Origin of the sequence: Lactobacillus bombicola, assembly GCF_900112665.1 — a bacterium.
Classification (GTDB): domain Bacteria; phylum Bacillota; class Bacilli; order Lactobacillales; family Lactobacillaceae; genus Lactobacillus; species Lactobacillus bombicola.
The window spans coordinates 1-57,671 of the sequence record NZ_FOMN01000005.1 but is presented as its reverse complement, the minus strand read 5'-3'; the positions used below and the strand labels follow the sequence as shown (position 1 = coordinate 57,671).

58 protein-coding genes, 1 tRNA gene, 1 pseudogene and 1 other annotated feature (1 of these 61 running past the window's edge) are annotated in these 57,671 nt (G+C 35.3%); of the genes and pseudogenes, 44 read left to right on the top strand and 16 right to left on the bottom strand.

Going from position 1 to position 57,671, the window contains the following annotated elements:
- The 7 genes from BM203_RS05275 to BM203_RS05245 all read left to right on the top strand — a co-directional run.
- Positions 1–200: the 3' portion of a deoxynucleoside kinase gene (locus BM203_RS05275; RefSeq protein ID WP_090093332.1), read on the top strand. Its footprint begins 493 nt before the window's first position; only the last 200 of its 693 coding nucleotides appear in the window; its start codon lies off the left edge, out of view; the stop codon is at positions 198–200.
- A gap of 287 nt (positions 201–487) precedes the next feature.
- The gene (locus tag BM203_RS05270; protein ID WP_090093331.1) at positions 488–1,129 is read left to right on the top strand and encodes an amino acid ABC transporter permease; all 642 of its coding nucleotides are present in this window, start codon (positions 488–490) and stop codon (positions 1,127–1,129) included.
- An 18-nt stretch (positions 1,130–1,147) separates the two neighbouring features.
- Entirely contained in the window at positions 1,148–1,789 is a 642-nt protein-coding gene (locus tag BM203_RS05265; protein ID WP_090093330.1) for an amino acid ABC transporter ATP-binding protein, read from the top strand.
- 31 nt (positions 1,790–1,820) lie between these two features.
- Positions 1,821–2,654: an amino acid ABC transporter substrate-binding protein gene (locus BM203_RS05260; RefSeq protein WP_370448353.1), complete on the top strand. Its 834-nt coding sequence runs from the start codon at positions 1,821–1,823 to the stop codon at positions 2,652–2,654.
- A 152-nt stretch (positions 2,655–2,806) separates the two neighbouring features.
- Positions 2,807–4,114 carry an NCS2 family permease gene (locus BM203_RS05255; protein WP_090093327.1) on the top strand — a complete coding sequence of 436 codons (1,308 nt, stop codon included), beginning with the start codon at positions 2,807–2,809 and terminating at the stop codon, positions 4,112–4,114.
- A 133-nt stretch (positions 4,115–4,247) separates the two neighbouring features.
- Positions 4,248–5,558 carry an NCS2 family permease gene (locus tag BM203_RS05250; protein WP_090093325.1) on the top strand — a complete coding sequence of 437 codons (1,311 nt, stop codon included), beginning with the start codon at positions 4,248–4,250 and terminating at the stop codon, positions 5,556–5,558.
- Between the two features lie 95 nt (positions 5,559–5,653).
- The gene (locus tag BM203_RS05245; protein WP_090093323.1) at positions 5,654–5,932 is read left to right on the top strand and encodes a hypothetical protein; all 279 of its coding nucleotides are present in this window, start codon (positions 5,654–5,656) and stop codon (positions 5,930–5,932) included.
- Positions 5,933–6,042: 110 nt separating this feature from the next.
- Here the strand turns inward: BM203_RS05245 and gndA are convergent, their stop codons facing one another.
- The 8 genes from gndA to BM203_RS05205 form a co-directional block, all read right to left on the bottom strand.
- On the bottom strand, positions 6,043–7,428 hold the full coding sequence (gene gndA / locus BM203_RS05240; protein WP_090093321.1) for an NADP-dependent phosphogluconate dehydrogenase: 1,386 nt from the start codon (positions 7,426–7,428) through the stop codon (positions 6,043–6,045).
- A gap of 104 nt (positions 7,429–7,532) precedes the next feature.
- On the bottom strand, positions 7,533–9,341 hold the full coding sequence (gene spxB / locus BM203_RS05235) for a pyruvate oxidase (protein ID WP_090093319.1): 1,809 nt from the start codon (positions 9,339–9,341) through the stop codon (positions 7,533–7,535).
- A 273-nt stretch (positions 9,342–9,614) separates the two neighbouring features.
- Positions 9,615–11,513, bottom strand: coding sequence for a tRNA uridine-5-carboxymethylaminomethyl(34) synthesis enzyme MnmG (mnmG, locus tag BM203_RS05230; protein ID WP_090093318.1), 1,899 nt, complete (start codon positions 11,511–11,513; stop codon positions 9,615–9,617).
- A gap of 10 nt (positions 11,514–11,523) precedes the next feature.
- On the bottom strand, positions 11,524–12,909 hold the full coding sequence (gene mnmE, locus BM203_RS05225) for a tRNA uridine-5-carboxymethylaminomethyl(34) synthesis GTPase MnmE (RefSeq protein ID WP_090093316.1): 1,386 nt from the start codon (positions 12,907–12,909) through the stop codon (positions 11,524–11,526).
- A 103-nt stretch (positions 12,910–13,012) separates the two neighbouring features.
- The gene (locus BM203_RS05220) at positions 13,013–13,879 is read right to left on the bottom strand and encodes a YidC/Oxa1 family membrane protein insertase (RefSeq protein WP_090093314.1); all 867 of its coding nucleotides are present in this window, start codon (positions 13,877–13,879) and stop codon (positions 13,013–13,015) included.
- A gap of 1 nt (position 13,880) precedes the next feature.
- Positions 13,881–14,249, bottom strand: coding sequence for a ribonuclease P protein component (rnpA, locus tag BM203_RS05215; RefSeq protein ID WP_090093312.1), 369 nt, complete (start codon positions 14,247–14,249; stop codon positions 13,881–13,883).
- A gap of 52 nt (positions 14,250–14,301) precedes the next feature.
- Positions 14,302–14,442 carry a 50S ribosomal protein L34 gene (gene rpmH, locus BM203_RS05210; RefSeq protein WP_003549412.1) on the bottom strand — a complete coding sequence of 47 codons (141 nt, stop codon included), beginning with the start codon at positions 14,440–14,442 and terminating at the stop codon, positions 14,302–14,304.
- Between the two features lie 164 nt (positions 14,443–14,606).
- Entirely contained in the window at positions 14,607–14,897 is a 291-nt protein-coding gene (locus BM203_RS05205; protein ID WP_228150085.1) for a hypothetical protein, read from the bottom strand.
- A 441-nt stretch (positions 14,898–15,338) separates the two neighbouring features.
- Between BM203_RS05205 and BM203_RS05200 the strand changes: the two genes are divergently transcribed.
- The 14 genes from BM203_RS05200 to BM203_RS08325 all read left to right on the top strand — a co-directional run bounded on the left by BM203_RS05200 (position 15,339) and on the right by BM203_RS08325 (position 30,577).
- Positions 15,339–15,554, top strand: a complete 216-nt coding sequence (locus BM203_RS05200) for a hypothetical protein (RefSeq protein ID WP_090093310.1) — start codon at positions 15,339–15,341, stop codon at positions 15,552–15,554.
- 544 nt (positions 15,555–16,098) lie between these two features.
- Positions 16,099–17,511, top strand: coding sequence for a chromosomal replication initiator protein DnaA (dnaA, locus tag BM203_RS05195; RefSeq protein ID WP_090093308.1), 1,413 nt, complete (start codon positions 16,099–16,101; stop codon positions 17,509–17,511).
- Positions 17,512–17,684: 173 nt separating this feature from the next.
- On the top strand, positions 17,685–18,815 hold the full coding sequence (dnaN, locus tag BM203_RS05190; protein WP_090093307.1) for a DNA polymerase III subunit beta: 1,131 nt from the start codon (positions 17,685–17,687) through the stop codon (positions 18,813–18,815).
- Between the two features lie 223 nt (positions 18,816–19,038).
- Entirely contained in the window at positions 19,039–19,260 is a 222-nt protein-coding gene (yaaA, locus tag BM203_RS05185; RefSeq protein WP_165777840.1) for a S4 domain-containing protein YaaA, read from the top strand.
- A gap of 11 nt (positions 19,261–19,271) precedes the next feature.
- Positions 19,272–20,411 carry a DNA replication/repair protein RecF gene (recF, locus tag BM203_RS05180; RefSeq protein ID WP_090093305.1) on the top strand — a complete coding sequence of 380 codons (1,140 nt, stop codon included), beginning with the start codon at positions 19,272–19,274 and terminating at the stop codon, positions 20,409–20,411.
- Complete coding sequence (gene gyrB / locus BM203_RS05175; RefSeq protein ID WP_090093304.1) at positions 20,401–22,365, top strand: DNA topoisomerase (ATP-hydrolyzing) subunit B; 1,965 nt, start codon at positions 20,401–20,403, stop codon at positions 22,363–22,365. Before recF ends, gyrB begins: the two co-directional genes overlap by 11 nt.
- A 10-nt stretch (positions 22,366–22,375) precedes the next feature.
- Complete coding sequence (gyrA, locus tag BM203_RS05170) at positions 22,376–24,865, top strand: DNA gyrase subunit A (RefSeq protein WP_090093302.1); 2,490 nt, start codon at positions 22,376–22,378, stop codon at positions 24,863–24,865.
- Positions 24,866–25,074: 209 nt separating this feature from the next.
- Positions 25,075–25,371 carry a 30S ribosomal protein S6 gene (gene rpsF, locus BM203_RS05165; protein WP_090093300.1) on the top strand — a complete coding sequence of 99 codons (297 nt, stop codon included), beginning with the start codon at positions 25,075–25,077 and terminating at the stop codon, positions 25,369–25,371.
- A 46-nt stretch (positions 25,372–25,417) separates the two neighbouring features.
- Complete coding sequence (ssb, locus tag BM203_RS05160; RefSeq protein WP_090093299.1) at positions 25,418–25,939, top strand: single-stranded DNA-binding protein; 522 nt, start codon at positions 25,418–25,420, stop codon at positions 25,937–25,939.
- Between the two features lie 23 nt (positions 25,940–25,962).
- Entirely contained in the window at positions 25,963–26,199 is a 237-nt protein-coding gene (gene rpsR / locus BM203_RS05155; protein ID WP_090093298.1) for a 30S ribosomal protein S18, read from the top strand.
- Positions 26,200–26,340: 141 nt separating this feature from the next.
- Entirely contained in the window at positions 26,341–28,359 is a 2,019-nt protein-coding gene (locus BM203_RS05150; RefSeq protein ID WP_090093296.1) for a DHH family phosphoesterase, read from the top strand.
- A gap of 14 nt (positions 28,360–28,373) precedes the next feature.
- A complete protein-coding gene (gene rplI / locus BM203_RS05145; RefSeq protein WP_090093295.1) occupies positions 28,374–28,829 on the top strand; it encodes a 50S ribosomal protein L9 in 456 nt (151 codons plus the stop codon).
- Between the two features lie 38 nt (positions 28,830–28,867).
- A complete protein-coding gene (dnaB, locus tag BM203_RS05140; RefSeq protein WP_090093293.1) occupies positions 28,868–30,250 on the top strand; it encodes a replicative DNA helicase in 1,383 nt (460 codons plus the stop codon).
- A 168-nt stretch (positions 30,251–30,418) separates the two neighbouring features.
- Positions 30,419–30,577, top strand: a complete 159-nt coding sequence (locus BM203_RS08325) for a YtxH domain-containing protein (RefSeq protein WP_118895854.1) — start codon at positions 30,419–30,421, stop codon at positions 30,575–30,577.
- A gap of 65 nt (positions 30,578–30,642) precedes the next feature.
- On the opposite strand, the gene BM203_RS05135 is transcribed toward BM203_RS08325, so the two are convergent.
- Entirely contained in the window at positions 30,643–31,842 is a 1,200-nt protein-coding gene (locus tag BM203_RS05135) for a DUF2974 domain-containing protein (protein WP_090093292.1), read from the bottom strand.
- Between the two features lie 116 nt (positions 31,843–31,958).
- Entirely contained in the window at positions 31,959–32,657 is a 699-nt protein-coding gene (locus tag BM203_RS05130; RefSeq protein ID WP_090093291.1) for an MgtC/SapB family protein, read from the bottom strand.
- A gap of 148 nt (positions 32,658–32,805) precedes the next feature.
- Here BM203_RS05130 and BM203_RS05125 point away from each other — a divergent pair.
- Positions 32,806–32,878, top strand: a tRNA-Thr gene (locus BM203_RS05125).
- 428 nt (positions 32,879–33,306) lie between these two features.
- Positions 33,307–34,116: a hypothetical protein gene (locus BM203_RS05120; protein WP_090093290.1), complete on the top strand. Its 810-nt coding sequence runs from the start codon at positions 33,307–33,309 to the stop codon at positions 34,114–34,116.
- 203 nt (positions 34,117–34,319) lie between these two features.
- Here BM203_RS05120 and BM203_RS05115 read toward each other — a convergent pair whose 3' ends face one another.
- The 3 genes from BM203_RS05115 to BM203_RS05105 form a co-directional block, all read right to left on the bottom strand.
- Positions 34,320–34,763, bottom strand: a complete 444-nt coding sequence (locus BM203_RS05115) for a hypothetical protein (RefSeq protein WP_090093289.1) — start codon at positions 34,761–34,763, stop codon at positions 34,320–34,322.
- A gap of 10 nt (positions 34,764–34,773) precedes the next feature.
- Positions 34,774–35,217, bottom strand: coding sequence for a hypothetical protein (locus tag BM203_RS05110; protein ID WP_090093288.1), 444 nt, complete (start codon positions 35,215–35,217; stop codon positions 34,774–34,776).
- A 77-nt stretch (positions 35,218–35,294) separates the two neighbouring features.
- A complete protein-coding gene (locus BM203_RS05105) occupies positions 35,295–36,296 on the bottom strand; it encodes a hypothetical protein (RefSeq protein ID WP_090093287.1) in 1,002 nt (333 codons plus the stop codon).
- A gap of 159 nt (positions 36,297–36,455) precedes the next feature.
- On the opposite strand from BM203_RS05105, the gene BM203_RS05100 reads away from it, so the two are divergent.
- The 11 genes from BM203_RS05100 to BM203_RS05055 all read left to right on the top strand — a co-directional run bounded on the left by BM203_RS05100 (position 36,456) and on the right by BM203_RS05055 (position 45,557).
- Entirely contained in the window at positions 36,456–36,770 is a 315-nt protein-coding gene (locus BM203_RS05100; protein ID WP_090093286.1) for a hypothetical protein, read from the top strand.
- A 3-nt stretch (positions 36,771–36,773) separates the two neighbouring features.
- Positions 36,774–37,844 carry a cell division protein FtsK gene (locus tag BM203_RS05095; protein WP_090093285.1) on the top strand — a complete coding sequence of 357 codons (1,071 nt, stop codon included), beginning with the start codon at positions 36,774–36,776 and terminating at the stop codon, positions 37,842–37,844.
- A gap of 5 nt (positions 37,845–37,849) precedes the next feature.
- Positions 37,850–38,458 (top strand): hypothetical protein, encoded by a 609-nt coding sequence (locus BM203_RS05090; protein ID WP_090093284.1) that lies wholly within the window; start codon positions 37,850–37,852, stop codon positions 38,456–38,458.
- 204 nt (positions 38,459–38,662) lie between these two features.
- Complete coding sequence (locus BM203_RS05085; protein WP_090093283.1) at positions 38,663–39,724, top strand: Rep family protein; 1,062 nt, start codon at positions 38,663–38,665, stop codon at positions 39,722–39,724.
- Between the two features lie 172 nt (positions 39,725–39,896).
- Positions 39,897–40,166, top strand: coding sequence for a hypothetical protein (locus BM203_RS05080; protein WP_208856620.1), 270 nt, complete (start codon positions 39,897–39,899; stop codon positions 40,164–40,166).
- Between the two features lie 2 nt (positions 40,167–40,168).
- A complete protein-coding gene (locus BM203_RS05075; protein ID WP_090093280.1) occupies positions 40,169–40,363 on the top strand; it encodes a helix-turn-helix transcriptional regulator in 195 nt (64 codons plus the stop codon).
- Between the two features lie 22 nt (positions 40,364–40,385).
- Positions 40,386–41,645 carry a tyrosine-type recombinase/integrase gene (locus BM203_RS05070; RefSeq protein ID WP_322867147.1) on the top strand — a complete coding sequence of 420 codons (1,260 nt, stop codon included), beginning with the start codon at positions 40,386–40,388 and terminating at the stop codon, positions 41,643–41,645.
- A gap of 303 nt (positions 41,646–41,948) precedes the next feature.
- On the top strand, positions 41,949–42,137 hold the full coding sequence (locus BM203_RS08320) for a hypothetical protein (RefSeq protein WP_244269960.1): 189 nt from the start codon (positions 41,949–41,951) through the stop codon (positions 42,135–42,137).
- A gap of 187 nt (positions 42,138–42,324) precedes the next feature.
- A complete protein-coding gene (locus tag BM203_RS05065) occupies positions 42,325–42,696 on the top strand; it encodes a lactococcin 972 family bacteriocin (RefSeq protein WP_090093278.1) in 372 nt (123 codons plus the stop codon).
- A gap of 202 nt (positions 42,697–42,898) precedes the next feature.
- Entirely contained in the window at positions 42,899–44,911 is a 2,013-nt protein-coding gene (locus BM203_RS05060) for a bacteriocin-associated protein (RefSeq protein WP_133158280.1), read from the top strand.
- Positions 44,904–45,557 (top strand): ATP-binding cassette domain-containing protein, encoded by a 654-nt coding sequence (locus tag BM203_RS05055; protein ID WP_090093275.1) that lies wholly within the window; start codon positions 44,904–44,906, stop codon positions 45,555–45,557. Before BM203_RS05060 ends, BM203_RS05055 begins: the two co-directional genes overlap by 8 nt.
- A 333-nt stretch (positions 45,558–45,890) precedes the next feature.
- On the opposite strand, the gene BM203_RS05050 is transcribed toward BM203_RS05055, so the two are convergent.
- Both BM203_RS05050 and lepB read right to left on the bottom strand, forming a co-directional pair.
- On the bottom strand, positions 45,891–46,175 hold the full coding sequence (locus tag BM203_RS05050; protein ID WP_090093273.1) for a hypothetical protein: 285 nt from the start codon (positions 46,173–46,175) through the stop codon (positions 45,891–45,893).
- A 111-nt stretch (positions 46,176–46,286) separates the two neighbouring features.
- Positions 46,287–46,772 (bottom strand): annotated as a pseudogene (gene lepB / locus BM203_RS05045) (signal peptidase I).
- Between the two features lie 212 nt (positions 46,773–46,984).
- Here lepB and BM203_RS05040 point away from each other — a divergent pair.
- The 3 genes from BM203_RS05040 (at position 46,985) to BM203_RS05030 (ending at position 49,086) form a co-directional block, all read left to right on the top strand.
- The gene (locus BM203_RS05040) at positions 46,985–47,203 is read left to right on the top strand and encodes a helix-turn-helix transcriptional regulator (RefSeq protein ID WP_322867246.1); all 219 of its coding nucleotides are present in this window, start codon (positions 46,985–46,987) and stop codon (positions 47,201–47,203) included.
- A gap of 16 nt (positions 47,204–47,219) precedes the next feature.
- Positions 47,220–47,648 carry a hypothetical protein gene (locus BM203_RS05035; protein ID WP_133158279.1) on the top strand — a complete coding sequence of 143 codons (429 nt, stop codon included), beginning with the start codon at positions 47,220–47,222 and terminating at the stop codon, positions 47,646–47,648.
- A gap of 192 nt (positions 47,649–47,840) precedes the next feature.
- Positions 47,841–47,897, top strand: a sequence feature (sodium ion sensor (DUF1646 type); this cis-regulatory element may regulate processes involved in with the transportation of sodium ions).
- A 37-nt stretch (positions 47,898–47,934) separates the two neighbouring features.
- Positions 47,935–49,086, top strand: coding sequence for a cation:proton antiporter (locus BM203_RS05030; protein ID WP_090093269.1), 1,152 nt, complete (start codon positions 47,935–47,937; stop codon positions 49,084–49,086).
- Positions 49,087–49,331: 245 nt separating this feature from the next.
- On the opposite strand, the gene BM203_RS05025 is transcribed toward BM203_RS05030, so the two are convergent.
- A complete protein-coding gene (locus BM203_RS05025; RefSeq protein WP_090093268.1) occupies positions 49,332–50,336 on the bottom strand; it encodes a LacI family DNA-binding transcriptional regulator in 1,005 nt (334 codons plus the stop codon).
- Between the two features lie 132 nt (positions 50,337–50,468).
- Between BM203_RS05025 and BM203_RS05020 the strand changes: the two genes are divergently transcribed.
- From BM203_RS05020 to BM203_RS04990, 7 genes are all read left to right on the top strand, one after another.
- Positions 50,469–51,200: a sugar phosphate isomerase/epimerase family protein gene (locus BM203_RS05020; protein ID WP_090093266.1), complete on the top strand. Its 732-nt coding sequence runs from the start codon at positions 50,469–50,471 to the stop codon at positions 51,198–51,200.
- A gap of 16 nt (positions 51,201–51,216) precedes the next feature.
- Positions 51,217–52,671, top strand: coding sequence for a PTS galactitol transporter subunit IIC (locus tag BM203_RS05015; RefSeq protein WP_090093264.1), 1,455 nt, complete (start codon positions 51,217–51,219; stop codon positions 52,669–52,671).
- 19 nt (positions 52,672–52,690) lie between these two features.
- A complete protein-coding gene (locus BM203_RS05010) occupies positions 52,691–53,662 on the top strand; it encodes an amidohydrolase family protein (protein ID WP_090093263.1) in 972 nt (323 codons plus the stop codon).
- A gap of 15 nt (positions 53,663–53,677) precedes the next feature.
- Positions 53,678–54,634, top strand: a complete 957-nt coding sequence (locus BM203_RS05005; protein WP_090093261.1) for an NAD(P)-dependent oxidoreductase — start codon at positions 53,678–53,680, stop codon at positions 54,632–54,634.
- Between the two features lie 115 nt (positions 54,635–54,749).
- Positions 54,750–55,751 carry a hypothetical protein gene (locus BM203_RS05000; protein WP_090093259.1) on the top strand — a complete coding sequence of 334 codons (1,002 nt, stop codon included), beginning with the start codon at positions 54,750–54,752 and terminating at the stop codon, positions 55,749–55,751.
- Between the two features lie 11 nt (positions 55,752–55,762).
- A complete protein-coding gene (locus tag BM203_RS04995) occupies positions 55,763–57,304 on the top strand; it encodes an FGGY-family carbohydrate kinase (RefSeq protein WP_090093258.1) in 1,542 nt (513 codons plus the stop codon).
- Positions 57,294–57,671: TIM barrel protein (locus BM203_RS04990; protein WP_143453047.1), on the top strand; the 378-nt coding region annotated here is incomplete at its 3' end. The genes BM203_RS04995 and BM203_RS04990, both read left to right, overlap by 11 nt.

Genomic DNA, 57,671 nt, shown 5'->3' with positions numbered 1-57,671 from the left:
TGCAATATTACAAGCCATGGTATGAAAAATATGACTATTCACCTAAAATGACAATTAACGGTGATCAATTAGATTTTATGACCAATAATCAAGATCGCCAAATTGTGCTTAACCAGATAGTCGCTAAATTAAAAGAAATCGGCAAACTACCTGAGACATGGCATAAATCAACTAATATTGAACTTATAGATCAGATTTAATTTAGCAGTACCCCGAAATCAAAATAATTTCGGGGTATTATTATGTCCAAATTCATCGTCTTTAGATACAAAATATTATAAATGATGCCTAAATTATTACTCTTCGTCCTAACTATTTCTTATTTAGCATTTTTTCTTTTAAAGTAGCTTATTAATAAATAATCATAGTCAACTTTTTTAAGGTGATATCAAAAAAACTAATTTAATATTTTATTTATGTTATGCTTGTAATTACTTATCCTAGATAGATTAGTGTGCAATTTGACTTAAAAGGAGAAAAGATAGCGATGGCTTACATTATCTCAATTATTCCTGCTTTACTCGCAGGAGTAAAAATAACTTTACTGCTATTTTTGGGGACAATCATTATGGCAATTCCACTAGGAATAATTACCAGTCTAGGCTTACTATCAGCCATTAAGCCCCTAAAATTAATTTTGAAATTTTATATTTGGATTATGCGTGGTACCCCACTGTTATTGCAATTAATCTTTATTTTTTATGGCTTACCCATTATTGGTATAATTTTTCAACGCTATGACGCTGCGTTAGTTGCTTTAGTTATGAATTATACTGCTTATTTTGCTGAAATATTCCGTGGCGGTTTTCAGTCTATTCCCAAAGGACAATATGAAAGTGCTCACGTTTTGCAACTTAATTATTGGCAAACCTTGCGTTATATTATTATTCCACAAGTCAGTAAAATAGTTATTCCTGCAATTGGCAATGAAGTTATCAACTTAATTAAAGATACTTCTTTAGTCTACGTAATTGGTCTTGGAGAACTTTTACGTGCTGGCAATGTAGCCAGTGCCCGTGATGTGACTTTGATTCCCCTAGTTATGGTAGGCATAATTTACTTATTAATAACTGGAATGATTTCATTTCTTTTAAAGCGAATCGAACTTAATTATTCAAAATGGAAATAACTAATTGGGGTCACAACTATGCTTGAATTAAAAAATATCACCAAAAAATTTGGTTCAAAAATTATTTTAAATAACCTTAATCTAACTATTTTAGACCAACAAATTTTAGCAATTGTGGGTAGTTCTGGCGCTGGTAAAACGACTCTGCTACGTTGTCTAACCGGCTTAGAAAAAATTGATGCTGGTCATTTTTATTGGAATCAACGAGAATTTAATCCTATCGAGCAGAACAAAAATAAACAAATTATGGGAGTCGTTTTTCAAAATTATGAATTGTTTCCTAACCTAAATGTAATAGATAATATTACCTTAGCGCCTCGCTTAGTACTTAAAAATACTCCTCAAGAACTACAAACAGCAGTGCAAAAACTATTACTAGAACTTGACTTAACTGGTAAAGAACGGCTTTATCCTTATCAACTTTCAGGCGGACAAAAGCAAAGAGTTGCTATTGCCCGTGCATTAGCAATGAAACCACAAATTCTATGTTACGATGAGCCTACTTCTGCCCTAGATCCAGCTTTACGTAATAAAGTTGCCAAAATTATTTTGCAACTTAAAAATAATACTGGCATGACACAAATTGTCGTTACGCATGATATGGAATTTGCTAAACAGATAGCTGATCGCATCTTTACCGTTAATACTTTAGCTAACTGAGAGGATAAATTAAGTGAAATTTAAACGTATTATGACTGCAATAATGATATTATCTACGTCTTTATTTCTAGTAGCCTGCAGCAATATCTCAATTGGACAAAATGCTAATTCAATGGACAATTGGACAAGAATTAAGAAAAGAGGCTATGTAATTATTGGTGTTGATGACACATTTGTGCCAATGAGTTTTCGGCAAAAAAATGGTAAGTTAGTTGGTTATGACATTGACCTAGCAACTGCTGTTTTTAAATTATATGGTTTGAAGGTGAGCTTTCAAACTATTGACTGGTCAATGAATACAACAGAATTGCGAAACGGGACTATTGATTTGATCTGGAATGGCTTTAGCAAAACCCCTAGTAGAGCAAATAAAGTAGCATTTAGTCAAACATACCTAAATAGTACCCAAGTCTTAGTGTCATTAAAAACAAATAAACTTGTTCGCCCCGCTTCATTGAAAAACAAAGCATTAGGCGTACAAACTGGGTCGTCTGGTTATAATGACGTTATAAATTACCCTAATATATATAAAAAGCAAATTAAAAATCACTATCCAATACTCTACGATTCTTTTACCAACGCTTTTATTGATTTAAATTCACAAAGAATACAAGGTCTACTACTTGATAGCACTTATGCTAACTATTATATTTCACATCAAAAAGAACCAGACCGTTTTTTTGAAATTCAAAGTCCCTTTCCTAAAGAAGAATTTGCTGTTGGCTTGAGAAAAAGTGATATTATCTTACGTCAAAAAATCAACCATGCTTTAATCAAATTAGCTAAAGAACAAACCATTGCTCGAATTGATTATAAGTGGTTCAAAAATCGAATTCATTCTCCTCTTACCCAAAAATTTACTTAAGGTAACTAAAAAGGAGCTAATTCTTAATAAAATCATATTTGCAATTAAAATTATCCTAAAATAATTCGTGTTTGCAATTATTTTTATCAGTGATAAACTAAATAAGTTGTTAAGATTTATATAAAAACGAACATTTTATCAGGAGATGTCAAATGGATTTTATAAAAAGTTATTTTCAACTCGATAAATATAAAACTAGTATTAAAATCGAATTTCTAGCTGGACTAACTACTTTTATTAGTATGTCATATATTCTATTTGTTAATCCCAGCGTCCTAGGAGCTAGTGGTATGAATAAGGGGGCAGTTTTTACTGCTACTGCTTTAGCTAGTGCCTTAGGAACTGCATTAATGGGAATTATTGCCAATTATCCAATTGGTGAAGCCCCAGCCTTAGGAATTAATGCCTTCTTTGCCTACACTGTTTGTGTTGGTATGCATGTTTCTTGGGAAACTGCATTAGCAGCCGTTTTTGTAGCTTCAATTATTTTTATCTTGATTACTATGTTTAAATTACGGGAAAAAATTATTAATGCAATCCCAGCTGATTTAAAATTTGCTATTTCTGCAGGTATTGGTTTATTCATTGCTTTTTTAGGCATGCAAGATGGGGGCTTAATCGTTGGTAATAAATCAACTTTGGTTGCTTTAGGCTCTTTACATGATCCTGCCGTTTGGATTACTATTTTTGGCTTGCTAGTCACAATTGTTTTAATGATCTTAAATATTCCTGGAGCTATTTTTATTGGCATGATTCTGGCAGCCGTTTTTGGCGTATTCACGGGACAAATTGCTTTACCTCACCAAGTTATCTCTTTAGCTCCAAGTATCGCCCCCACTTTTGGTCAAGCTGTTTTTCATGTTAAAGACATCAATTCTTTACAAATGTGGGTAGTAGTTTTAACTTTCTTATTGGTTACATTTTTCGATACTGCAGGTACACTAATTGGGCTGGCTCAGCAAGCTGGCTTCATGAAAGATAATAAGATGCCACGGGTTGGTAAAGCTTTAGCTTCAGATTCTACTGCTATGATGGTGGGATCCGTCTTAGGAACTTCACCAGTTGGTGCATTTGTAGAATCAAGTGCTGGAATTGCTGTAGGTGGTCGTACAGGATTAACCGCAGTTTTTGTGGCAATTTTTTTCCTGATTTCAATGATTTTTAGCCCTTTACTTGGTTTATTTACAACTCATGTAACAGCGCCAGCCTTAATTATTGTAGGCGTGTTAATGGCACAAAATACCGCACATATCCATTGGGATAAAATGGAAATTGCTGTACCAGCCTTCTTAATTTTAGTTGGGATGCCCCTAACATACTCTATTTCCGATGGCCTTGCTTTAGGTTTGATAACTTACCCAATATGTATGTTAGCTGCTAAGCGTGGTAAAGAAGTATCCCCTATGATGTGGATTTTATTCCTTGTCTTTATCATCTTTTTGTGGGTTCTGAACTTCTAACTGACAAAAATTAATAATATATTCGTCCAAAACAAATCTTATTTGATTTGTTTTTTATTTCCAAGGAAATATTTTGCCTAAATATGCTACACTAGATTTATTAATTTTATTATTTATTTTTTTGGAGGAAAAAATGACGACACTAGAAAAAGTCTTTCATTTAACCGATGCTCATACCACTGTCAGACGTGAGTTAATTGCTGCATTAACCACCTTTGTCAGTCTCTCCTACATCCTTTTTGTTAACCCTAATATTTTACATGCAGCTGGCATTGATAAAGGCGCTGCCTTTACCGTCACTGCTCTATCAATTGCTATTGGCTGCTTTATTATGGGATTTGTAGCTAATTATCCAATTGCCCTTGCACCAACACTAGGTAGTGCAGCATTTTTTGCTTATAACGTCTGTGGCGGTATGAATATTAATTGGCAAACCGCGCTAGCTGCAGTTTTAGTTGCTTCAATTTTATTTATTTTAATTACTGTTTTAAAATTACGAGAAAAAGTTGTAGATGCAATTCCGCAAGATTTAAAATATGCAATATCAGCTGGAATTGGCTTATTTATTTCCTTTATTGGTTTACAAAATGGTAAATTGATTGTTAATAGCGATTCTAATTTAGTAACTTTAGGTAAATTTAATTCGCCTGCCGTTTGGATTACTTTATTTGGCCTAATACTAACTGTTATTTTGATGGCAATGAATATACCTGGTTCGATTTTTATTGGCATGGTTGTAACTGCCATTTTTGGCGTATTAATTGGCCAAATAGCCATGCCTAAAGGAGTTATTGCTGCTGCACCAACTATTGCACCAACCTTTGGTCAAGCTGTTTTCCACCTTAAGGATATTAATACACCGCAATTATTTATGGTCGTGCTAACCTTTTTATTAGTTACTTTTTTTGACACTGCTGGAACTTTAATTGGTATGACCGAACAAGCTGGCATGGTTGATCAAAGTGGCAAAATTCCGCGAATTGGAAAAGCTTTTTTATCTGATTCTTTAGCAATGATTGAAGGAGCAGTTCTAGGAACTGCTCCCCTTGGAACCTCTGTTGAATCAAGTGCTGGCATAGCTATGGGCGGACGTACAGGTTTAACAGCCATCTTGGTAGGTATTTTATTTTTAATTAGCATGATTTTTAGCCCCTTACTAGCTGTTATTCCGACTACAGTTACAGCACCTGCATTAATTATTGTGGGCGTATTAATGGCTGGTAATCTTAAAAAAATAAACTGGGATAAATTTGAAATTGCCTTTCCCGCTTTCCTAACTATTATTGGAATGCCATTTACTTACAGTATCTCAGATGGTTTAGCTTTAGGGATGATTGCCTATCCTATTACAATGATTGCAGCTAAACAAGCCAAAAAAGTTTCACCCATGATGTATGTCTTGTTTATAGTATTCATTATCTTTTTCTTGATAACCAACATGTAAAATCAATTTATTAAAGCCATGAAAACATGGCTTTTTTATGATATAATTATTAAAAAAGTAAGTTATGATAGTTAACAAACTAAGAGGAACTATAAATGAGTAAATTTTATAATAATTATAAAGTTGCATTGTCGTTTACAATTTTGGCCATATTTCCTAGTTTAAATTTGATTTTTAGTTCCAATTATCACAAAATGATGGTCGGTTTAGGCTTTATTTTTATAGTAGCAATAATTTCATTTAGTATAGATTATTGGTTTAATCAGCAAAATTTTAGAACTAATTACCATTGCAATAAAAAAGGTATTGCCGGCATAATTGATTATTTAATTAGTCTTATTTTGCTCGGAATTATTTATCTTTTTTTAACTTAACAGGCTTTAAGTTCAACTATACATATTTGTACTAATAAATTATTTTAATCAACTACAAAAAAGCAGCTAGCCTTTAGACTAACTGCTTTTTGTTACATGTGAAACAAATATTACTTTTCTTCAAACCATTGAGTATGGTACACGCCTGCTCGGTCATTACGATAGTATGTATGGGCGCCAAAATAATCACGTTGCCCTTGAATTAAATTAGCGGGTAAACTCGGATTAAAGATTGACTCTAAATAATTTAGTGCGGCACTTAAAGTTGGAGTTGGTATCCCGGCTCTAGTTGCCAATTCAATTACCTGACGTAAAGCGGGTAAATTCTGTTCCATTAGTTTATTAAAGTAAGCATCCTGGAACATATTATTCAGCTGCTTACCGTTAGCAAAGGCCTTTTCAATATCTTTCAACATTGAAGAGCGAATAATACAACCGGCTTCCCATGATTGTGCAATCGCTGGATAATGTAATTCCCAGTGATAAGCATCAGCTGCCATTTTTAATTGTTGAAAACCTTGAGCATATGCTACTGCTTGACTTAATTGCAAGGCTTTTTCAAGATTATCAATTAAATTGATTGGAACTTCACCGTTCCATTGGACTTCCTTACCTTCACGCGTAGTCGCCTTAGACATAAAACGGGCTAAAACGGCTTCAGCAACTACACTAATTGGTGCACCAAGATGCACACCATCTTCAAGCATCCAATTCCCTGTACCTTTATATGAGGCAACATTCAAAATATGATCAATTACATAATCAGGAGTTAAGTCATCTTTTTGCTTTAAAACTTCAGCAGTGATTTCGCTAAGGTATGCTTGAACCAGGCCTTGATTCCAATCAGCGAAAATTTGCGACATTTCAGCATTAGATTTCCCTGCAACCTTACGCAAAACATCGTAAACTTCAGAAAATTCTTGCATGATACCATATTCGATACCATTATGAACCATCTTGACATAGTGGCCACTACCTTCAGGGCCGATAAAACTTACGCAAGGATGGCCATCAGAGTTCTTAGCAGCAATTGCTTCCAAAATTGGTGCAACTTCCTTATACGCTTCTTCATCTCCTCCTGGCATCAAAGCAGGCCCTTTTAGAGCACCTTCTTCACCACCAGAAACTCCCATACCAATAAAATGAATGCCGTGTTCTTGTAATTCATGAAACCGCCGATTGGTATCATGAAAATTGGAATTACCCCCGTCTAATAAAATATCTCCCTTATCTAATAGTGGTAAAAGCTTAGCTAATGTTTCATCAACTGGCTTTCCTGCGGCAATTTGAATCAAAATTTTACGCGGCTTTTCTAGTGAACTTACAAACTCTTCCCAAGAATAAGTAGGCTTTAATTTTTCATCTTTATAATTTGCCAGCGCATCGACTTCTTTTTTGTCAATACTAAAACCAGAAACGGAAAAGCCATTATTTCTAACATTTAAAGCCAAGTTTTTACCCATAACCGATAAACCAATAATTCCGAATTGTTGCATCTTTAATCCTCCCGAAGTTAAAATCATTATCTATTATTATACTTGTAAGATGACAAAAAAGCGAAACTTTCAAAAGTCCCGCTTTTTTATTAACATTAGTTATCTTAATGTGCTGAAGCACCTGAAGTTGTATCTGTTTCTTCTTCTGGTTCAGGCTCTGCTTCAGCTTCTGAAGCACCTGAAGCAGTATCAGTAACTAAACCATATTTTTCAGCAAAATAGCTAAATGGTTTCAAACCTTGAGCTTGATACTTCTCAACGAATTCTGGATCATCAAGTGTATTTAACTCAGTTGAGTAAGGCATATCATGAGTGAACTTGACGTCAATTAACATTGGTCCATCCATTTGCTTAAATTCCTTAACTGCGTCTTCGAATTCCTTCTTAGTCCGAACAGTTACACCCTTAACGTTCATACCTTCAGCAACCTTTGCCCAATCATTGTCTGGCATAATAACACCTGATAATGGTTGGTGAGATTGATCAACTTGTTCAGCTTCAATGAAACCTAAAGTTTCGTTAGTGAAGACAACATTAATGATGTGCATGTTGTAACGCGCTTCTGTCAATAATTCTTGACTCATCATAGCGAAGCCGCCGTCACCACCTAAGTTCCAAACTTCACGTTCTGGATGAACAGTTGCAGCAGCAATAGCAGCTGGAGAACCAAAGCCCATAGTTGCATACAAACCTGAAGTTGCCCAAGTTTGTTCTCCATGCAAATTAATTAAACGTTGGAAATCAATATTGATGTTACCAACATCAATTGCATATTGTGCATTGTCATCAGCATATTTGTTAATAACATCAAAGATTGGTTCACGGCGAACTGGCATTTCATCTGAATCAACAAAACTTTGTTGCCATTCATCCCAGTTTTGACGATCAGCAAGACCAGCCTTATAAATTGGTGATTCTTCACGGGCCTCACCGGCATCAATCATTGCTTGCAAAGTCTTAGCACCATCAGCTAAAATTGGAACATCAACCGCATGACGCTTACCTAATTTTTCTGAGTCAACATCGATTTGAATAACCTTAGCTTTAGGATCAAAGAAGAATACAGAGAATGGCGAGTTGTTACCAACCCAAATTACCAAATCAGCATGCATTTGAATGTCGTCACTAGCCTTAGGAGCAACACGACCAATTGAACCCAAGTATGCTGGAAATTCATCTTCAACAATTCCCTTAGCAATAACTGAAGAAAGAAGTGGTGTCTTAAATTTTTCAGCAAAGGCCTTCAAAACATCACCGTGACCTTTAAGACCCATACCATAGTAAACAACTGGGTTCTTAGCTTCAGCTAAAAGTTTAACTGCTGCATCAACATCTGTTTTCTTAGGAGCAGCATAGTTAGGAATAGCTGAAATTGAATTGTAGGTTACACGGAAGTTATCGTTAATCTTGTCCCAACCAAAATCTTTTGGAAGAATTAAAACAGCTGGACCCTTCTTAGCATATGCTTGACGAAGAGCTTCATCCATCATACCTGGAATTTGTTCTGCAGTCTTAATTTGGTGATTCCAAACTGCTACGGAATCAAACCAAGGCTTCTCATCAAAAGCCTGGAAGAAATCGATATCTTGACGACTAGTAGGCACATTAGCAATGATTGCTACCATAGGTACCTTATCGTATTTAGCATCATATAAACCGTTCATTAAGTGAACAGCACCAGGTCCTGCTGAACCAAAACATACACCAGCTTGACCAGTGAATTTATACTCAGCTGCAACCGCTAAAGCACCTGCTTCTTCATGCCGGACTTCAATAAACTTTAATTTATCTTTGAAGTCGTGGATTGCATTCATTGTTGAGTCAAATGAACCACCTGGGAAACCATAAATATGATCAATATGCCAGTCCAATAATACTTGGAGCATAGCATTTGCGCCATTAATTTTTGCCATTTTAAGTGCATCTCCTTAAATACATGTTTACTTACATATTGTATTAAAACATATAATTTCACAATTTCAAGTACGGAAGTTATATGATTAGGTCAAGGTGTAAGCGCTACTCTAAAATATTATTTTCACAAAGTTAGATAGTTATTTTATAGCATTCAGATTAGAGCAATAATTTTATTTGTGATTATTTGATCATTCACTTGAATTAAACGCATTCATTGCCAAATATTTTCAAAAAAAATATTTTTAGCTTTTTTAAAGTTTTTACTAAATTTATTTATTAATTTTAGCATAGCGTCCATTTTGAACATATACACTCAAAATTGCAATATCTGCTGGGTTCACTCCGGAAATTCTTTCTGCCTGGGCAATTGTTTCTGGGCGAATTTTTTCAAATTTTTGTCTGGCTTCAGTCGCCAATCCCCCAATTGCTTGATAGTCAATACCCGCTGGAATTTTTTTAGCTTCTTGACGATGCAGACGGTCAATCTGTTGCTGCTCCTTCTTGATATAACCAGCATATTTGATATTAATTTCTAGCTGTTCTCTTACATAACGTTCATTGGAGATGCTTACACCACTTAAACGCTCAATATCTTCAATTTTAACACGCGGCCGTCTGAGAAAAACATCAGCTTTAATACCAGCTTTTAGTGGGGGTTCACTAATACTTTCCATAAATTCACGTACAGGTTCATCTGGATGAATAGTTATAGCTTTTAATCGTTGCATTGCCTCTTTAATGTGTTCTTTTTTAGTCAAAAATTGACTATAACGCTCATTAGAAATCAAACCTAATTGATGACCATATTCTGTCAAACGCAAATCAGCATTATCATGGCGTAAAATCAAGCGATATTCAGCTCTTGACGTCAGCAAGCGATACGGTTCTTCCGTTCCCTTAGTAACCAAATCATCAATTAAAACGCCGATATAAGCTTCATCACGCCCTACAGTAAAATCACCTTTTCCGGCTGCCCGCAAAGCTGCATTAATTCCTGCAATTAATCCTTGACCTGCTGCTTCTTCATAACCAGATGTTCCATTCATTTGACCAGCGGTATACAAATTCTTTATTTTTTTCGTTTCTAAAGTATGTTTAAGCTGCCAGGGATCAATTACATCATATTCGATTGCATAACCTGGACGCATCATTTCAGCATGTTCAAGACCTGCAACCGAATGCAACATTTTTAATTGAATTTCTTCGGGCATTGAAGTTGAAAAATCACCCACATAGACTTCCTCGGTCTTTTCACCCTCAGGTTCTAAGAAAATTTGATGACGTTCACGATCAGCAAAACGGACTACCTTAGTTTCAATTGAAGGACAATAACGTGGTCCTACCCCTTTAATTTGCCCAGAAAACATCGGCGATCTAGTCAGATTTTCGTTAATAATTTGATGGGTAGTTTGATTAGTGTAAGTCATCCAACAGGAAACTTGTTCTTTAAGGTAGTCTTCATCCCGACTCTCAAACGAAAAATGACGCGGAACTTGATCACCAGGTTCTTCTTCAGTCTTAGAGTAATCGATTGTATTACTATTTACCCTTGGCGGAGTACCTGTTTTAAAACGACGTAATTTAAAACCTAATTTTTCCAAATTTTCTGATAACTTAATGGCTGGAATTGTATTGTTCGGACCAGATGAATAATTTAATTCACCAATATAAATTCGACCACGGGCTGAAGTACCAGTAGTTAAAACTACACTCTTAGCATGATATTTTGCTCCAGTATTAGTAACCAAGCCGCAACAAACACCATCTTCAACAATTAATTCATCGACAGTTGCTTGCCGCAAGGTTAAATTTTTTGTTGCTTCAATTACATTCTTCATATGCTCATGATATTGCCATTTATCAGCTTGGGCACGTAAAGCTTGTACAGCAGGACCCTTACCTGTATTTAACATTCTCATTTGAATATATGAAGCATCAATACTCTTGCCCATTTGACCACCTAGAGCATCAATTTCACGTACAACAGTTCCTTTAGCCGGACCGCCAACTGAAGGATTACACGGCATAAAAGCTACCATATCAAGACTAATTGTCAATAATAGCGTCTTTTGTCCCATCTTAGCACTAGCTAAAGCAGCTTCACATCCAGCATGGCCTGCTCCAACTACGATTACGTCGTAATCATTTGTGTCATATGTTTTTATCATTTTGATGCACCTATTTTCCTAAACAAAATTGATTGAACAATTCATTAACTAGCTCATCCGGACTACTGTCACCTGTGATTTCACCCAAAGTATCCCAAGCCCCATTAAAATCTATTTGGGCAATATCAACTGGAATTTCATTTTCTAAGCTCTCAACTACTTCTTGCAACTGCTTTTTAGCTTTTTCAAGTAAGCTCACTTGCCGTTGATTAGTTACCATTACTTGGTCATTTGAATTTTTAATTCCTTTAAAAAATAATTTTTTTATTTCTTCTTCTAATAATTCAATATTTTTTTCTTGCAAAACTGAAATAGCAACTACTTCACTACCTGTTATTTTTTTAACTTCTGCAGATGTTATTTTTTGTTCTAAATCTGTTTTATTTAAAATTACAATTCGCTTCTTCTTGTTTGTAGCTTCAATTAAAGCATAATCTTCTGCTGACAAGCTTTTACTTGCATCAAATAGCAATAAGACTAAATCGGCCTTGGCTAATGCCTGCTTAGATCGTTCAACACCGATTTTTTCTACTTTATTATCGGTATCACGAATTCCAGCAGTATCGATTAGCTTTAACGGGACCCCCTTGACTGACACATATTCTTCTAGTGTATCTCTTGTAGTACCAGCAACATCAGTTACAATTGCAGTATCACTTTTAGTTAAATAATTCAGTAATGACGATTTACCAACATTAGGCTGACCAATAATTGCAGTAGCCAATCCGTTGCGCAAAACTGTTCCCTCCGTAGCGGTTGCCAAAAGATGGTCAATCTTACTAACTACCGACTTTGATACACTTATCATTTGTTCAGCTGTAATGGTATCTGCATCATATTCGGGGTAATCGATATTAACTTCGACATTAGCTAAAGTATCCAAAATTTGTTGCCGCAAAGCACGGATTTTTTCAAGTAACCCACCTTCAAGCTGACTTTCAGCTACCTGTCTTGCCCGATCAGTTTTAGCTCTAACAATGTCCATGACACTTTCAGCTTGGGTTAAATCAATTCTGCCGTTAACAAAAGCCCGTTTAGTAAATTCACCAGCTTCAGCCATACGAGCACCTTGCTTTAATAGTAACTGTAAAATTCGATTAGTAACAATAATACCGCCGTGACAGTTAATTTCCACAATATCCTCACGCGTAAACGTTTTAGGTGCAAGCATTACCGATACCATAACTTCATCAATTGTTTGCTTTAGAGCTGGATCAATAATATGACCATAATGAATAGTATGGGTAGGAACTTTTAGTAAATTAGCTCCTTTAAAAACCGTATTAGCAATTTTAACTGCATCTTCGCCTGACATTCGTACAATTGAAATTCCGCCTTCACCAATTGGAGTTGAAATTGCTGCTATTGTATCAAACTCAGTTAAAGTTTTTACCATGATTTTCTCCTTTTTCAATCAAAAAAGCGCATTATAATCATGAATAACCATGATATATAAAGCACTTTGACTACTTTATCTAAAAATCACTTTAGACTGATATTTACTTTTTACGTTTTAATCGTTTGTAAGTTTTTCTTAACTGACGTTGACGTTCACGTTCTGCTTGCCTTTTAGCCTCTTGTTCTTGGCGATACTTAATCGGATTTTGCAAAATGAAGGTCTGAACTACTTGGAATAAATTAGAAATTACCCAATATAAAACAATTGCCGATTGGAAGTAAATTCCCATTACTCCAACCATGATTGCCATCCCATAAGTCATTATCTTGGTTGAAAAATTCTGTGATTCCTTCGGTGTTGATAACTGACTAATATAAGTTGACAAGAACGTCAGAACCATTGATAGAACTGGCATAATGAAAAATGGATCAGGTTTGGCTAAGTCCATCCACAAAAAATGACCTGTCAACAGCTGTGGAGTTTGAGCAATTGCGCCGTATAAGGCAAGCATAACTGGCATTTGAATCAGAAGTGGTAAACATCCCGCATATGGATTAATACCAGCTTCTTTATAAAGCTTATTAGTTTCTTGCGAAAGTAATGTACGCGACTCCGTGTCATTACCTGGATATTTTTTACGCAAAGCTTCAATTTCAGGCTGAATACTCTGCATCTTAGTCGTGCTCTTAATTGAAAGTGCACTAAGGGGATACAAAATTACGCGGACAATTACCGTAAAGACAATAATTGCCCAGCCGTAATCATTACCCATTATCTTGGCAAGCCAAAGCAAAAATGTCGACATGTAATAAATTACCCAGCGATTCCACCAATTACCACTAGTATGTGAAACAGGTGCAGGCTTAGCATTTGATGCAGCACAACCAGTCAAAACAACAGCAATTGTAATTACAGCCAACAAGGCCAACAACCGCTTGACATTCTTTTTGGTTAAAATGTCTTTCACTCTAATCTTCCTCAATTTCATCAGGTATTTCTTCGATAATATTGGCCAAAAAAAGGGCATGAAGCAAATTTTTTCTGACATCGATTATTTTAAAACTACGCACATAAGGTCTAGCAATTACTAAAAAATCAATCTGCGGGTTAATCGCCGCTTTATTTTCAGTCAGAACAGCTCTAATATACCGCTTAAGCCGATTACGAACCACAGCAGTATGCCCGACCTTTTTGCCCACTGAAATGCCCACCCGAAAATGTGCATTCTCAGGCTTATTTATTTTATAAATAACAAAGGCCCGATTTGCAACTGAATTGCCAGCTTGAAAAACTTGCTGAAAATCATTTTCAGTTTTAACTCGATAAGACTTTCTCAAAACGCTTCATTCCACTCTTTGATACTAAAAAAACCACTGGGATTTCAGTGGTTTAAGCAGATAAGACTTTTCTACCCTTTGCACGGCGTCTAGCCAAAACCTTACGGCCATTTGATGTGCTCATCCGCTTCATAAAGCCATGAACGCGTGAACGGTGACGCTTTTTAGGTTGGTAAGTTCTTTTAGTTGTCATTAAACTACACCTCCATTTTTAATATGCTAACTGCACAATTTAATAATTAGAATACCATGATTAAAGTAAAAAACCAAGTAAAAACGAAAAAAAGATAAAGTTAATCACTGGGCAGACAAATAATTGTTCAAGCAAGCTCGCAAAACTAATCATAGATACATTTATTATAGCAAGTCGTCCTTGCCGATTTGGATTGAAGGATAGTGCTCCAGCGTGGGCAAATCCGTGTCAAGCGGGCAGCTGTAAACCATGTAGTAATCGTCTTTTGCAGCCGCGGTTAGTTCCGCAAACTTCTGCCGGGCTTTTTGACAATTATGAGTCGCATAAACTACGCTAACCACACCTACTTTACCCTCAGCATCACTGCTACTGTGTTCGACACTGCCTCTCAATATTAACTTCAGGTTACCATCGTCTTTCAACCCTTGCTTAATATAGTCTTGTTCATTAATCAATCGCAATTCCTCCTCACTTAATAAACTTCATTATCATTTAATGATATTCAGCCAATAGTATAATGTCAAGCGCTTTCTTAGAAGTGCTTCAGGATAAAAAACGACACTTGATAGCCACTTCAATATAACTATCCGCTTTTATGCGGTATTGTATGTTCTCAAGACGTAATTAAGCTTATAAATAGTAGTAAAGACATTGACTAAGTATCCGAATTGAGGTGCCACCAATGACAACAAATGAATTATTAAAACAATATCGCCTGCGCGCAAACAAAACCCCAAGAGAATGAGCTGGAACAGCAATCAGTCCTTCTTTCTATTCCGAGGTGGAAAAGGGCCTCAATCGGATCACTGCCGATGACTTGATCAAACTTTTGGACTATAACGGCATCCCGGCTGCAGATTTTTTTGCAGAATTAAATCCAGAAAAGAAATTACAATATGAAATTACAATATGATCGTGAACAAGAGCTAATCAAATTGATGAACGATTCTTATTATCAAAACTCATGCAGTGAACTCACACGACTAAAGCGCATAATTACGCAAGGGAATCTGCCTCATCGCCAAGATTTTTTATTAATGATTAAAGATTATATTGCTTTAGTCACTGACACTATTACAGAATTAGATACTACAACTGAATCACTTATTTAAAGAAAAGATTTTCAATATCGCAAAATTTGACGACCTCTTCCTCCCTAATTGTTGTAATTTCAGACAGCTTTATGCACTAGATATTAACTACTAGAAAAATCAGTAAACAATTTCAGGCTAGTAATGACCTTAAAATTCAATAGCACTATTGGCGATTATTGTAAATACACTATTTCGCAGGCATGCAACCCATAACAAAATTGCAATAACGAATTTTATGTCTCATTTTAAACAGCCGCGCCCAGACATCGTTGTTAACATAAAGATCTGTAATTTTATCCACAATAAACAAGTCACAATGCTTTGCACAAGATTATGCACAATTCCCAACCTGTTAAAAAAATTATGCACAACATGTGGATATTTTGTTGTGCTATTTGGCTAAAGTCCTATTATTATAATAAAAATTATGCACAAGACAATATGCTAATAAACTTTTTCAAGTACTTATTTGAGCAAATCTTGTGTATTCCCATAAAATATTTATCCACATCTTGTTAATTCTGAATTCTTTTTATTCACTTGTGGAAAACATTTTTATTAGATGGTAAAATATACTCTGCTTAAGTTATCGGAGGGGTTTATTTTGGAGTTTGATATTAATGAATTTTGGGAGCATTTTAATACTGAAATGCATCAACGCTTTAACGAAGTCGCATATAATGCTTGGTTCAAACATACCAAGCCTATTTCTTTTGACCAGACCAGCCATGAATTAAAAATTGCCGTTCAGAATCCGGTAACCAAAGGTTATTGGGAAAAGAACCTATCTGCTCAATTAATTCAATCAGCATATGGTTATGCCAATATTGAAGTCATTCCGATTTTTCGAATTGAAGAAACTAGTAGCACCGAGCGTTTAGTTACACCGAGTTCACAGCCAAAGATGCCAACAGCTCAGACACAAAAGACCACACCTAATGCTTTTGTCCGCAATCTTAAATTAAACGAAAAATATACTTTTGATAACTTTGTCCAAGGTGAAGGAAACAAGTTAGCTGCTGGCGCTGCATTAGCAGTTGCGGATAGTCCTGGTAGTTTTTATAATCCACTTTTTATTTTTGGTGGTGTGGGATTAGGTAAAACCCACCTAATGCAGGCCATTGGTCATCAAATGTTAGCTGAACGTCCAAATGCCAAAATCGTCTATATTCAAAGCGAAACTTTTGTCAATGATTTTATTAATTCCATCAAAAATAAAACGCAAGATCAATTTCGGGAAAAATACCGAACTTGCGATTTATTATTAGTCGACGACATTCAGTTCTTTGCTAAAAAAGAAGGAATTCAAGAAGAATTCTTCCATACTTTTGAAACGCTCTATAACGATCAAAAACAAATCGTTATGACTAGTGACCGCTTACCAACTGAAATTCCCGATTTATCTGAAAGATTAGTTTCTCGCTTTACCTGGGGTTTGCAAGTTGAAATTACTCCTCCAGACTTAGAGACGCGAATTGCAATTTTACGCAAAAAAGCAGAAGCGGAAAACCTCACTATTGATGACAACACCTTAGATTATATTGCTTCACAAGTTGATACTAACATTCGGGAACTAGAGGGGGCACTGGTCAAAGTACAAGCACATGCCACAATTGAGCATGAAGATATTAATGTTAATTTAGCGCGTGAAGCATTGGCCGACCTAAAATTAGTACAAAAAAATCAAGGACTGCAAATTTCTAAAATTCAAGAAGTTGTTGCAAATTACTTTCAAACTTCAACTTTTGAGTTAAAAGGTAAGAAAAGAGTTCGGCAAATCGTGATACCACGCCAGATTGCCATGTATTTGTCACGTGAATTAACTGATTCTAGTTTGCCAAAAATCGGACAAGAATTCGGTGGTAAAGATCATACTACCGTAATGCATGCTTATGAAAAAATCAGCCAAGAAATTAAAACTAATTCAGATATTAAGACTGCAGTTTTTGATTTAAAGCAAATGCTCGATCACTAACTAAATTAATCCTTGTGGAAAAGATATTGACTTATACACAACTTCTTAACCGTACAAATTACGTTATTTTAGGGTCAACTTGCTTTTTCAACACAAATCACAGGACCTACTAATACTACTTAAATAAATATATAATTAATATATAAAGAAATTAGCCATTACAGGAGGCAACTATGAAATTTACTGTTAATCGAAATCTTTTTATCGATAATTTAAATAACGTCATGCATGCAATCTCTTCTAGAACAGCAATTCCTATTCTCAGTGGTATCAAACTTAACCTATCTGAAAATGAATTACTACTGACAGGTAGTGATACTGAAATATCAATTGAAATTCGCATTCCAGTCAGTGAAGATTTAAAAGTCGACTCTCCAGGATCAATTGTGCTACCTGCACGCTTTTTTAGTGAAATAATCAAACGGTTGCCAGGTAAGGAATTTTCACTAGAAGTAAAAGAAAGCTTTCAAACCCAAATTGTTTCCGAAAATAGCGAATTTACGATTAATGGATTAGATTCCAATACTTACCCAAGATTACCGGAAATTCCCGACAATTCCGCTTTTATAATTTCGGGAAAAACTTTCCGTGAAATTATCAATGAAACCCAATTTGCTGTTGCTACTCAAGAAAGTCGCCTCGTATTAACGGGCGTTCATTTTACCTTTAGTCCCAATAAAATTCATGCCGTTGCAACTGATTCACACCGCTTATCAAGTCGTGCTTTAATTTTAGATCAAGGTGCACCAACTGAAACTGATTTAATTATTCCAGGAAAAAGCTTATTAGAATTAGCGCGAATTATTGGTGAGACAGATCCTCAAATTAAAGTTTGTCCAGGTGAAAACCAAGTATTATTTGAAATTGGTAATATCTTATTTTATTCGCGGTTACTTGAAGGCAGTTACCCAGATACAGCTCGGTTAATTCCAACTGAAAGTACAACTCAAGTTGAATTTGATTTGGCTGAATTATCTAGTGCACTTGATCGAGCAAGTTTATTGACGCATGCTGGGCGTAATAACGTAGTTGATTTAACCTTAGATACAGAAAAGCAAAGTGCTAAATTATCGGGTGAGTCGGCAGAAATCGGTAATGTTGAAGAAAACGTAAGTTTTCGCAAACTCACTGGTAGCAATTTAAAAATATCATTTAACCCAGATTACTTACGTGATGCCTTGCGCGCGTCTGTATCTGATGCAGTAATTATGGAATTTACGCAACCTCTGCGTCCGTTTACTGTTAATCCAAATAAAACGGACATTGACTTTGTCCAATTAATTACCCCAGTTAGAACTTTTTAGAAAAAAGCCATTAAAAAAAGCTATTAATTTAAACTAATGGCTTTTTTTTGTATGACCTTGTTAAAATGGTCAAGATGGGGGCTGTATTTTATTTTTGAGTCCTTTACTATAAAATGTTTATTTTGAAAAACAGCGGTTATAGGGCTTTATATTGCCACTTAAGTTGTCTTTTAGTGATGAAACGAATATACTTAATAATAAGAAATATTAGAAGTTTATAGTGGTGAAGGTGGATATTATTAAGGAATTTAAAGTAAAGGGCGAATATATTACCCTGAGTCAATTTCTCAAAGAAGAAAGTATCATTTCATCGGGTGGACAAGCTAAATGGTACTTGCAGGAAAATCCGGTTTTTCTTAATGGAGTCAAAGAGAATCGGCGTGGTAAAAAAATTAGACCTGATGATCAAGTTAAAATAGCTGACGAAACATATAAATTTCGGTAAGCAACAAAAAGATGTACCTTAAGCATTTTATTGCGCAACATTATCGTAATTTACACCAATGCGATATTAATTTTGATCCTAACGTTAATATTTTTATTGGACAAAATGCGCAGGGAAAAACAAACTTGCTCGAAGCTATTTATTTTTTGGCATTAACTAGATCGCATCGTACAAATAACGACAAAGATTTAATTGCTTTTAAACAGGAGTATGCAAATATTTCAGGTCGTGTTTATAAAAGTCAGCTTGATTTGTCCTTGCGCGTCCTAATTACAAAAAAAGGTAAAAAAGCTTGGATCAATCGTATTGAGCAAGCCAAACTTTCTAAGTATGTTGGACAGTTAAATGCTATTTTATTTTCTCCTGAAGACCTAGAACTTATTAAGGGGGCGCCGGTTCTGCGGCGGCGTTTTATGGATCAAGAATTTGGCCAGATTGATGCGGAATATCTTTACTTTGCTGGTAAGTATAAGCAAGTATTACAGCAAAAAAATAATTACCTTAAGCAACTAGCTAGAGGTAGAACGAAAGATACTGTCTTCTTAGAGGTTCTATCTGATCAATTGGCTGGGGTAGCTGCAGAAATAATTGTAAGACGATTTAAATTTTTAAGATATTTGGATAAATATGCTAAAGAGGCTTATAAGCACATTAGTTCAAGTGGAGAGCTACTGCAAGTTACCTATAGACCTTCAGTTAGTGATATTACTAGTCATGACAGTTTAGAAGAAGTTTATCGTAAGTTGCGAGTTAGTTTTCAAAAAAATCAGACTAATGAAATTACGAAGGGAACGACTTTAAGTGGTCCACACCGAGATGATATTGAATTTGAATTAGATAATAAAGATGCTCATTTATATGGATCCCAAGGACAACAAAGGACAATCGCACTTAGTATTAAGTTAGCGGAAATACAACTAGTTCATCATTTAACAGATGAGTATCCGCTGCTTTTGCTTGATGATGTAATGAGCGAACTTGATCACAACCGTCAAAATGCGTTGCTAAATTATATTCATGGTAAAACGCAAACCTTTATAACAACAACAGATCTTGCAGGTATTTCCTGGGAAATAATAAAAAAGCCCAAAATATTTCGAATGAAGTCTGGAAAAATTTATTTAGAAGAAGGGAAATTGAATGGCCGATAATAAAAAAGAAAATATTGATCAAATTAAACAATACGAAAAAGAAGCTGATAAATATAATGCCAGTCAAATTCAAGTCTTAGGTGGACTTGAGGCTGTTCGTAAACGACCCGGGATGTATATTGGGTCAACTAGTTCTCAAGGATTACACCACTTGGTTTGGGAAATAATTGATAATGGTATTGATGAGAGTCTAGCCGGATTTGCCACTAAAATTGAAGTCACTATTAACGAAGATGGTAGTGTTATTGTTCAAGATGATGGACGTGGTATTCCGGTTGATATTCAAAAGAAAACAGGGCGTCCAGCATTGGAAACTGTTTTTACAGTTTTACATGCCGGTGGAAAATTTGGCGGTGGTGGATATAAGGTTTCTGGTGGATTGCATGGTGTTGGGGCATCGGTAGTTAATGCACTATCAACTAAACTTGACGTTACCACTATGCGTGATGGCCAGAAGTATTACATTGACTTTGACCATGGTCGGGTTAATACTGAAATGAAGCTTGCAGGAACTGTACCGTCGAGTGAGCATGGAACAATTGTTCACTTTTTCCCCGACCCAGATATTTTTACAGAGACTACTTCATTTGATGATCAGGTATTGAAAAATAGGATTCGCGAGTTAGCTTTCTTGAATAAAGGTTTGAAGCTAACCTTTACTGATCAGCGAAAAGAAAGTGCTGAAACTGATGTATATCACTTTGAAGGTGGTATAAAAGAATATGTTTCATTTTTAAATAAGGGTAATGACGTTCTATTTACTGAACCAATTTATGTTGACGGCACTTACAATGACATTAACGTTGAAGTTGCCTTGCAATATACTACTGGTTATAAAACGACATTAATGACTTTTGCTAACAATATCCATACTTATGAAGGTGGAATGCATGAGGCTGGCTTTAAGACGGCCTTAACGAGAGTAGTTAATGATTATGCCCATAAGACCAAGTTGCTAAAGGATAATGATGACAATCTTTCAGGTGAAGATATTCGGGAAGGCATGACTGCTGTTGTTTCAGTTAAGCATCCAAATCCACAATTTGAAGGACAGACAAAAACTAAACTGGGCAATTCTGACGCTCGAACTGCGGTTGATCATTCGTTTTCTGAAACTTTTAACAACTTTTTGTTAGAGAATCCGCAAGTTGCACGCAAAATAGTGGAAAAGGCGCAGTTAGCTGAAAGGGCACGGACAGCTGCTAAGCGAGCACGTGAAGTAACGCGGAAAAAATCGGGCTTAGAAATTGCTAATTTACCTGGTAAATTAGCTGATAATACCAGTAATGATCCCAGCATTTCTGAATTGTTTATTGTTGAGGGAAATTCTGCCGGTGGTTCTGCTAAGCAAGGTCGGTCGCGGTTGACCCAAGCAATTTTACCAATTAGAGGTAAGATTTTAAATGTTGAAAAAGCGTCAATGGATCGTATTTTAGCGAATGAAGAGATTAGATCTTTGTTTACAGCCTTAGGCACGGGTTTTGGCGCTGACTTTGATGTCTCTAAAGCAAGGTACCATAAGCTAATTATTATGACAGATGCGGACGTTGATGGGGCTCATATTAGAACCCTGTTGCTAACCTTGTTTTATAACTATATGAAACCAATGATTGAAAAGGGATATGTTTATATTGCACGTCCACCTCTATATCAGGTGCGCCAGGGTAAAGTAATCAGATACCTTGATACTGATGAAGAGTTACATGATTACCTAGGTAGTCTCCAGCCTAGTCCTAAGCCAACGGTGCAACGCTACAAAGGATTAGGTGAAATGGATCCAGAGCAATTGTGGGAGACAACTATGAATCCCGAAAATCGTCGCCTTGATCGAGTTAGTCCTGAATATGCTAAAAATGTAGATGAAGTTTTTGAATTATTAATGGGTAATGAGGTAGCACCACGACGTAAATTTATTGAAGAAAACGCTAAATACGTTGAAAATATAGATGCATAGGGAGGTTTAAATGGATAACGACAATCAAGGTCAGGATCATCGAATAAGAAATGTTGACTTGACTAGCGTAATGAATAGTTCGTTTCTTGATTATGCCATGTCGGTTATTGTGGCTCGAGCATTACCAGATGTTCGGGATGGCTTAAAGCCAGTGCAGCGCCGTATTCTTTATGGTATGAGTGAACTGGGAGTTACACCGGATAAACCATATAAAAAATCAGCTAGAATCGTGGGAGAAGTTATGGGTAAGTTTCACCCCCATGGTGATTCTTCGATTTATTTAGCGATGGCGCACATGGCCCAGGATTTTAGTTACCGCTACATGTTAGTAGATGGACATGGTAATTTTGGTTCGGTTGATGGTGATGAACCAGCCGCAATGCGGTATACTGAAGCCCGCATGAGTAAAATTGCGGTTGAAATGTTACGGGATATTAATAAAAATACGATTGACTGGCAGCGGAATTATGATGATTCTGAGAATGAGCCGATTGTTTTGCCGGCTAGAATTCCGAACCTTTTGGTAAACGGTACAAGTGGTATAGCAGTAGGAATGACAACTAATATACCACCACATAATTTATCAGAAGTTATTAAAGGGATACATATGGTGATGGACAATCCCGATGTTACGACTAAGGAGTTAATGAAAGCAATTCCTGGACCTGATTTCCCAACGGGTGGGACAATCATGGGTCGTAGTGGCATTTATCGTGCTTATGAAACTGGCCGTGGTAATATTGTCGTACGGGCTAATACTGCCATTGAAACTGAAAAGAGTGGCCGAGAACGGATTGTTGTAACTGAGTTACCTTACTTAGTTAACAAGGCGGAATTAGTTAAGAAAATAGCTGATTTGGCACGGGCTAAAACAATTGATGGTATAACTGGAGTTCGAGATGAATCCGATCAGACAGGAATGCGCCTAACTATTGATATTCGACGAGATGCTAGCGCAAGTGTTGTACTAAATAATTTATTTAAGTTAACGCAAATGCAAGCAAATTTTGGGATGAATATGGTCGCGATTGTTGACGGCGCACCCCATTTTTTAAGCTTAAAACAAATGCTTGAATATTATCTTAAGCATCAAGAAGATGTTGTTACCCGTAGGACAAAGTTTGAGCTGGGTAAAGCTGAAGCTAGAGCTCACATTTTAGCTGGATTGAAAATTGCTTTAGATCATATTGATGAAATCGTACGAATTATTCGACAGAGTGAATCGAGTGATATTGCCAAAGCAGCTTTGATTAGTCGTTTCGGACTTGATGATAAGCAATCACAAGCTATCTTAGATATGCGTTTAGTACGTTTAACTGGCTTAGAGCGCGATAAAGTTGAAGAAGAATATAAAGAATTGCAAGTTAGAATTGCTGATTATAAGGATATTCTAGCTCATCGGGAGCGAATTAATGAGATTATCTATGAAGAATTGTTAGAAACACAAAAACGTTTTGGGGATGAACGTCGCACTAAGATTGGTGATGGTGAAGTCATCTCAATCGAAGATGAGGATTTAATTGAAAAGCAGGATGTTTTATTAACTTTAACCCATAGTGGCTATATCAAGCGGATGCTCATTAATGAATTTAAAACGCAAAATCGTGGTGGTAAGGGCATCAAGGGAATGGGGATTAAAGATGGCGACTTTATTGAAAAATTAATGTATTCCAGTACCCATGACTTGTTACTATTCTTTAGCAATAAAGGTAAAGTTTATTCTAAGAAAGCCTATGAAATTCCTGAATTTAGTCGGACCGCTAAAGGCTTACCAATAGTTAATTTATTGCAATTGGAAAAGGGAGAAAAGATTGAAACAATTGTTAATATCCCTGAAGATGCGAATGATCAATATCTATTCTTTATTACTAAGTTAGGAGTTGTTAAGCGCACTCATGTTAGTGAATTTGCTAACATCAGAAATAGTGGGTTGATTGCGTTGACTTTGCGCGATGGTGATGAATTAACCAATGTTTTATCAACTGATGGTAAACAGGATATTTTAATTGGAACCCATTTAGGTTATGCAGTTCGCTTTAATGAAACCACAGTTCGTTCAATGGGTAGAACAGCTGCTGGCGTACGTGGTATTAACTTGCGTGCTAATGATTATGTAGTTGGATCTGGTGTTGTGAGTGATCAAGATGAAATTATGGTTATTTCTGAAAAAGGTTACGGCAAACGTACATCTGCTGCTGAATATCCAACTAAGGGGCGTGGCGGTAAAGGAATTAAAACTGCTAATGTTACTGAAAAGAATGGTCCCTTATCTGGCGTGACCGTAATTGATAGTACCCAAAATATTATGGTGATTACCAATGATGGTATTATGATTCGCTTTAAAATTGATGATGTTTCGCAAACTGGGCGTAGTACAATTGGGGTTCGCTTAATTAAAATTAATGCTGAAAATAAGGTGGCCAGTTTGGCAATAGTTCCAGCAGAAGAAGATCAAACAGTTGGTGAAAAAGAACGCCAAGATGAGGATATAAAAGACTAAGCCTCAACTATAAATTTTTAAAAAATTATCAGGCATTTTGACGTATTTATTCTATGAAGAGAGTAAAATCTTTTGTAGGATCACGTGAAGATAGTTTGGTAATTTTTTAGTATTGTGCTAAAATTAGAGATTGTGAGTAATAAATTGATTACTTTCCTTGTTCTTGAATTTTAGCAAGAACCATTTAGTCCAAAAGGAGGTGCACTAGTATGACAACTACAAAGTACGAAATAACTTATATTATTAAGCCTGATATTGATGAAGAATCAAAGAAGGCGCTAGTTGAAAACTATGATAAAGTTATTACCAATAATGGTGGTACGATGGTTGAGTCAAAAGACTGGGAAAAGCGTCATTTTGCATACGAAATCAACAAATATCGTGAGGGAACTTACCATATTATGGTTTTCACTGCTGATAACGCAGATGCAGTTAATGAATTTGATCGTCTATCTAAGATTGATACTGCTGTTTTACGTTCAATGACTGTTAAATTAGATAAATAGGCAAAAACTTTATCGTTTTCGTGATTTAGGAAAGGGGACCTATAGTATGATTAATCGAGTTGTACTTGTCGGCCGTTTAACACGTGATCCTGAATTACGTACTACTGGGAGTGGAATCTCGGTTGCTACGTTTACTCTTGCTGTTGATCGTCAGTATACTAACGCTCAAGGTGAGAGAGGAGCAGACTTTATCAGTTGTGTCATTTGGCGCAAGGCCGCAGAGAACTTCTGTAACTTTACGTCAAAAGGGTCACTTGTTGGTATTGATGGCCGGATTCAAACCAGAACATACGATAATAAAGATGGGCAAAGAGTATATGTGACTGAGGTTGTCGTTGATAACTTTTCACTGCTTGAATCACGCAAAGAGCGTGAAGCCCGTGGCCAAAATGGTGATTTTACACCGAATAATACCGGCAACTTTGGTAATCCAAATACCACTAGTTCGCCTAATATGGGAGCATCTAATCAAAATAACCCAATTAATAATCAGTCGGATGTAACGCAGGATCCGTTCGCTGGTTCGGGTGATACAATTGATATTTCGGATGACGATCTTCCATTCTAACTTTTAAAGAAAGGACCTAGGATATGGCTCAACAAAGAAGAGGCGGCCACCGTCGTCGTAAGGTTGACTTTATCGCAGCCAACCATATTGATTACGTTGACTACAAGGACGTTGATCTGTTGAAACGTTTTATCTCAGAAAGAGGTAAAATCTTACCACGTCGTGTCACTGGCACTAGCGCTAAGAATCAACGTAAAGTAGCTAAGGCAATTGAAAGAGCTCGCATTATGGGCTTGTTGCCATTTGTTACTGAAGATTAATTAGTCGAATAAAAATTTAAACGTACTAAGTTTTTGAAAACTTAGTACGTTTTTTAGTTAAGTATTAGAAAGTTTCTTATCCTGTAAATACAAGGTATAATAAAACTGATGTGTTTTACATTACTTTAGGAAGGATCTTACATGAAAGATTTTTTGCGTAATGAATTACCTGCTTTTGTTAAGGATTCACGGTTAACTGCTTCAGTAATTATCATTTTAGGTTTGTCTCTGTTAGGTAGTATTGTAGCGCTAATTATTAACCCTTTATTTGGGTTAGCGATGGGAGTAATTTTTATTCTTACGGTCGCGTGTGTTGTTTATGGTAGCTATATCCTTGCAGGTAATGCCAATAATTTTGCTGTCAATTTGTCTTATCGAATTAAGCGTAGTGAGCAAGAGGCGATGATTAAGATGCCACTGGGCATCTTACTTTATGATGATGACCGGCAAATTCAGTGGGTAAATCCATATTTACAACTTTATTTAAAAGATGAAGATTTAATTGGGCATACGATTAAATCAGTTGACTCAGAACTAGATAAGTTAATTGACGAGTCACTCAAAGCTAAAACTGCTGAAAATCATATCGTTAATTGGGATAGCCATGAATTTGAAATGGTTATTCAAGGTGATTTAAATGTGGTCTATTTACTTGATATTACCCGTTATGCCAAAATTGAGCAAAAATATAATAATGAATTATTAGTGCTTGGTCAAATCTTTATTGATAATTATGATGAATTAAGTGAAACGATGAGTGATCAAGAACTATCGACAACTAGTTCCTATGTACAAAATACTCTAAGTGAATATGCCAAAAATTATAATGCTTATTTAAAGCGAATTGATGAAGACCATTTTTTATTATTACTTCATATGCAAGATTTGACTAAAATGGAACAGGATAAGTTTTCAGTTTTAGACAAAATGCGCTTAGAAACTAGTCGTAATAATACTCCTTTAACCCTATCAATTGGAATAGCTTTTGGCAGTAGTTTGATTCTTGAGCTGGCCAATCAAGCGCAATCTAACCTGGATTTAGCTTTAGGACGTGGCGGAGATCAAGTGGTTTTAAGCCAACCAGGGCAAGCAGCGCGTTTTTATGGTGGTAAGTCTAATCCGATGGAGAAAAGGACGCGCGTAAGAGCGCGTATGGTCTCACAGGCAATTAGTGAGCTCTTTAAGGAAGCTGATCGGGTATTTGTGGTTGGCCATGCCTATCCTGATATGGATTCAATTGGTAGTGGCATTGGCGTGGTTAAGATTGCACGGCTGCACGGGGTGCAGGCTAACGTTGTTTTAGACTTAAATAAGACAAATTATGATGTTGGCCGGCTAGTTAATAAGTTGCAGCAAGCAAAGGAGAAGACTAATTTATTTATTTCAGCTAGTGCAGCCTTAGAAAATGTAACGGATAAGTCGGTATTAGTGATGGTTGATCATTCTAAATATTCGATAACCTATTCTAAAGAATTATATAATCGCTTGAAAAACAGAATTATTGTAATTGATCACCACCGCCGCGGGGAAGAATTTCCCGAAAATCCAATGCTAACTTATGTAGAACCATATGCTTCATCAGCTTGTGAATTGGTAACAGAAATGGTTGAGTATCAGCAGCCTAGTTCTGGCAAACGAGTCTTGACGGATCTTGAAGCAACCGCAATGCTAGCAGGGATTACAGTTGATTCTAAAGAATTTTCCTTGCGTACAGGGACCCGAACCTTTGATGCAGCGAGTTATTTGCGCTCAATTGGTGCTAGTTCTGTTGGGGTTAGCGAACTACTTAAAGAGGATATTGATAGTTTTTTAGAACGTACTCGTTTAGTTAGTAGCTTGAAAATGATCAAACCTCAGATGGCTGTTTTATGTGGACCTGATGATAAGATAATAGATCCAATTATTACTGCTCAAGCTGCAGATACAGCCCTTGATTTAAAAAATGTTGAGGCCAGCTTTGCGCTTACGCGTAGGAGTAAAGATACGATTGGTATATCAGCTCGATCAATGGGTGAAATTAATGTGCAAGTCATTATGGAAAAGCTGGGTGGCGGGGGGCACTTGTCTAATGCAGCTACCCAAATAAAAGATGTATCTGTGAATGAGGCACTTGCCAAATTGGTTGAAGCAGTGGATACTTATGAGCAAGAAAATGAATAGTAAAGGAGAAAACAATGAAAGTTATTTTTACTGAAGACGTTAGAGGTCGTGGGAAACGTGGTGAAGTAAAGGAAGTCCCTGATGGCTATGCCCAAAATTATTTAATTAAGAGAGGCTTGGCTAAGGCGGCTACTAAGGCCAATATGCATACTTTAGAGCGGGTTACTGCTAATGAAAAAGCTGCTTATGAAAGTGAAAAAGCTGAAGCTGAAAAAGTAAAGGCTCTTCTTGACCAAGATAAAACTGTAGTTAATTTTAAATCAAAGGCTGGGTCTGATTCACGTTTGTTTGGCTCAATTTCAAGTAAGCGAATTGTTGAGGGCTTAGAAGAGCAGTTTGGTATCAAGGTGGACAAGCGCAAATTAAACCTGCGTGAGCCAATTAAAACTTTAGGGTATACCAATGTGCCTGTTAAGTTATTTAAAGGTGTAGAGGGCAAAATTCGCGTTCATATTACTGAACAAGATTAACATGTTCAAGTGCAAGCTGATAAAAGTGGTTTTAATTAATGGATAATATTATTTCGCAACAGGTACCACATGATGATGGAGCGGAAAAAGCAGTTTTAGGCGCAATTTTTATTAATCCAGCGGCAATAGCTGATGCCAGTGCTGAAGTTCAACCAAGTGATTTTTATAAAAAGGCTAACCAATTAATTTTTCAGGCAATGATAGATCTATCTGATCGTGAAGATGAGATTGATCCGGTCACTCTGCAGGATGAATTAACTAAGAAAAATCAATTGGATGATATTGGCGGTATTGCTTATGTTTCTGACCTGGCAATGGCAACGCCAACAGCTGCTCATATAGTGTATTATGCTAAAATTGTCCATCGCAAGGCACTATTGCGGCGTCTTATTTCTGCAAGTCAAAAAATCATAACTAATGCGATGCAAGATTCAGAAGATGTAACTGATATTCTGGATAATGCAGAAAGCGAAATTATGAATGTTTCCTCTGAAAATAATGCTAATGGTTTTCGGGGAATTAAAGAAATTGTCAATTCAACGATTGAAGAGATTAATCAAATCCCTGAAGATGGTAATATGGTTACAGGGATGCCGACAGGTTTTGTCGAATTAGACAAAATGACAACTGGATTTCATAACGATGAGTTGATTATTATTGCAGCTCGACCAGGTGTGGGTAAAACTTCTTTTGCATTGAATGTGGCACAGTATGTGGGCTTGCATGTTCATAAAACAGTAGCCATGTTTTCTTTAGAAATGAGTGGGGAGCAACTTGTTCAACGGATGTTATCTTCTGAGGGGCTAATTAATTCGCAACATCTGCGAACGGGACAATTGGATGAGGAAGAATGGCAAAAATTAGTTGTTGCCTCAGGCTCCTTAGCAACTGCGCAAATTTATATTGATGACACTCCGGGCATTAAAATGAGCGAAATTAGGGCCCAATCAAGGCGGCTGGCTAAGGAAACGGGCGACTTAGGTCTAATAGTAATTGATTATTTACAATTGATTGAAGGTCCACGTAGTGAATCGCGGCAACAAGAAGTTTCAGCAATTTCTCGACAATTAAAAAAGCTTGCTAAAGAAGTTCATGTCCCAGTTATTGCATTATCGCAATTATCGCGGTCAGTGGAACAGCGTCAAGATAAGCGACCAATTTTATCAGATATTCGTGAATCTGGCTCAATTGAACAAGATGCGGATATTGTTTCATTTTTATATCGAGATGACTATTATCATGATGAGGATCAAGAAGACGGTCCCCAACAGAATAGTGATCTTGATAATGAAAATGGTGAAGTAGAGGTCATTATTGAAAAGAATCGTTCAGGTAGCCGTGGAACTGTAAAATTAATGTTTTCCAAACCGTATAATCGCTTTTCAAATCTCGATTATAGTCACGATCAACCACCAAAATGAGTAACAATATAAATTATATGTGTTATTTAATAAAGCTTTATAGTTTAATAGTGATAAAGAAACTTGTAAAAAATAAAGCGTTTTTAGTGACAATGATTATAATAAATTGTACTATTAAGAGGTAAACATATTATTTTCGCTAATTTTTTAGGGAAAGGACATAATATTATGGCTGATAAAGGATTAAAAGATAAATTAGCTGGTAAAGCTAATGAAGTTAAAGGAAAAATGCAACAAGTTGCTGGAGACGTTAAAGATAAGGCGCAAGAAGCAACCGAAAATGTAAAAGATAAAGTTGATGACGTTAAAGAAAACATGAAGAAGTAACGCTCAACTACTGAAAAGGCGAAGGACATATTTGTCCTTCGCCTTTTCATGTTTCATGTGAAACACTAATGATTTTTGTTTTTAACTTTTATTGGTAATTTAAGCTGGGGATGGTCTGAATCATAAAATTCATAAAATATGGGAGCTACTGCAGAATCGTTGCTTTTAGGGTAAAGTTCATAATTATTTGCCATTAAAGGTAAAGTCATATTGTTTTTATATGAAACCCAAATACTGGTAAAAATTTGGGAGAGCAATTTGCGTTCTTGCGGTTCAAGCGCCAGTAAAGCACGACTTAACCGATAAGTACCCACTAATTTATTGTTGGTCAGTTGATGTAACTCGTTGATATCCATGTTTTCAAATGCTTCAAATAAATCAGCAAAAGCTTCGCCGCGTCTTTCTTTAGGAATTGAATTATTAAAATTAATCAGTGCATGGCGAATTACCCGACTGCCTGCAGATAATCCTTCAGCTAAAGTAAAACTATCGCGAGCAACAGACCAACGACGTGGATCGTGTTGATTGCGCATGGGGGCAGTACTTTTAACAACTAAAGTTTGTTCAGGATGATCGAGCATAGCACCAAAAACTGATCCCTGTGGAATGTAAGTTTTCATCTGGGGTAGGGCACGTTTAAAACCGTCACTGGTATATACCTTACGAAAGAAGCCCGGGCCATCAAAATTAATTGCTTTGATAACTCTTTTTTGAATGTTGGCATCAACTGCACTTAGTGCATATTGAGCAAAATTTCCCCCTTTTGAATGACCTACAAGATAAATTCGCTTATCTGAAAATTGCTTAGCAATTGTTGTTAGATATTCAGCAGCAACATTTTGCCCATAAATTTCTGGCAAATAGTTCATGCGCATATCTTCTTTCCAGCCAATCATTGAACCATCAGTACCACGAAAGGCAATAACAATTGTGTTATCGTCAATAATAAATGTAGCTGCACTAAATTGGAGGGGGTGTGGTTCCTTCTCCAAGCGTGTAGTCCAGTCAAGAATTTTTATCTCACCTATGCGCGGGCTTTCAGCAAGTAATAAAATTTCAGCAGCAGTTTCGGAATGCATTTGATGTTGAAAAGAGGGTAAGCTCTGCAACTTTTTGGCTAACTCACCAAGTGTATGGTTAACAACAGAATTGTCGGCAGGTAAGTATGCTAGGGATGCTAATAAAGAGGCATCGACACTGTTGAACGGCTTTTCGGTAAATGGTAAGTCACCACGCCAACGTAAATAATCAAGTGAATTAGACATAAAATTACCCCTTTCTGATATATAACTACATTTTAAATTGATTTGGTCCGTAATGAAAAAATAAGGACAAAAAAACAATAGAATTAACTATTGCTTAATGTTTATTATTTAATGATTTACCCATTAGTTGTATAACTAATTCGTTTAATATCCGGATATTTGCGTAAAGCCATAATAATATTATTTTCATCAATATTATTATTAATAATGCCATCAACAACAAAGATAATTCGTTCATCACTGACATCCATTATTTTTACAGAAATACTTTCAACGTGATTAGCAGTCAACTCATGCTCAATTGTTTGTAGAATATGCGGTTTATTGACAGTTTCAATTTGAATATTAAAGCGAATATGACGAATAATTCTATCAATTAAATTATCATCATGAAACAGCATTTGTACGATAAACAAGAGCAAGGTAGCTGTAATACCTAGTAAATAAAGTCCAGAGCCGATGGCTGTCCCGATAGCTGCTGTAGCCCAGATACCGGCTGCAGTTGTTAGACCGGAAATTTGCTGCTTTTTTATTAAAATAGTTCCAGCACCGATAAAGGAAATTCCAGTAACAATTTGAGCAGCAATTCTTGAAGGGTCTAAGGCAATGTTAGACATCTTAAGTAGATCGTTAAAGCCATATTTAGAAATTATCATGAATAATGAAGATGAAAAGGCAACAACAATATGGGTTCTTACCCCTGCACTTTTTCTTTGAATAGCGCGCTCATAACCAATTAAAGCGCCGCATAAGGAAGCGACGATAATCCGCAATATCCAAGAAAATTCTGTAGCGAATGGTATTAAAATAGCCATTATATTCCTCCCTTTTTAAATCCAAATTTAATTATACGCTTAATAACAGAGATAGTATTGTAGTTAAGAAAAAATAAAAAAAAGCAAAAAAGGACTTGCATATTAGCAACTAATATGGTTAAATAAATATCGTTGTTGAGTTAACAACGCTGACTTAGCTCAGTTGGCAGAGCACGTCACTAGTAATGATGAGGTCGGAGGTTCGAATCCTCTAGTCAGCATTCAGAAGAATTATTTAAATTAATTATCCTTGATTTATCAATGTTTTAGGCAGATAGATTAAGGATAATTTTTATTTGTAAAGAATAATTAAGAACACCATCGGAACATAAAAAAAGAAATGTTCCGTAGCTGATTTTTTTGATAGACACAAAGATTGATATAACAGCATTTGTAACCATTTTTTTGTGTGCAGAACAACATTTTTTTTGCAAAAAAAGTATTCACATCATAACGTGAGTGCTTTTTTATTTTTAGTTAATTATTAAAAAACAAGTTAGTATAGAAAAAATGCAATAAAATATATGTTTATTTTTAAATAGTCTAGTGCTAAAATAGTATACATAGAAAGGAAACGGGGGTTTGCTTTCCATTTATATAACAACACAAACTTTTATTTATACCCTCCATAGAAAGAAGATTATCTATCATGAAAAACTCCAAAATTATTACTAAATTAGCCTTAATGACTGCCCTGATGGGTAGTGGTGTTACAACAACTTTAATGTCAACTAACGCTTCAGTAGTCAAAGCCTATACGGCTCCAACGGCAACTGATAAAGATTATAGTCGCATTCAAAAATTATCTAAACAACCTGGTATGCATAAAGTAACTAGAAAATGGTACCCAGGATGGGATTTAGGTAATAATGTACATAGTTACATTAATATGAAAACACTTAAGCCATTCAATGATATCAGTAATCCAGGTCGAGAATGGGCGTCAATTACAGCAGCTGGTACAATTAACGGCACACCTTATGTCTTACTAAATGATCTAAATAGCGCCCCAAGTTATGCACCTGCTGCATTTTTCGCCTTACCTTATGGGATGAAATTCAAAGAAGGACATAAACCTGTTGAAGCTTATCTTGGTGCTATTGCAAATTCAGATAATGGCTATTTACCTTTAGATGATGAATATGGACGTTTACCAGTTAAAACTAATACTGTGTATAGCGATCGTAAAGATGGTCATTTCGAGTTAACCATGGCAAAATATGGTCAAAACCACGGTAAGAACCAAGGATTTTTCATTGGTAAAACTGTAATCCATATGAACGATGGGGACGATTACTACCCAGTGTATGCTTATACACCAGAAGAAGCCTTACCAGTTTACTACATTAAAACGTCTGATATTGACCAATTCGAACCAGCTACAGTAACTTATCGTAAAATTGGTACCATTACCAAAGATCACAAGTTCAGAGCTGATGAGAAAAAGATGTCTTTCTAATATTAATTTTTATTCCCCACATGCGTGGGGGTGATCCCCTTGCAATTAATTCAATAACACTACTTAACGGGAGTGTTCCCCACATGCGTGGGGGTGATCCGCGATCCGTAGATATTAGATTGAGTCATTTTTTGTAAAATTAGTCACAAAAAAAGCAGTTTAAACTTAAACTGCTTTTTTTCTTTTCGGGTTTCCTTTTATTTTTAATTACTATCACCATCAGGGTCTAATCTTACTTCATTTTGAATCGTTCTAGCGCCTTTGGCTCGAATATAATTATTAACATGAATCGAACCTAAATTTACATTAAATGGTACTTTGATTTGAATATAATAAGTCACATCCGCACCATAATCAGCTGGTTTTCTATTATATCGATCGTCATCTGTGATTTCATTAGGTTTTAGTTTTGTTAGATCATGTACACTTACTTGAAACATGTCATGATACTTTTGCTCACTTTCGTCTTTTAAAATCTTATATGCGGAATGAGTTAAACCACCAGACCGTGAAATTACTTGATCAGCGGTGTACTCAAACCGATTATATTGACTAACAGTAATCATAATTGATGAGAAAAAAATAATAAATAATAATCCAATCATCCATGTAATATGCGATAAAATCCAATCGATTACTTGACTCATTTATTCTCACCTACTTCACAAAAGCCTTCATAACACTCATTAGTAAACTACCTACCCACATTAAGACAAAGGCAATCATTGGTAATAAAATTACCCCAATAATTTTTAAATTAATTGCATTGAATCGCTTAAGTTTCTGGTCGATAACTGTATCAATTTGATCAGTTAGTTCTTTAGTAGCATCTGTAGCTAAAGTACGAATATTTTGATCATTTACATCCCCTAAGTACATTTGTTGAATAACTAGCATTACCATTTCCGCCGATTGTGATACTGAATACGCATGTGAAAAATCAAGAAATGGTTTTGGGTCATTTGGATCAGGACGCATATCAATAATTAAGCGATTTAAATTATCACGATCTTCAGCCGAATTCATTCTGGGTACAATTTTTTTCAAGATCGAAAATAAATTTGCTCCCGTTTTAGCTTCTGGCAAATATGCCGATGCCATTCGCACAAAACTTGACCAAGTTTAGTAAAGTAAATTATTTTTCAAATTTTATTTTATCTTTTCATAAGCAATAGTAATCATATAAGTGTATCGCCTGAAATAAACTGTTCTTCTAACATATTTGAAAGACGTAATTCAGGTGTAACTCCAATTTTTTCTAATAAGTTAATATAGTGACGGTCAAGTTCTTTAAGCCATTGAATAATCAAGTCTATTGCAACCGTGCAAACAGTCAAAGCCTCATTATTATTAGTGATTATTAATTTTATTTTGAAGAAGTTCCAAATATAATCTTGGTTAAAAGAGGATGTAGTATCATCTGTATTTTCTATAATCATTTTTTGAAATAAGGGTACTATTGAATCTAGTTCGCTAGCTAATGACATTAACATTTCATAAGCGTTATGAGGCACTTTTGCTATTTTTTCGTCAATAACGTACATATTTTCAAGCGAAAATCGTAAAAAAGAATCTGGTTCTTCAGAAAAAGAAATATCGATGCTTCTGTCTCCCTTATTTCGTTTTTTATTAAGAATTAAGTATTCTTGAATATCTTCATATGTAACTGCTAGTTGTTGAATTAATTCGTTTAAATTCCAGTAGTTTTTGGCTTCTTTATCGCTAGCTAAATAAGCTGCAATATTATATCTATTGAGTGGTATAAGAATTTCTGTGGATCTAAGAGCAACCCGGGAAAATAATAATGCTAGTTGGTGAGCGACTTCCATAGTGTAATCTAGTATTTGCTGGTGAGTAATAAAAAATGTTTCTAAGTAACTAATATCTAGAACCCTAGAAAGGGCTAATCTAATCCTATAATCCGCTGGACGTGTTGGCGGATTTTTTTTGTACCATTTTTTGATTGCTGAATTGGCACTAAGTTTTGGCTTTGAAGGAACTAAGTAATCTTTGGGAATTGAAATTAAAGTTAAGTTTTGATCACCAGTAATTTTTTGAACTTCTTTGTTGATTTGTTCAGCTAAGTCATTTTGCGAAAGGCTATTACTTTTAATGTAGTCCTTAATGAACCGAGGTAGTTCATTGGGGCAATTGATGATGCACTGTTTGGATTTAGTCATGAAAGTTCACCTCTTGATAATTTTTAGTACCTTAAGAAATTTAAGGTGTGCGGTCACTAGTTCTTATCTGATTTTATACTGAAGATATGAAGCTTGAGATATCTAGCTTCATGATATCATAAAATTTTTTAAGGGCGCATGCCCAGAAAGGGGTCTCATATGAGAACAAAGTTAAGAAAAGGTGGCTACTCAACTGATACAGCTGCCACTTACGTCGATCAAAGTCAACCCGTCTACAGCCTAAGTGTCGAACTTGAACCACAACACAAATGGGAAAACAATGAGCCTACTGAAGAAATCGTTGGGTATCGGGGTTGGTTCAGCCAAAAGGGACTTGAACCGTTTCAAGTTAAATTTTCTGATCAAGTAAAACTACCTGAATATCTTGCTAAAGTAAACCTTGACAGCCTTGAGGCGTGTGAAGTTCGTGGTCAAGTTTACTTTAGAGCTGCTACATTGAAAGAAGTGAAGTAGCCTATGACCGAACTGAAGTCGTATCTCACCAGGTGTCTCAATATGGCACTGGCAATTGAAAATGAAACAACCTACACAAATAGCTTTGATATTGCTGTTAGATTAGATGGCTTCATCTTTATCCCGCGGTTTCCCGCGGGATATGTGCTTGATGAGGCCTTGTACCAACGTATTTACCAGATTGCCAACGCAGCTCTTTATCCAAATTATACCCTGCTGAAACAAAATGGTATCTACTTTGTACCACTATATGATAATCCGCTTGAAGTTAAGCGCGGTCTGTTCTTCCCATGGCGGAAAGGTACAGCACAACGTCTAGTTATCCATAACCTTGATGTATTTTTTACTGAACGGGCTAAGACTAACGATAAGTTAATCATTCCATTAATGAATAATTATGCGATTGATTATCACCAAGTGACTAGTATCGCGATTGCGGGTAACTCGGGCGCCGGTAAGAGTTATTTTCTTACCTATTTATTATCAGCTTTAAACAGTATTTCAGATTTGGTCATAGTTGATCCTAAACGCGACAGCCCTAGTCGCTGGGCTCGTAACCATCAACTGCAAGCATTGTATCCAACTGCAAATTCGTCAAAATCAGATTATGTTTCATCCGTAAGTGATGAACTGGGTAAGGCCATGAAAGTGATTTACTCCCGGCAAGTTGACCTTTTTAATGATCCAACTAAGGACTTCAAACCGGTCACAATCGTGATTGATGAAGTCTTAGCCTTGACCGAAGGGGTCAATAAAGCAGTCAAAGACGCATTTTTTGCACTTTTATCACAGATTGCCCTACTAGGACGTGCTACACAGGTACACTTGATCTTATGCGGTCAACGGTTAGACCACACGGCAGTACCAACCTCGGTGCGGGAACAAGTGAATGTCAGTGTCCAATTAGGCAACATCAACTCCAAGACCACGCAATTCCTTTTTCCAGATCTCGATCCCACGGGGTTAGTAATTCCTACAGGTCAAGGCACGGGAATTATTCAAGTAATTGATCAAGAACACCCTTACAACGCGTTGCCATTTTTAGCCCCAACTTATACAGATGAAAGGAAGTAATTCTTATGAATAACAAAAATTATCCCACTGTTGGATTAAAAGCTAGTTATTGTTTACTACATATGAGTTTGATTGAATTATTTCTAATAGTAATAATGATAATTGATCCAATATTTAGTCACCTATTTAAAAATCTCTTTTTACTTGATTTGTTGGTTGATCCATTAAATCAAGTAGAATTTGTTTTCATTTTTATAGCAGTTGTTGGTGCAATAGTATGGATAGCAATGTTTTTAATTACTCGAAACTACCAACACGGTAATAGTTTTCATAATTATTGGCTAAGCTGGCGAGCAACTTGTAGCTTACGCCAAGCAAATAAAATTAAACCACAATTCAAACAAGTTAAAATCGGTGACACCTGGCGTAACCAGAAAATCATTAATCCAATTGACCAAGAATTCAATTATGCAATCAAAGGCTGGTTCATTGATCAACGCACTGACGCACTAACAATCTGGCTTTTAGTACCTGATCAAGCTGATGCACAAGCTATTTTTGAGCAAAGGCTGCCTATTATTGAGTCTAATATCCGCCATGATTACCATGATTTCACTTTTTCACCAGCTGAACGAGTTGGTAATTATTACCGGATTTTGGCTAATAAGTTTTGATTTATGCCAATGCAGCACTGCCGCTTTTGCGTTAAGCAAAGGAGCGGCAAGGGCTGCTTTTGGCGGATAAAAAGCAGTTAAACTCAACTTGTGTTATAACCGCTAATCCATACCAGTCGTGACATTTTTAGGGCTTGTTATTAAAATGTCACCAACTGTGCAAGTGTGCAGGAAACGCCAAAAAATAGAAGAGAGGTGAAGCCGATGAAGAAAGACATTAGAGCTAGGCAGTTTATGTTCGTGCAGGATAAGTCCCACTTGAAAATAAAACTAAAAGATTTACCTAATATCCTCGATGACTCAGGTGCCCTTGAGTGGGCTTATATCAACCACAATCATGACCAAGATGAGGCTGGTAATTCTGTTCGGGAGCATTACCACATAGTACTTAAGTACGAACATCCCCAAACAATTACAACTATTGCTAAGTTGTTCAAGGATAAACAACAGTATGTTCAAGTCTGGCACGGTCGGATAAATAACGCATATTCTTACCTAATCCATGAAACAAATGACGCTGAAGAGGACGATGGAAAATACCATTACCCCTTAGATGCAGTCAAAGCCTCATTTGACTTTGAAAAACGCATGAAACTAATTCGAGCCAAAATCAAATTGAGCCCGAAATATGAAAAAGAACAGATCAGACGTTATGCGGAACAACTGATTAGCCGTAAACAACTAGAAGATGAATTAGGTATTTACGGCATTGCTAGAAACCAGCAATTAATTGACAAAATTGACACTGAACTAGTCAACCGAACGCATGAGCAATGGCTCCAGCAGTTCAAAGGTCACAAAATGACTACCCTGTGGCTTTATGGTAAGGCTGGCGTTGGTAAGACCCGTTTAGCAGAATATATGTTAAAAGATCAGGACTATATTACTCTTGGTAGCTCACGTGATCACTTTCAAGAATACCGTGGCCAACGCTTCGTAATACTAAATGATTTAAGACCCAACGATTTTGAATATAGTGACTTGTTACGATTGTTAGATCCTTACCAACATGACAAAGCTGCTCCTAGTCGTTATCATGACAAGCGCCTCAATCTTGAAAAGTTGATCATTACAACCCCTTATGATCCGTTTGATTTTTATAAAAATATCGACTCGATTAAGGATATTCAAGTCGATTCAATTAACCAATTGTTAAGAAGAATTAAGCCAATTGAAGTTACTGATCAACTGATCAAAACCATTAGGCACAAAGTAGTTAACCGCCAAAATAAAAAAGCTAGTCACACCGACCAAGATAGTAACTAGCTATTTCAAAAATTTTTACAAGCTAAGTATAAAGCAAACTTATTCAAAAAGAAACTTTGCTTAGATTAAAGAAAGGACAATTGCTATGAAAAAGTTAAAATTCAACTATAAATTTACAAATTATAACATTTGGTTTAATCCGTTAGAATTTCAACAAATTAGTCGTTTCGGCTTGATTGGACGTCGAATCGGTGAGGTTACCATTGTTAACGAAGTCGAGCCACGATTGGATTCAGTAGAAGAGGCACTAGTGTGTCAAGTGTGCAATTGCCTTAAGGAAAATGACCAACCACTAGAAATTCTTCTTTTTACCGATTATTTAGAAGATTATTCCAGATTTATTCATAAAGAAGTAACAGCGGATCTAGGTAATTTCTACTGTCCTGCTTGGCAAGAAATTCCTACTTATCAAGTAGTTGGGCTACGAATTGTAGGTGAGTAACTATGACGTTGGTAATCTTAAATGGTAAGCAATTGCGTGAACAATTGCATATAAGCACAACAATTTTTTATAGGCTTCGTAAAGCTGGTATGCCGTACCACCAATTACCAGGTGGTCGAGCCTATTATAGCCTTGATGAAGTTGAAAAGTGGCTTACCCAAGCGGGTTATCACCAGGAAAAAACTTGGGTCAAATAATTAAATTTGAGATAGAATAAAGATGTTACAAATGCTGTCTTTGTTCTATCTTTTTTTAGAAGAAAGACAGGTAATCAAATTGTTTAAAAAGCTAAAAGTAGGAAAACATGCTAATGAATATTTAGTCAGAATTCAGCCAACTGACAAAGTTACGGGTAAAAGAATTAATTGGCCGGTTAAGTATGCTGATAATCGCAAAAATGCAATTAAATTAGAACGACAAATGTGGGCTGAATATGAGTCAGGTCTCAATCCCAATGATGGTAAAGTTGTGTTTGCGGATGATTTCAAGCGCTATGTTAAATTACGTTCAAAGTCAATTAGCAAAGTTACTTTAAAGTCTTGGCAAGAAACCGCTAGGTCAGTTAATAGCTATTTTGGAAAAGCTAGAATTGATCAAATATCTACTGCAATGGTTAATAAATATGCACATGATTATGTTGCTAAGCACAAAGCAACTGTTAGTAGGTCATCTAATATTGCTAAGCGTTTGATTCATTTGCGTAATTATTTTAAGTCACTTGAAGGCAAGGTGATTAAAGAAAATCCAGTACCAGAAAATGCTTTAAAGGTATTTTTCAAACAAAGTGATTTTACAGTTTCACAAGAGTGGCGCATTTTTACCACTGATGAATTAGTCAAAATTAGAAAATTAATTGTTCATGACTTGAAGCATAATCCAGTTGAAATGAACGGCAGTAAGTTAGCGATTTTAATCGAGAGCTACACTGGCATGAGAGTTGGAGAATTACAAGCTCTAAAATTTTCCAATATAGTTCGAGATGAAGATGTCCTAACTTTTAGAATTAACGATAGTTGGTCAGATTTAACTAAGTCTTTTAATGGCTCTCTAAAAGCGCGTCCTAAAGGTTATACAAGAACATTATTGCCAATTCCTCAAGATGTTATCGATCTAGTAAGAATTTACCAAGCAAGACAAAAACAATTTCTAGTTGATCATGACTTATGTAATCCACTTGATTTAGTCTTTATGAATATACATGACTATAAAAAAGCTAGTAATCAAGAGCCAATCACACAAAAGAGTATTAATGAGATGCTTAGGAAAATTTGCCAGCAATTAGATATTAACTCTAATGGGCAACGCATGAGTCTCTATTCATTTCGTCACACCGTTTGTACGCAATTGGCTAACACCCCTAAAATGTCGTATCCTTGGGCCGCTGATAAAATGGGTCACTCACTTCAGATGTTCATGAAAACTTATGTCGGACTTTCAGAAGATATTAACAAGAAAATGAATGAGTTATGGGTAGGTTAGTAACGGAACATAATTCGAACATTATTTTTAAGATTTTGTTGTCAAAAATACTGATATATAAGGATTTGTTGACTAGAACCTCCGCTCCTCTAGTCAGCATAACTTTTTATAAATTAGCTTTAAGAAGTCTATTATTGAGGTTATATAAATATCTTGATAATGGGCTTTTTTCGTGTTTTTTATTTTTAGTTGATAGTTATGTAAAGTTGTTAATATTTAACTTTTGCCACACAACTGCCACAAAAATAGAATTAGATAATTTTTGTGTGGTAAAGATGTTTCTGATTCACAATAAATATTAGCATGTACACTTGTCGGCATACAGTAGCGACTAAGTTAGGCAATACTCCGAGAATGTCTTATCCATGGGCAGCAAGTCGTATGGGTCATACAGTTAAAATGTTTATGAAAACTTATGTGCATGTAGATGAAGATAGGAATATTGAGATGTCGGATTTGGTTATTAATAATAATATTTTTAAATTAAATTAAAATACTTGATAATTAATAACAAAAATATTAAAATATATATCAAAAGTACAGCCTAGGAGTACTTTTACAACTACTAGAACTATAAATATTTAGGATGTGAATATTATTATCTACAGTACTAGTAATTGCTGGAGCGGTTGTCTCATTATCAGGCCTCCCTGCTATTAGCCAAGCAGCAACAACTGATATGAGTTCAAAGGTACCTAACAGCGGGTATGTAGCTTTTGATGATAATAATAAAGTTATTGAAAGTTCGTCTCCAGTTTTTACTTCACAATCGGTTAAGAAGTCTGATTCACCGGCTACAACGACATACTCACCAGGTTATCCTTGGTGGCCGCATAGTCGTTGGGTATATTTTGCAGATCATCATAATTATTTTAATGGATATAAATGGTCTCACTCAAATTATTATCATGATAGTGAAAGACATTCTTCAACGGCAGCAGTAGGCGGAAAAGATACAACTACTATATATGCAGGAGCCAATAAGTTTTCTTATGCTCTTGCCAAAGGCTATGGGACAGCACAAGCATGGTACTGGGCACCGTATATTTAGAAAATTTTAATTAGAAGAAAATTTAAGTATTTTTTACTAAGGGCTGTATATGAATTTAAAAGTTTATATATAGCCTTTTGTTTATTAAGATAAATATGGTAAAGATATGTTCAAGCAGTTTTTAAGGGTGGTCCTAGTAATTACTTCAGCTGTTACAATTTTATTATGGCTATTATTTATGACGGACCAGCATAATAAGGTAATGAATCAAGATAGAAGTAACCTGAATAACTTTTATATTCAATTAGGTCTGCCGCTCAAGTCTACAAGCGATCTAAAATATAAGAAAATAGTCGCAGACATTAGTAAAATAAGCAAGCTGCTCAACATTCCTTTTTTGAAAATAGCTGGTTATAAGGGGCATGGACTTGGGCCCAAAACAGTTGATTATTCAAAAACAGTTGATGATACGGTTTTTGAAGTAAGCGATTTGGATTCGAGCGCTCTAGCCAAGTCCTTCAAGGTCAAGCTAAGGAACGGTCATGAATATTCGACTAAATATTCAAAAAGCAGGGTGCCTCTTGTTAAATATGGCATTGCAGATTTTACAATAAAAAGAATAGATATATATAAAAGTCCGCAAACCAGAGAAGGGTTATTTTATTTGCAAACCCAAGATATAACTGGTGTCAGAAAATTCAGGAGAATACTTAGTAAAAAGTTAAATAAAGATTTAGGCGTTAAGCTTACCGAGAATGATTTTAATCCAAGCACTGTTCCTAATCTTGATCAATCAGGGCCAGTTAATTTTCAACAACTAGCGATTACTATGACATTCTTTCAATTGGTCCTTATTATAATTTACTGCTTATCTATTAGTAGAGATCTGGGCATTTATCGCTTGCTTGGATATTCAATCGTTTCTGCGCTGAAAAAGACAACTATGCCATTGTTATTATTAGGGTCGGGAATAGGAGTTATACCTGCTTTAATTTTAGCAATAGTGAATAAGCATTACGAACTTATTTGGCCATTAATTTCCTTAGCATGCCTAGTAATGGTTGTACTTGGTTTGGTTATATTCTTAATTGCATTTATATTAAATATACTGCCCACTAGTAGATTATTAATAAAGCGTACTTATGCAAAAGCAACTTTCGTAGTTGTATATGTTGTAAAAGGTATCTTATTAACATTTGTCTTATCCTCTGCATTACCACTGGGAGATTTAATGTATCAATCTATAGTTGCTAATGTTAATGACAATAAATCTGCTGTTTATAATGATTATGCCGTATTTTTTCCAACTTCTATTGGATATAATCAAGAGGATTTAATTAATCCTCAAAATCAATCCAAACTGCTAAATAGTGTTGTTTATCCAGATGTTAATAAGAATGGCGGAATTTTGATTGATACTATAGGAATAAGCGGTCCAAATAGTAAAATGAAGCGGCAATATCAGCTTGTAACCGTCAATCCAAATTATTTAAGATTTAATCCATTATATAAAAGTGATGGAACAAGGGTCAGAGAAAACGAAGTTAATAAACGACCAAGTATTTTATTAGCTAAGAAGTATAGATCGAACTTAAAATTACAAAGCCAAATAAAGCAGTATATATATAAAGATCTAAAAATTAACAATCCAAGAATAATATATATTAATAATAATCAGTCGATTATTGATGAAGCCGGAGAAAAGGTTAGGAATTATGGCTATATTTATGTAAGGTCACCTAAAGTTTTTGATGAATATGGCAATATGTTCACTGGAAATGATCGAGACCCGTTAAAAATAGCATTACACGGGAAGACGCCGCAAGAGGTTTATAAAACCAAATACCAGGCATTATTTAAAAAATATAATTTGACCGATAATTACCCGCAATTAATTAGAGCTAGCGCTATCCAATTAAATGTATTGCAGCAAGCGGAAGGTAATATAATGGCTAATATTATCTCAATCATGATTACTTTAGTTACATTTTTAGTTATTTCGATTTCATTGGTTTATCTATATTTTTCTATATTTGGACGTACGTATGCAATTAAACAAACGTTGGGGATATCTATAGCAAGAAGTAGCTTGGGATTATGGCTACTATGGGTAATTCAGATAATACTTACCGTAATATTTACGTTTAGTAGCAGCCAAGTTAGTGTTTCAGGTATTGTGTTATTAATTTTTGCAATAGGTGTTGACTTTATAGTGAGTTTGGTCGGGTTAAAAATATTTTCAAAGAATTCAATAAGGGGGCTGCTAAATGAATAATATAGTTGAATTGATAAAAGTAAATAAAAACTTCAGAGCAAAGAAGGTTCTCCATAATGTAAATTTGAAAATAACAAGTAATAAAATCACAACTATTTATGGTCCTAGTGGATCGGGAAAATCAACTTTGCTCAATATAATTGGCTTGCTTGATAACTTAAATAGCGGACAACTAGTACTATTTAATAAACAAGCTCCTAAAATCAATAGTGCCAAAGCCCGCAAACTTCTTCAAACAAAAATTAGTTATCTGTTTCAGAATTATGCATTACTTAATGATCAAAGCATTAAAAAGAATTTGCAGTTGGCTAAGTTAGATACTAAAGAATTAAAAGTTTCCTTTGAAGAAAGAAAGTCATTATTATTAGACAAGTTAAATATTGAAGCAAATGAAAAGACCAAAGTAGGATTATTGTCTGGGGGAGAGCAACAACGTATCTCTTTTGCACGGTGTTTATTAAAGCCATGCGAATTAATCTTGTGTGATGAGCCCACGGGATCGCTTGATCCAAAGAATAGAGAAGTTATCTTTAACGCGCTTAAGTTTGCCCAAAGTGAGGGTAAAACGATTGTGATAGTGTCGCATGACCCGTATATTATCAATAACAGCGACATTGCAATTGATTTAAGGTCAATTATGGATTAACTTAACGGACAAGCTTTAATAAAAGATTATTTAACAATAATCACAATTTGCCCCACATGATTTTATTATTGGTGACTATAAGAGTTATTGTGGTAAAGCTGGAAGTTGCAAACCTCTATGCTTCTAGTCATTTAGAAGAATTATTTAAATTAATTATCCTTGATTTACCAATGTTTTAGGCAGATAAATTAAGGATAATTTTTATTTGTAAAGAATAATTAAGAACACAATCGGAACATAAATATTGTTACCATGCAGAGCCTTTAACATTATTATGTATATTAAAAAAGTAGTCGTGAGACTACTTTTTTTGGTACTTTGATTTTGCTTCGCTTATTTTTCAAGTAAATCAATCGTACTCTTTTTAAAAAAATTCCAGGTAGAAGCACATAAAAAGCCTACGATTAAACCATAAATGATGATTATTAAATAGCTAGGAAGCTGACGCAAATAGCTGATGCTATGACAAAAGTCAAATATTTCTTGTCGAAATAGTATAGCCATTAATGCCCAAAAAAATGACCAAAGCATCTGAATTCGATTAACGGCTTTTTGCTTAGGTGATCTGTTTTTATATTTTATTTGATTATTTGCTAAATGTGATTTAAATGCATTCAATTTAAGTCCCCCCTAACTAATTTGCTAATTTTAAATTAAAGATATTAAAGCACAATTAAGCGTTATAAGCAATTGCTAATTTTTAATGTGGATCAATAGCTTTGAATTTTATTAAAGGGATAGTACCGAAAAACAACTTTTCCAATTAATGGCACTAAGTTTAACTGGTCCAAAAAAGCGGGAATCTCTGGAAATATCACGGTATTCGCCCTTTACAAAGTAATATCCTTGAGGGACTTTATAAGTAAAATTAGTGGTAAAGGGTTCACCTGCATCTTTGTCAGCTTTTTTAAAATGGTTGTTTAAGTATGGTTCTGGTAATAATTTGCCATTGATATAAATTTGATCACTTTTAGAAATAATGGTATCGCCAGGAAGTCCAATAATTCGTTTTAAGTAAAGGGCTCTAGGAACGTCTTAAGTAGTTTTTGGGGCACGTAGCACCACGACATCATTGTGCTTAGATGAAAAGTTGCGCCATGTAACCAAGCGGTCATTATCTTCAAAGTTAGGTTGCATAGATGCTCCTGAAACACGATTATTTGAAATCAAAAATTGTAATAAAAGAAAAAAGATTCCCAGAGTAATTATTGTCATAACGATGACATCAAAGATAAATTTTCCCCCAACTTTCTTTTTTAGTGGTTTTATTTGTATTCATAAATTATCCTCCGCTTATTTTTTATTATATCTCAATTAAAGTATATTTTGAGATCTAATTAATGTTATAGCTTGATTGATTTTATTAATTTAATTTAATAGAATATTAATTATAAAATTAACATAATCGTCTAAAAAATGGAGATGGTATTATCAAAAACTTAGTTAAAAAAGAAAGAGAAAAGCGAAAATTAACTCAAGCTTTACTTGCTGAAAAAGTAGGGGTAAATGAACTGACAATAAATTCAATTGAGCAAGAACGCTATCAACCATCAATTATTTTAGCTTATAAGTTAGCACAGGTATTTGCTACTAATATTGAAACCTTATTTTGCTTGCAGGAGTACTTTGAGAATGAAAAAAAATAATCAAAAAAGGAAATTGATGTACTATTTAGAAACATTTTTCTTTTTATTATGTTCAGTCCTGAGCCTGTATGAATTAGGGCGAGATTTTTTATATAAAGTTGAGTGGATTAAACTGCTTAAAGATAGTGTATGGCTAGTCTTAGCTATCATTGTGACTATTGGTAGTTTTTTGCGTGCAAAAGATGTGGGTACCAGTGAAGATGATGATGAACGCGATAGGTATCTAACGATGAAAGTAGATCAGCAGGCATATAGAATTACTAAGGTATTACTATTTGTGATTGGCTATGGTCTTTTTGCTTGGGGTATGATTTTAAGTAAGAGTGTAGGATATAATGAACAAGTAATGGTTATAGTTATTATATCTGCAGTGTTGGTAGGGTTATGGAATTTATTACTTTTAATTGAATTAATTTTGGGTCTGTATAATTACCTGCGGAAATAAGTAAATAATTTTCAAACAGTAGTGACGGTTTGTTTTTAAATTTAATTTTAGAATAGATTTTATGTGATGCTGAAATTTATTAATTAAGAAGGTAAAGTTTAATTGTCACTCACATGATTATACGTTTGAAAAGGGTTGAATATTGTAACCAACTAATTATTTCGTTATAATTAGGGTAAATATAAAATTTGTGGTTGGAGTTTACAGTAATGCAAAACTTTCAAGATTTGTCTCTTTGGGTCAAGAGATAGCTTGAAAGTTTTTTTAGTTTGAGAAAGGATAATCAATGAACTTTATTAGTCAATATATTTTAATCTTATTAGTAACTTCTATATTGGGTGGATTATTTAATCATTTCAAATTTCCACCAGTTGTTGGGAACTTACTAGCTGGAATTTTATTAGGTCCTGCTATGTTGACCTTGATAAAACCTAATTCGTTTTTAGAATTATTAGCACAATTAGGTGTCATTTGTTTAATGTTTCTTGCTGGATTAGAAAGCAACTTATCATTATTGAAGAAATATTTAAAATTAAGTCTTACGATTGCTGGTTTAGGAGTTATATTGCCTATTCTTATGCTTGGAATTGCCAGTCTTTTATTTGGAATACATCTTTTAGAAGCGATTTTTATTGGGATAGTTTTTGCAGCAACTAGTGTGGCAATTTCTGTTGCTGTTTTGCAAGATGCAGGTCAACTTCATTCTCGACTTGGTTCAGCAATTTTGGGTGCTGCGGTGGTTGATGATGTTTTAGCTGTGCTTGTACTTAGTATTTTTTCTGCTGTTAGTCATATTGACGGGAATAAAAATGGGTTAACAGATAATTGGGGAATTAATTTTTTAATTGAAATAAGCTATTTTGGGTTAGTTTGGTTAATCTATGATATTGTACCTAAACTTATGAATTTAGTAACTAGACTTTCATTGCCACATTCAGAAGTGGTTTTTGCGTTTATTCTTACCTTGGTAATGTCAAGGATAGCGGAAAAAGTTGGATTATCTGAAGTAGTTGGTGCTTTTTTTAGTGGATTAGCAATTGGACAAACAAAAAATGCTAAGAATATTATTAAAACAATTGACACAGCAGGTTATACTTTTTTTATTCCGGTCTTTTTTGTAAATATTGGATTATCAGTTACATTTATTGGCTTTATTAAAGAAGGATGGTTTATTTTAATAATGACTATTTTAGCTGTTTTTAGTAAATATGTTGCGGGGCAATGGGCTGGTAAACTATTTGATTTTACAAAAATGGAAAGTAGAAGTATTGGAGCAGGCATGGTTTCTCGTGGAGAAGTTGCATTAATTGTCGCACAGATTGGTTTTATGAATCATATGCTTACTCAAGAAATTTATTCGGATTTAATTATCATTGTTATAATGACCACTATTATTTCACCTATTATGTTAAATCATTTTTTACATAAAATTGTTTAATATAATAATGGTATACAAAAAATATTATTATAATGAATAAGAACTACTGGTTAGCCAAAAGGGGCCAATTATTATGAAAAAATTGTTGGACACTTGCATTTAGTGCGTGCATTAGCTGGTTTTTTTGCTAAAAGTGTTTGCAAGATTGTCTTGACAAAATATAGAAAGCGCATACAATTATACTTGTAAAGTTTGTTAACCGGTTAACTAAATTTTATAAGCATTAATTTTATTAAAAAGAGTAATTAAAAACTATCGTGTAGGATTTGCTTTGTAGGAATTAATTTCAGCTGTGGTTTAGACGCCTGCTTATGTTCCAATTTCTGTCGGAGAATATGCATGGCAGTTTTACCAATTGCCTCAGAATTTTGCCGAATGCAGCTAATTGGTGGTGTCATTACTTGCATCCAATCAAATTCTTCATAAGTTGCTACGCCATAATCTTCTGGATAAGAAAAATTTAGTTGTTGCATAGTGCGCAGTAAATGTAAGAGTACGCGAGCATTCATGCAAAAGAAGCCAATTTTAGCAGCAGTATTTTGTTCCATTATAGTCTTAATATTCTGAGTAAATTGTTGATATTCTACTTTTTTCCCATGATGGGGCACGGCAACTAAATGGTTTAAAGTAGAATAGTGAGTTGCCTTGATGAAGCCTTGGTAGCGTTGGGTTCGAGTGCTGATATTTTGGAAAGGCCAAGTAACAAAATAAAGGTTGTCGTAGTGCTTAGCTTGCATTTTTTGCACCAATTCTTGTACTGATGCCATATTATCCGTTGCAACTGTGTCAATAATTAAATTAGAAGATTGGCGGTCAACCATGACTGTATTTTGGTTTGAGAGGGATTGATAGATGGGGCTGTCAGGATTAACTGGATCAACGATAATTCCAGCTACGCCATCATTTTTTAAGCGTGTAATATTATCGATTTCTTTTTGCTCACTATTAGCAGCATTAGTGAATAATACGCGATAATTGTAATTATCACATTGTTCATAAATACCTGATAATACTTGTGAAGTGAAGGGATTAGTAATATCAGCAATAGAAACCCCAATTGTTTTATTTTCATTCTTGGCTAAATTTCGCGCGGTTGAATTAGGCCTAAAATTGGTATGACTGATTATTTGATTTAAATGTTTGCGTGTTTTTAGTGACATCCGATCGTAGTTGCCATTGAGATAATTTGAAACTGTAGCAGTTGATACCTTGGCCATAGTTGCAATATCTCTAATAGTTAGTTTTTCCATAATTAAACCTCAATCAATATTATCTTAAATATATCGTAATTTTTATTTGACTAAGAATCAAGTTGTACTAAATAGTTAACCGATTAACATAGTGATATGCTAATCAATTAGGCAGTAAAGGTAGGTGAGCAGGTGACTAATCACTTTATTGTTAATACAGCAGCTTTTCAAAATAAAAAAACTGCTGTTGAGCAAGTGAAATACGTTAAAGTAGCACAAAATTTAGGCTTTGAAGCAATTGAAATTCGAAGTGAGCTTTTAAATGGCTCAAAGCAGGAATTACAGGATATAGCGCAGATTGCTAAAACAAATAAATATAAAGTTTATTACAGCGTAGGCGATGTTTTATTTAACAAGCAACAGCTAAATTCTAAGTTGTCGGTGTATTTAGAACAAATGCATGAATTAGGTGCTACTCATTTAAAAATGAACTTAGGTGAGTTTAATCCAACAAACGATGGTTGGTATCAAGAATTAAAAGGAATACTTGATGGATCTTTTAAATTATATATTGAAGATAATCAAACTCCAATTGAAAGCGACTTATACCAAACTAAGGCTTTCTTAGAGCAGGGATCTTCTTTGGGGATTAAGTATTGCTTTGATATTGCTAACTGGAGCTGGTTAGCGGCGGATGTCTATACCGCAGCTAAGGCTTTAGCTGATTTTACAGAGTACATTCATTTAAAAAATATTCGAACTATCGGTAACCAAAAAGTGGTAACAAGCTTAACTACAGGTGAACTAAACTGGAGAGAAATTTTGGCTATGTTACCACAAGCTAATTATTTTGGTTTTGAATATGCGGCAAAATCAGAACAGCTAGAGTCAGATTTGCAGTTAGTTAAGCAGTTAACTTCATAGTTAAGGGGATGAGGGTGTGTTAGAAACTGTTAATCGTATTTTTCAAGTTTTTGGTGCGAGTGTAGTTGTGCCAGTCATGATTTTTATTGTCGCACTATGTTTAAAGGTTAAGCCTAAAACTGCCATGATGAGTGCATTTTATGCAGGCGTGGGCTTAACGGGATTTGGTTGGATAATTCAAGCCTTTACGCCGACGATAACCAAAATTATCAAGCAAATGGTTAACAACACAGGAATCAAATTACCAATTGTTGATATTGGTTGGCAAGCAGGTTCATTAGCCTCTTTTGGCTCATCAGTTGGACTAAGTTTTTTCGTCTTTGGCTTGATAGCTGAATTGTTATTGTTTGCCCTTGGCATTACTAAAATTTTTATGGCTTCCAATTTATGGAATAATTTTGGTTTTATGATTTGGGGCACAACCTGTTATTATGTTACTCATAATTTTTGGCTATCACTAGGGTTATCATTTTTCATGTTACTTTATACTTTAGTTTTAGCTGAAATTCAAGCTGATCGCTGGTCAGATTATTACGGGGTCAAGAATGCCTCCGTAGCGTCTTTGCACAATATTGAACAAGTTATACCGGCAATTTTACTAGATCCTTTGTGGAACTTATTAGGGTTTAACAAGGTTAAAATGACCCCTGAATATTTCAAAAATAAGCTAGGTGTTTTTGGTGAACCGACTACTTTAGGGGCCCTACTAGGACTAATTATTGGAATTTTAGGTAATTTAAATAGCCTAGGTTCTTTAGCAGCATGGGGACAAATTTTTTCAGTAGCGGTACAATTGTCCGCTGTTATGACTATTTTCCCCTTAATTACTAATGTCTTTTCGAAAGCCTTTACGCCTTTAGCAGACGAAATTGATAAAAATACGCACAAAAATACGGCTAAAGCTAAAGAAAGTGTTAGTGAGACTACTAATAAAAAGCGGTGGTTCTTGGGAGTTGATGATGGAGTTGGGTATGGTGAGCCTGCTACAATTATTTCAGGTGTAATTTTAATTCCTATTATGGTTTTAATAGCCTTTATCCTTCCAGGTAATAAAACTCTGCCAATTGTTGATTTGATTTCCTTACCGTTCATGGTTGAATCGATTGTTGCTCTGACTCGGGGGAATATTTTAAAAGTAATTGCTAATGGAATTGTTTGGTTTAGTTTGGGATTATATGCTTCTAGCTGGCTCGGTAGTTTTTATACGGGAGCAGTCTCGCATTACGGCGTTGCCCTTCCAGCGGGTATAGTCTTGATTACCAGCTTTAATTTAATGGCTCGCCCCTTGAATGCTTTAGTATTTGCGGCGTTTGTTTCGCAAAATCCATTGTTAATTGGCTTAGTAGTTTTAATTTATTTGGCATTATTATTTGCTTTACGGCGGTATCGTCCACAAATTTGGCAATATTTAAGTAAAATGGCAGATAAAAATAGAGGTTATTCTGGTAGTGATGAAAAAATAACTTATTAATCGAAAGGAGATAATTATTATGAAAAAAATTGATGGACACATGCATTTAGTACGCTCGTTAGCTGGTTTATCTGCTAAGGGGAGAATGACTCCCCTAGGCAAAGGTCAGGCAATTTGGGACAATGGGATGTTTCTTAATTTGATTCCTGAAGGCTGGGGTGATGATAATTTTACTGCCGAATCGGCTTTAAAAGTAATGGAAGACGATGAGGTTGAAAAGGCAGTTTTGCTTCAGGGCAGCTTATATGGCTTTCAAAATTATTATTCTTATCAAGCTGTTAAAAAATATCCTGATAAATTTATTGCAGCCTTTTCAGTTGATCCCTTTGCCGATAATGCAATGGAAATTGTTCGCCGGCATGTAGAAGACTTAGGTTTTCGGGCAATTAAGTTAGAAATTAGTCAAGGTGGTGGGTTACATGGTTATCATCATCCATTTCGTTTAGATACTTCACCAGAATTAGGTAAAATGTTCCACTACTTTGCTGATTATCCTGGATTTGTGATTACCGTTGATTATGGTGACTATACGCAATTTAGCTATCAACCCGAAGCAATTGTTAATTTAGCACAACGTTATCCCAAATTGGATTTTGTAGTTTGTCATTTATCATTCCCTAGTGCTGATCATTTGAATCGTTTAGCTAATGCTTTAGAGCAATGGGAACCATATAATAATATAACTACTGAAATTGCGGCAATTCAAGATATTGAACATGAAACAGAATTTCCATTTCCGCGCTGTCAAAAAGATGTAGCTTTAGCAAAAGATATTTTGGGGGCTAAAAGAATTCTTTGGGGAACCGATTCACCATGGTCTTCGACTTTTAACTCATATCATAATTTAGCAACTTGGTTAGAAGAAACTGATATCTTTACTGCATCGGAATTAGAAGATGTTATGTATAATAATGCTAACCGGATTTATTTCAAACCGCAAAATATACAAGCAGTTCGTGATAGTGAAGACCCAGTTTTGAAGAAAATATAGTAAGGAAGTAAAAAGATGAGTAAAATAAAAGTATTAGTCACAGGAATTATTCCTGAAGCAGGTTTAACTGAACTGAAACAAAATTTTGATGTTACTTATGACCCAGAAAAAGAGACGCGTGAATGGGTTTTAGAACATTTATCTGAATATGAAGGATTATTAATTATGGGGATGAAGGGTGATCGAGAATTGATCGATGCCGGTACTAACCTCAAAATTATTACTGCTAATGGAGTTGGCTTTGACCATATTGATATTGAATATGCTAAGCAAAAGGGTATTGTGGTAGCAAATTGTCCTCAAGGTGTACGCGTTCCAACAGCAGAAATGACTTTTACCCTCTTATTAGCGACAGTTAGACATCTTCATTTTTATGATAAAGTTGTGCGCAGTGGGCAATGGATTGATGTCTCTGAACCACAGTATATGGGGATGAGTTTACAGGGTAAAGCACTTGGTGTTTATGGTATGGGGCGTATTGGCTCTGAAGTAGCTAAATTTGCGCAAGTATTCGGTATGAAAGTTATTTATAATGATGCCCATCGCTTAACTCCTGAATTAGAAGCAAAATTAGATGTTAAATATGTGGATTTTGATACCTTAGTTCAAACTTCAGATGTAATTACTTTGCATGCTCCAGCCCTTACTTCAACCAATGGAATTTTTAACGCGGAAGTATTTAAAAAGATGAAAGATACAGCTTACATCATTAATGCGGCGCGGGGACAATTGATTAAACAAACTGACTTGATTGCAGCCCTTAAAAATGGTGATATTGCAGGAGCAGGTCTTGATGTTTATGAAACTGAACCAGATATTCCACAAGCTTTACGTGATTTAGATAATGTTGTTCTATCACCGCATGCTGGAACGGGTACTTTAGAAGCGCGGACAGCGATTGCACGTGAAGCCTCACAGAATTTGATTTCATATTTACGTGATAAGAAACCACTAAACCAAGTTAATAAATAATAGCTTAACTTTTACCAGTAACACTGGTAGTTGGCTCAATTATTGAGGAATCCCCCAAATAGTTTCGTGCTAGGAGGGGATTCCTTTTTTCAAAAATTATAACTGAGGTAGAAGTATGGAATTTAATAAAATTTTTAGTGATCAGCTTGATCATTGTTATGCAATTATGCGATTACAAGCCTTAAATCGTGATTTTATCATAGTAGCTTCAGAAGAAAATCAGCCATGCTATGCTTATGATTTAAATAATAATTTTAACAAGTCCACTGTTTGGTCAGACATTGGTGGAACAATGACTATGGTTCAGATACCAGGAACATTAAATTTTTTAGCAACGCAAAAGTTTTATCCAGGCTTTAATTCTTTACATTGCCGGATTGTAAAAGAAACTTTCAATGGGCAAGGTTGGGATCAAAGTATTGTGGGGGAGTTTCCCTATATCCACCGCTTTGATATTATCCCCAAAACTAAAGACGATTATTGGTATATCGGCTGTTCAATTGCTAATTCCAAAAAAAATACGAATGATTGGTCTGATCCCGGAAAAGTCTGGGTAGGTATTTATAAAGATAAACCACAAAAAATTACCGCTTTAAAGGCTTTACCAATTAGAATTACCAAAAATCATGGTTATCAAAGGATGGCAGGTTATTCTTTAATTACTGGTGAAGAAGGTATATTTCGCTTAGATTATCCAACTAAAGTGGATGATTGGCAACTGCAACAATTATCAAGTATTGCGACTTCTGATATTGTAGCAACTGATCTTAATGACGATGGACAATTAGAATATTTGGCAATTGATGGATTTCATGGCTCTTATTTAAGAATGTATGATAGCAATTTCCATACTCTAGCAAGAACTACTAAAGAAACCCCTTTCGGGCATGCACTATGGGGTGGAGAAATTAAGGACCATAACTACTTTTTATTTGGTTGGCGTTCAGGAGCACAGGGGTTAAAACTGATTAAAAATGTTGATTTAACTGGCGATTTATTAGCTAGTCATCTTGGCCCAAGTAATGTGTTAGTTTATCAAAAGGAACAACAACACTATTTACTATCGGCTAACCGTGAAGCTAATGAAGTGGCCATCTATCAAATTTGTGATAAATAAGGTGAAGTACAATGAATTATTTTTTGACTATTGATAATGGTGGAACTAATACTAAGGTCGTCATTTGCAATGAATTAGGGCAACAACTAGGCTTGGCTTCGTTTCCAACCAAACGTGTATCTTCCCAACCAGACTTTCAAGAAATTAAATTGTCAACTTTATTAGTAGATATTGGTCGTGTGATTCAAGAGGCTTTACATAATGCCCACTTAAAAGCAACGCAAATTAGTGCAGTTACAGTAGTGGGTCATGGTAAAGGATTATATGCGCTTGATAAGGAAGGCAAAATATTTATGAATGGTATTTTGTCGACGGATAGTCGAGCTAAAGGTATTGCGACTGAGTTAAATCAGCAACTAGTAAAAATTTATGCGCTTAGTCATCAACAAATTATGGCCAGTCAGGCACCAGTTATTTTGCGTTGGTTAAAAGATAATCAACCGGTTAAGTACAATCAAATTGGCTATATCCTATCTAATAAAGATTTTATTCGGTATCTTTTAACCGGTAATATTTTGCAGGAGCTAGGGGATGCATCTGGTAATAATTTAATTAATTTGACAACTAAGCAATACGATACAAGATTATATGATTTCTTTGGTATTTCAGAAATTTCTGCTAAGTTACCACCATTGATTAATGCAACTGATTTAGCAGGGCATATAACAAGTCAGGCAGCTAAAATAACAGGGTTAGTCAGTGGCACACCAGTTTATGGCGGGATGTTTGATATTGATGCTTGTGCCCTAGCAACTGGTGTCTTAGATGATAGTTTATTTAGTATGATTGCTGGAACGTGGAATATGAATATCTTTCCTAGTCACCAGTTGGCGCCACTTGACTCAGGCTTAATGAATTCTATTTTTCCTACTGGTGATAACTTAATTGAAGCATCAAGCCCAACTTCTGCCGGTAATCTTGATATGATGCTCAAAATTTTGCTAGCAGATGAAATTCAAAATGCTAAGCAAAATCATAAGTCAATTTATGATTATTTGGAGCAAATGCTAGATACCACCAAGGCAGATTATGCTCAATTATTTTTCTTTCCATTTTTATATGGTAGTAATATAAATCCAAATGCTGAAGGTGCCTTTATTGGTTTGCAAAGTTCGACCACTAAAACTGAGATGATTCGAGCAGTTTATGAAGGGATTTGCTTTGCCCACCGTTATCATCTGGATCAGTTATTAAAAATATTGGGTCATAATCCTACTGCAATTAGAATGTCTGGTGGAGCATGTAACTCTAAGCATTGGGTCCAAATGTTTGCAGATATCCTAAACTTGCCAGTTGAAATTACTGCTGCAACTGAATTAGGAGGCTTAGGGGGAGCTATAACTTGTGCCGTTGGCCGTGGTGTCTATCCTGATCTACCGACTGCAGTAGGTAAAATGACAAAAGTAACAGCTCAATATCAACCATGCCGTGAAGAAACTAGGATTTATAATCAAAAGTATCAAGTTTATTGTTCATTATTACAAGCGCTAGATGGCGCCTGGAATAATTTAAGCAAGTTAAAAAAGGAGTTGAATGTGTATCATGACAACTAATGCACTCGGAATTTACGAAAAAGCTTTACCACAAAATCTATCCTGGCGGGAAACGTTTGAATTAACACATGACTTAGGTTTTAATTTTTTAGAATTTTCGATTGATGAAAGTGATCAACGGTTGGCGCGGCTTGATTGGACACGCCAGCAACGCCAGGAATTTCGTGACCTAATGTGGGCTACTAAGACACGCATTAATAACTTAATGCTCTCTGGTCACCGCCGCTTTCCTTTGGGTTCAGCCAACCCCCAAATTCGCCAGCAGGCATTAACGATGATGCAAAAGGCAATCGATTTGTGTGTTGACTTAGGCATTCATAACATTCAAATGGCGGGTTATGATGTTTATTATGAAGAAAAGACGGCT

Excerpts from the sequence above, each read along its gene's own strand:
- BM203_RS05270 (WP_090093331.1), top strand. The coding sequence starts at position 488 with ATGGCTTACATTATCTCAATTATTCCTGCTTTACTCGCAGGAGTAAAA.
- BM203_RS05265 (WP_090093330.1), top strand. The coding sequence starts at position 1,148 with ATGCTTGAATTAAAAAATATCACCAAAAAATTTGGTTCAAAAATTATT.
- BM203_RS05260 (WP_370448353.1), top strand. The coding sequence starts at position 1,821 with ATGACTGCAATAATGATATTATCTACGTCTTTATTTCTAGTAGCCTGC.
- BM203_RS05255 (WP_090093327.1), top strand. The coding sequence starts at position 2,807 with ATGGATTTTATAAAAAGTTATTTTCAACTCGATAAATATAAAACTAGT.
- BM203_RS05250 (WP_090093325.1), top strand. The coding sequence starts at position 4,248 with ATGACGACACTAGAAAAAGTCTTTCATTTAACCGATGCTCATACCACT.
- BM203_RS05245 (WP_090093323.1), top strand. The coding sequence starts at position 5,654 with ATGAGTAAATTTTATAATAATTATAAAGTTGCATTGTCGTTTACAATT.
- gndA (WP_090093321.1), bottom strand. The coding sequence starts at position 7,428 with ATGCAACAATTCGGAATTATTGGTTTATCGGTTATGGGTAAAAACTTG.
- spxB (WP_090093319.1), bottom strand. The coding sequence starts at position 9,341 with ATGGCAAAAATTAATGGCGCAAATGCTATGCTCCAAGTATTATTGGAC.
- mnmG (WP_090093318.1), bottom strand. The coding sequence starts at position 11,513 with ATGATAAAAACATATGACACAAATGATTACGACGTAATCGTAGTTGGA.
- mnmE (WP_090093316.1), bottom strand. The coding sequence starts at position 12,909 with ATGGTAAAAACTTTAACTGAGTTTGATACAATAGCAGCAATTTCAACT.
- rpmH (WP_003549412.1), bottom strand. The coding sequence starts at position 14,442 with ATGACAACTAAAAGAACTTACCAACCTAAAAAGCGTCACCGTTCACGC.
- BM203_RS05200 (WP_090093310.1), top strand. The coding sequence starts at position 15,339 with ATGAAATTACAATATGATCGTGAACAAGAGCTAATCAAATTGATGAAC.
- dnaA (WP_090093308.1), top strand. The coding sequence starts at position 16,099 with ATGGTAAAATATACTCTGCTTAAGTTATCGGAGGGGTTTATTTTGGAG.
- dnaN (WP_090093307.1), top strand. The coding sequence starts at position 17,685 with ATGAAATTTACTGTTAATCGAAATCTTTTTATCGATAATTTAAATAAC.
- recF (WP_090093305.1), top strand. The coding sequence starts at position 19,272 with ATGTACCTTAAGCATTTTATTGCGCAACATTATCGTAATTTACACCAA.
- gyrB (WP_090093304.1), top strand. The coding sequence starts at position 20,401 with ATGGCCGATAATAAAAAAGAAAATATTGATCAAATTAAACAATACGAA.
- gyrA (WP_090093302.1), top strand. The coding sequence starts at position 22,376 with ATGGATAACGACAATCAAGGTCAGGATCATCGAATAAGAAATGTTGAC.
- rpsF (WP_090093300.1), top strand. The coding sequence starts at position 25,075 with ATGACAACTACAAAGTACGAAATAACTTATATTATTAAGCCTGATATT.
- ssb (WP_090093299.1), top strand. The coding sequence starts at position 25,418 with ATGATTAATCGAGTTGTACTTGTCGGCCGTTTAACACGTGATCCTGAA.
- rpsR (WP_090093298.1), top strand. The coding sequence starts at position 25,963 with ATGGCTCAACAAAGAAGAGGCGGCCACCGTCGTCGTAAGGTTGACTTT.
- BM203_RS05150 (WP_090093296.1), top strand. The coding sequence starts at position 26,341 with ATGAAAGATTTTTTGCGTAATGAATTACCTGCTTTTGTTAAGGATTCA.
- rplI (WP_090093295.1), top strand. The coding sequence starts at position 28,374 with ATGAAAGTTATTTTTACTGAAGACGTTAGAGGTCGTGGGAAACGTGGT.
- dnaB (WP_090093293.1), top strand. The coding sequence starts at position 28,868 with ATGGATAATATTATTTCGCAACAGGTACCACATGATGATGGAGCGGAA.
- BM203_RS08325 (WP_118895854.1), top strand. The coding sequence starts at position 30,419 with ATGGCTGATAAAGGATTAAAAGATAAATTAGCTGGTAAAGCTAATGAA.
- BM203_RS05135 (WP_090093292.1), bottom strand. The coding sequence starts at position 31,842 with ATGTCTAATTCACTTGATTATTTACGTTGGCGTGGTGACTTACCATTT.
- BM203_RS05130 (WP_090093291.1), bottom strand. The coding sequence starts at position 32,657 with ATGGCTATTTTAATACCATTCGCTACAGAATTTTCTTGGATATTGCGG.
- BM203_RS05120 (WP_090093290.1), top strand. The coding sequence starts at position 33,307 with ATGAAAAACTCCAAAATTATTACTAAATTAGCCTTAATGACTGCCCTG.
- BM203_RS05115 (WP_090093289.1), bottom strand. The coding sequence starts at position 34,763 with ATGAGTCAAGTAATCGATTGGATTTTATCGCATATTACATGGATGATT.
- BM203_RS05110 (WP_090093288.1), bottom strand. The coding sequence starts at position 35,217 with ATGGCATCGGCATATTTGCCAGAAGCTAAAACGGGAGCAAATTTATTT.
- BM203_RS05105 (WP_090093287.1), bottom strand. The coding sequence starts at position 36,296 with ATGACTAAATCCAAACAGTGCATCATCAATTGCCCCAATGAACTACCT.
- BM203_RS05100 (WP_090093286.1), top strand. The coding sequence starts at position 36,456 with ATGAGAACAAAGTTAAGAAAAGGTGGCTACTCAACTGATACAGCTGCC.
- BM203_RS05095 (WP_090093285.1), top strand. The coding sequence starts at position 36,774 with ATGACCGAACTGAAGTCGTATCTCACCAGGTGTCTCAATATGGCACTG.
- BM203_RS05090 (WP_090093284.1), top strand. The coding sequence starts at position 37,850 with ATGAATAACAAAAATTATCCCACTGTTGGATTAAAAGCTAGTTATTGT.
- BM203_RS05085 (WP_090093283.1), top strand. The coding sequence starts at position 38,663 with ATGAAGAAAGACATTAGAGCTAGGCAGTTTATGTTCGTGCAGGATAAG.
- BM203_RS05075 (WP_090093280.1), top strand. The coding sequence starts at position 40,169 with ATGACGTTGGTAATCTTAAATGGTAAGCAATTGCGTGAACAATTGCAT.
- BM203_RS05070 (WP_322867147.1), top strand. The coding sequence starts at position 40,386 with ATGTTACAAATGCTGTCTTTGTTCTATCTTTTTTTAGAAGAAAGACAG.
- BM203_RS08320 (WP_244269960.1), top strand. The coding sequence starts at position 41,949 with ATGTACACTTGTCGGCATACAGTAGCGACTAAGTTAGGCAATACTCCG.
- BM203_RS05065 (WP_090093278.1), top strand. The coding sequence starts at position 42,325 with ATGAGTTCAAAGGTACCTAACAGCGGGTATGTAGCTTTTGATGATAAT.
- BM203_RS05060 (WP_133158280.1), top strand. The coding sequence starts at position 42,899 with ATGAATCAAGATAGAAGTAACCTGAATAACTTTTATATTCAATTAGGT.
- BM203_RS05055 (WP_090093275.1), top strand. The coding sequence starts at position 44,904 with ATGAATAATATAGTTGAATTGATAAAAGTAAATAAAAACTTCAGAGCA.
- BM203_RS05035 (WP_133158279.1), top strand. The coding sequence starts at position 47,220 with ATGTACTATTTAGAAACATTTTTCTTTTTATTATGTTCAGTCCTGAGC.
- BM203_RS05030 (WP_090093269.1), top strand. The coding sequence starts at position 47,935 with ATGAACTTTATTAGTCAATATATTTTAATCTTATTAGTAACTTCTATA.
- BM203_RS05025 (WP_090093268.1), bottom strand. The coding sequence starts at position 50,336 with ATGGAAAAACTAACTATTAGAGATATTGCAACTATGGCCAAGGTATCA.
- BM203_RS05010 (WP_090093263.1), top strand. The coding sequence starts at position 52,691 with ATGAAAAAAATTGATGGACACATGCATTTAGTACGCTCGTTAGCTGGT.
- BM203_RS05005 (WP_090093261.1), top strand. The coding sequence starts at position 53,678 with ATGAGTAAAATAAAAGTATTAGTCACAGGAATTATTCCTGAAGCAGGT.
- BM203_RS05000 (WP_090093259.1), top strand. The coding sequence starts at position 54,750 with ATGGAATTTAATAAAATTTTTAGTGATCAGCTTGATCATTGTTATGCA.
- BM203_RS04995 (WP_090093258.1), top strand. The coding sequence starts at position 55,763 with ATGAATTATTTTTTGACTATTGATAATGGTGGAACTAATACTAAGGTC.